This window comes from Micromonospora luteifusca (genome assembly GCF_016907275.1).
Lineage (GTDB): Bacteria > Actinomycetota > Actinomycetes > Mycobacteriales > Micromonosporaceae > Micromonospora > Micromonospora luteifusca.
Map to the genome: position 1 here is coordinate 4,747,784 of NZ_JAFBBP010000001.1, position 56,424 is coordinate 4,804,207.

Consider the following 56,424-nt stretch of genomic DNA (forward strand, 5'->3'; position numbering starts at 1 on the left):
GAATCGACAGCGTACGAGACCGGCTGGCCGAGTTGGCCCACACCGCACGCGCCGAATGCCTCTCCTTCAACACCGGCGGCGCGCAGAGCCCGGACACCTTGGAGGCCGAGGCGCCGCTTGACCAGCAGGCGTTGCAACGCGGTGTCCAGATCCGCAACGTGTATCAGGACAGCTTCCGCAACGACCCCGGCACCCTCGCGCACGCCCGCTGGTTGGCGGGGCTCGGAGGGCAGTCACGCACCACGCCGACGCTGCCGATGCGCCTGGTCATCGTTGATCGGGGCATCGCACTCGTGCCCATCGATCCGACCAACCCGCGGCGAGGTGCACTGGAACTGCACAGCCACGGGATCGTCGCCGGGCTGATCGCCCTCTTCGAGCAGGTGTGGCAGACCGCAACCCCGTTCGACGGCCAGGTGACGGCCGACGCGCAGGGTCTCACCCGGCAGGAACGCGAGCTGCTGCGGCTGCTCGCCGCCGGGCACACCGACGAGTCGGCGGCGCGCAAGCTCGCGATCTCCCTGCGCAGTGTGCAGCGCATGATGACGTCCCTGACCGAGCGGCTGGGCGCCGCCAGCCGATTCCAGGCCGGCGTGCAGGCGGCCAGTCACGGCTGGGTATGAGGAAGAGACCGCGTGGCCGACCCAGCCCGATGAGGTGGAAGCCGCGGCGGCGAGGCCCGAGAAACGGGCAACGGATCGGTTGACGGCAAAACCGGTCTTCGCTGGTCGGCGCGGGTGCGCGAGGATGGGGCCACCCCTTTGGACAGGAGCGCCGATGGCCACCGACCTGACCGCGCCGCGCACGGCAGCCAGCCCCGATGTCACGGCGATCCAGCGGCGTACCCTGCGGCTGCTCTTCACCACCCAGATCATCGGTGGCGTCGGCGTGACCATCGGCATCGCCGTGGGTGCGCTGCTCGCGGCACGCATCGCCGGCACCGCGGCGGCCGGTGTCGCGCAGAGTGCCGGGGTGGTCGGTGCGGCGCTGCTCGCCGTCCCGGTCACCTGGATCATGGCGCGGCACGGTCGCCGGCCGGGCCTGGTGCTGGCGTACGCGGTCGGCGCCGTCGGCGGCGTGCTGGTGGTGCTGGCCGCGGCCACCCGCTGGGTGCCGCTGCTCTTCCTCGGCATGCTGCTCTTCGGCGGGGGCACCGCCGCGAACCTGCAGGCCCGCTACACGGCGGTGGACCTCGCCGAGCCGGCCCGACGAGGGCGGCAGCTCTCCCTGATCGTCTGGGCCACCACCATCGGTGCGGTGGCCGCGCCGAACTTCGCCGCGTTGGCCGACCGGGTCACCACCGGCTGGGGGCTGCCTCCGCTGGCCGGTCCGTTCGCGTTCAGCGCGGTGGCGTTCGTGCTGGCTGCCGTCGTACTCCTGGGGTTGCTCCGGCCCGACCCGCTGCTCACCGCGCGGCGGCTCGCGGCGGCCGGGGCGCCCGTTGCCAACCTGCCGCCGGCCGCCGATACGACGTCGACCGCCGTGGCGGCCGAGGCGCCGGCGGGCGGTGGCCCGGCCGTTGGTGGTGCGGTGCCGGCAGCCGCGCCGGTCGAGGTGCGCGCGCCGCGCGGCGCCGGGATGCGTGCGGCCTGGTCTGTGGTACGCGGACAGCCCGCCGCTCGACTCGGCATCGCCGCCGTGGCCGTGGGTCACCTGGTGATGGTGGCGGTGATGGCGATGACCCCGGTCCGGCTCGGTGAGTCGCACGCCGACGCCGACGTGCTGCGGCTGGTCGGCATCGTGCTGAGCCTGCACATCGCCGGCATGTACGCGTTCTCGCCGGTGGTCGGTTGGCTCACCGACCGCCTCGGTCGGCGGGCGGTGATCCTCGGTGGGGTCGGGCTGCTGCTGGCCGCCTGCGCGGTCGCCGGCACCGCCGGGCACCACACACCCCGGCTCTCGGTGGGTCTGGTCCTGCTCGGGCTGGGTTGGTCGGGGACGATGGTGGCCGGCTCGACACTGCTGTCCGAGTCGGTGCCGGCCGGTGTGCGGCCGAGCGTCCAGGGGCTGTCCGACCTGATCATGGGACTGGCCGGGACCGGTGCCGCCATGGTCAGCGGGTTTGTCATGCAGTTCGCCGGTTATCCCGTGCTCACCCTGCTCGCGGCGGTCGCGGCGGTGCCCCTGGTGGCGCTAGCGTTGCGCCCGGTGCCGACCGGGGCACCGGACGAGGAGGGCTGATCACTGTGCGGCTGACCGATTTCTGGACGCGCCTGGACGAGGCGTTCGGGCCCGGCTACGCGGCCAGCATCGCCCGCGATCAGGTGCTGTCGCAGCTGGGCGGACGGACCATCGAGCAGGCACTGGCGTCGGGGGAGCAGACGCATGTGGTGTGGCGGGCGGTCTGTGCCGCGTACCCCGACCGGGTGCCCGCTCGACTACGCTGAGCAGCCTTTTCGTCGCTTCCGCGTGTCGCTTGCCGAGTCGTACACCTGTTCGGCTATTGTCCACAGCGGGGTGCTCGTCCACAGCTCGCGGCCCGTCGGCTGGTTTTCTGTCGGACCCAGCGCCTAGCGTGTCCGCGTGACGCGAAGCTCAGCAAAGACGCCGGCGAAGGCAGGGGTGGCAACCATGGCAGCAGGGCCTGACCGGGAGAAGGCACTCGACCTTGCTCTCGCTCAGATTGACAAGCAATTCGGCAAGGGCTCGGTGATGCGACTGGGTGACCGGCCGGTCATCCAGACCGCCATCATTCCGACCGGCTCCATCGCCCTTGACGTGGCGCTGGGCATTGGCGGGCTGCCGCGCGGCCGGGTGGTCGAGATCTACGGTCCCGAGTCCAGCGGTAAGACCACGGTGGCACTGCACGCGGTGGCCAACGCCCAGCGCAACGGCGGCATCGCCGCCTTCATCGACGCCGAGCACGCGCTCGACCCGGAGTACGCGAAGGCCCTCGGCGTCGACACCGACGCGATGCTGGTCTCGCAGCCGGACACCGGCGAGCAGGCGCTGGAGATCGCGGACATGCTGATCCGCTCCGGCGCTCTGGACATCATCGTGATCGACTCGGTGGCGGCCCTGGTGCCGCGCGCCGAGATCGAGGGCGAGATGGGCGACAGCCACGTGGGCCTCCAGGCCCGGCTGATGAGCCAGGCCCTCCGGAAGATCACCGGTGTGCTCAGCAACACCGGCACCACGGCGATCTTCATCAACCAGCTGCGGGAAAAGATCGGCGTCATGTTCGGCAGCCCGGAGACCACGACCGGTGGTCGGGCGCTGAAGTTCTACGCCTCGGTCCGGCTCGACGTGCGACGCATCGAGAGCCTCAAGGACGGCACCGACGTGGTCGGTAACCGCACCCGGGTCAAGGTCGTGAAGAACAAGGTCGCCGCGCCGTTCAAGCAGGCCGAGTTCGACATCATGTACGGCAAGGGCATCTCGCGTGAGGGCTCGCTGATCGACGTCGGCGTGGAGCAGGCGATCATCCGCAAGTCCGGCGCCTGGTACACGTACGACGGTGACCAGCTCGGCCAGGGCAAGGAGAAGGCCCGGGAGTTCCTGAAGGAAAACCCGGACGTGGCCGCCGAGATCGAGAAGAAGATCCTGGAGAAGCTCGGCGTCGGGGTCGGCGCGAGTGACGCCGCCGGTGGCCCGGAGCTGCCGCCGGTCGACTTCTGACCGGTCGCTGACCCATGGCAGGACGACGCGCTCGTACGGGGCGAGGCTGGGATGCCAGTCCGCCCCGTACGGGCGACGCCAACGAGCCGCCTCGCCCTCGGCGGGGCAGCCGGGGTCGGTCCGCGGAGGCCGACGCCGTCGAGTCCCCGGCACCGCCTCGTGATGAGTCGGAGGTCGCCCGCGAGATCTGCCTGCGCCAGCTCGCCGTCCGGCCACGCACCCGGGCCGAGCTGGCCGGGGCATTGGCCAAACGGGGCATCTCCGAGGAGGTGTCGGCCGAGGTGCTCGACCGGTATGACGAGGTCGGCATCATCGACGACGCGGCGTTCGCCCGGGCCTGGGTGTCCAGCCGGCACGCGGGGCGTGGCCTGGCTCGCCGGGCGCTCGCCAACGAGCTGCGCCGCAAGGGCGTGGATGGCGAGGTTGCCACCGAGGCACTGGGTGAGCTGGACGAAGAGACCGAGGCGGACACCGCCCGTGGCCTCGTGGAGCGCAAACTCCGCACTGCCCGAGGTGAGCCTGACGCGATCTTCCGGCGGCTGGTGGGCATGCTGGCCCGCAAGGGTTATCCACCCGGCGTGGCGATCCGGGCCGTGAAGGACGCGCTGGCCGCGCAGAGCGCCGAGGCCGCCGAGTTCGCGGAGCAGATAGACGCCGACGCGCTCGCCGACGCCGAGGGCGAGTTGGACCGCGACAACCGTTCGCCGGGGTGAGCGGCCCCGCTGCGGGTGTGGGTGGGGGTGCGGGCGCTGGGTGGGGCACGTTCGTGGGCGCTGGGGTCGTGGTTGTCACAAAGTCGGCTCTGCGGATGGTGTCGTCGTCGCTGAACAGGTACGACATCCTGATCCGGGCCGTCAGCTCGCCGTCTTTGTCCACCGGTGTCCGGCACGGCATCAGCATTGGGTGACTGTTCAACTTCGCTCCGTTCGGGGGGTTTGATCATGAGTCCTTGACCAGAGCACCCCCGGCGACCTAGCCTCGCCATACAGGCTCACATTGCCCGACCAGCGCAGGCTAAGCGCACAACATAGATCTCGTAACAGAACAGCATCACTTTGGCCGACTCCCGGCCTTTGGCGGCAGATCCGGACAGGCCGGTCCGGAACGCCGCGACAACTGCACCCGGTCGCCGACGCTGCCTGCGGGCACCGCCGGCGGAGAGAGCTACCCAAGGCCAGCCGCTCCGGTCGGGCGTCCACAGCCGCAGGAGTGTGCCCTCGGCACGGTCGCTGCGGTCTCGACGTTAGGGGAGGCGGCCATGGCGGGGCGGCGGCACAGGTTCACCGGTAGACCCGACGGGGTCCCGGCATGAACGCCTTCGACGTCGTGCTCCTCGCGGCCGTCCTCGTCCTCGCCGTGGTGGTGATCGGGGCCGTGCTGGTCGGCATCCGGACGCTGCGCCGGGTGGGCGCCGCGCCGGCTCCGGAGGATCCCGCCTTCATCGCCGAGAAGGACCGTCAGGAGCAGTCCCTGGCCGCCCTTCGCAACGCGGCCGACGAGGCGAACAGCACGATCGACGTGGCGAAGTCCGCGGCGGCGGCAGCCCGTACCGAGGCGGCGGCGGCGAAGGCCGAGGCGAAGGCCGCCCGCGCCGAGGCGCGCCGGGTGCTCGACGACGCCCGCGCCGAGGCGGACACCGTCCTGGAGCGGGCCCACAACCAGGCCGAGGCGGACGCTGAGCAGTTGCGGATGACGGCCCGGCGCAGCGGCGAGCGGGAGGTCGCGGTGCTCGCCGCCACCACCCGGGAGCAGGCTGCGGAGGTGGAGCGTCGGGCGGCCCGGATGGACGAGCGGGAGCGGATGCACACCGAGGAGGTGGAGCGGTTCGCCGAGCGGGAGCGGCAGCTCACCGAGGCACGTGCGGCTCTCGCGGCCCGGGAGTCCGCGCTCGCCCAGCGGGAGGCCGAGCTCACCGAGTCGGAGGAGCTGCGTCGCCGGGAGTTGGAGCGGGTCGCCGGGCTCACCGCCGACGCGGCGAGGCTGGAGTTGATCGAGGCGATCGAGACGTCCGCCAAGCGGGAGGCGGCGCTGCTGGTGCGCGACATCGAGTCCGACGCGCGCAGCACCGCCGAGCAGCGGGCACGACACATCGTGGTGGACGCGATCCAGCGGGTCGCCAGCGAGCAGACCGCAGAGAGCGTGGTCAGCGTCCTGCACCTGCCCGGCGACGAGATGAAGGGGCGGATCATCGGCCGGGAGGGTCGCAACATCCGCGCCTTCGAGTCGGTGACGGGCGTCAACCTGATCATTGACGACACCCCCGAGGCGGTGCTGCTCTCCTGCTTCGACCCGGTCCGCCGTGAGGTGGGCCGGCTGACCCTGGAGAAGCTGGTCCTGGACGGGCGGATCCACCCGCACCGGATCGAGGAGGTCTACGACCTGGCCCGGCAGGAGGTGGAGGAGCTCTGCCTCCGCGCCGCCGAGGACGCTCTGGTCGAGGTCGGCATCACCGAGATCCACCCGGAGCTGGTGACCCTGCTCGGCCGCCTGCGCTACCGCACCTCGTACGGGCAGAACGTGCTCAAGCACCTGGTCGAGACCGCGCACATCGCCGGCATCATGGCCGCCGAGCTGCGGCTGGACGTGCCCATCATCAAGCGGTCGGCGTTCCTGCACGACATCGGCAAGGCGCTCACCCACGAGGTGGAGGGCAGCCACGCCATCATCGGCGCGGACCTGGCCCGCAAGTACGGCGAGCACGAGGACGTGGTGCACGCGATCGAGGCGCACCACAACGAGGTGCCGCCGCAGACCATCGAGGCCGTGCTCACCCAGGCCTCCGACGCCTGCTCCGGCGGTCGGCCGGGCGCGCGTCGGGAGAGCCTTGAGGCGTACGTCAAGCGCCTGGAGCGGATCGAGGAGATCGCCGCCAGCAAGCTCGGCGTGGACAAGGTCTTCGCCATGCAGGCCGGTCGGGAGATCCGGGTGATGGTCAAGCCGGACGACGTGGACGACATCGGGGCGGCGGTGCTGGCCCGGGACGTGGCCAAGCAGATCGAGGAGGAGCTGACCTATCCGGGTCAGATCCGGGTCACCGTGGTCCGCGAGTCCCGCGTCACCGAGATCGCCCGTTAGTCAGAACAGCGGAAGGGCCAGCCCGGACACCGGGCTGGCCCTTCTCCTTGCGAGCTGAGCGTCAGAAGCCCCCGCCGGCGCCCTCGGCCTGGGACATCAGTGCTGCGGGCGGCGGATTCTGTGCCGGGGTGCCCGCGGTCTTGCGGCCCGTGGCGAGCCGCCGCTGCACGTACTGGGCGAGCTTAGACAGCGAGTAGTTCACCACGATGAAGAGCACGGCGATCACGACGTAGACCTGGATCGGGTTGCCCAGTGCGCCGATGACCTGCTTGCCGATGTTCAGGGTCTCCTCGTAGCTGATGATGAAACCCAGCGAGGTGTCCTTGAGCACCACGACCAGCTGGCTGATCAGTGCCGGCAGCATGATCCGGAAGGCCTGCGGCAGCAGGATCATCCGGGTGGTCTGTGCCGGGGAGAGCCCGATGGCGGAGGCGGCCTCCGCCTGGCCGCCCGGCAGCCCCTCCATGCCGGAGCGGAGGATCTCGCCGATCACCACCGAGTTGTAGATGGTGAGGCCGATGACCAGATACCAGAGGTTGTCGAGGTAGAGGCCGAACTCGGGGAAGCCGCGGGCCACGAAGAAGATGGTGATCACGACGGGCAGGCCGCGGAAGACCTCGACGCACACTCGAGTGATCGCCGACAGCAGCGCGCTCAGCCCGCGCAGCAGATACGCCACCGGCGTCGCCGCACCGGTGAACCGCCGTCGGATCAGGCTCTTGAGCTGGATCCGCAGCACGGCGAGCAGCGTGCCGATCGCCAGCGAGGAGACGACGGCCAGAGCCGCCGCGATCATGGTGTTCTTGAAGCCCAGGCCGATGCGATCCCACACCTGGGAGAAGTTCTCGTTGGAGGGGTCGATCAACGGCCCCCACAGCTCCATCGAGAACTGGCCATTCTCGTCCAGGGGCCGGTAGATCAGGAAGTACGCCCCGACGAGCAGGACGAGACCGGCGACAACGCTGCTGATCAGCGTGATCCGCCGCTGACGCGGCCCGGGTACGTCGTAGAGGACGCTGGTCTGCTGACTCATCGGGCCACCGCCTGTCGCTTCTCGATCCGGTCCAGCAGGGCACCGAGCGGCACTGTCATGATCAGGTAGCCGATCGAAATGCCGATGGCGACCGGGACGAAGGCGTAGCCCTCCGCCGAGGTGAGCTGGTCGGCGGTCTGTGACAGGTCACCGACCACCCCGAAGAAGCCGACCAGCGCCGAGTTCTTGATCATTGCGATGATCACCGAGCCGAGCGGCACGATCGAGGCCTTCCACGACTGCGGCAGCACCACGTAGCGCAGGTTCTGTCCGAAGGTCAGACCCAGCGACCGCGCGGCCTCGGCCTGGCCGGCGGACACCGCATTCACTCCGGATCGCAGCGCCTCGCAGACGAACGCGGCGGTGTAGAGCACCAGGGCGATCAGCGCGAACCGGAAGTACGGCAGATCCGTGCCGAGTCGGGTGAACAACGAGTCGATCACCGGGATGCGGAGGAAGTCCGCGTTGGAGCCGAGCGCCGGCAGACCGAACGCGGCGAAGAACATCACCACGGTCAGCGGCATGTTGCGGAAGACGTTCACGTAACCGGTGCCGAGTGCGCGCAGCGGCGGCACCGGCGAGATGCGGAGCACCGCCACGACGGCGCCCAGGATCAGGGCGCCGATCGCGGCAAGTAGGCAGATCTGGAGGGTGAGCCAGAAACCACCCGCAAAGACGTCGAACTTGTCGATGAGCACGTTCACGGGTCGGTGTTCCTCCCCACCCTCCAGGACGAAGGATCAGTAGCGGTTGATGGTGGGCGCCGCGCCCAGTTCCGCGCCGAACTTGCCGGCGGTGTCGTCCCAGGCCTTCTTCCAGCTGCCGTCGGCGACCGCCTTGTCCAGCGTGTCGTTGATGAAACTGCGGAAGTCGGCGTCCTCCTTCTTCACCCCGATGCCGTACGGCTCCTTGGTGAAGTTGCTGCCGGCCAGCTTGAAGGAGGCCTCGTCCTTGGCGATGTAGCCGAGCAGGATCACGTTGTCCGTGGTCACGGCGTCGACCTGGCCACTCTTGAGGGCGTCCCGGCACTTGTCGTAGGTGTCGAAGGGCACCAGCTGGGTGGCGACGTCCTTGACGTACTTCTTGATCTCCTCGAACGGCGTCGAGCCGGTGACCGAGCAGACCTTCTTGGTGCCGTCCTTGAACGAGTCCGGACCGGTGATGGTGGTGTCGTCCTTCTTGACCATGATGTTCTGGCCGGCCTCGTAGTACGGGCCTGCGAAGGCGATCCGCTCCTTGCGCTTGTCGTTGATCGTGTAGGTCGCGGCGACCAGGTCGACCGTGCCGTTGACGATCACGTCCTCGCGGACCTTCGAGGGGGCCTCCACCCACTCGATCTTGTCCTCGGGGATGCCCAGCTCCTTGACGATGATCTTGGCGACCTCAACGTCGAAGCCCTCCGGCTTGCCGGACAGGCCCTTCAGGCCGAAGCCTGGCTGGTCGAACTTGGTGCCGACCTTGATCTTCTGGGCCTTGTTCAGCTTCTCCATGGTGCTGCCGGCGGCGAAGGACTTGCTGCCCGCGCCGGTGCCCTCCCCGCCGTCGTCGCCACCACAGGCGGTGAGGCCGAGCGCCAGAGCGGCGACCGCGGCGACTGCCGCAACGCGCTTGATACGCATACTCTTCTCCTTCTTCGACGGAGCCCACCGAGTGCGGCGCGCTCCACTACGGACGCCTAGTGCGTGAGGATCTTGGAGAGGAAGTCTCGGGCCCGCTCGCTGCGCGGGTTCGCGAAGAACTCCGCTGGCGGGGCATCCTCGACCAGTTGCCCGTCGGCCATGAAGATGACCCGGTTCGCGGCGTGTCGGGCGAAGCCCATCTCGTGGGTGACCACGACCATCGTCATGCCGTCGCTGGCCAGCGAGGTCATCACGTCGAGCACCTCGCCGACCATCTCCGGGTCCAGCGCGCTGGTGGGCTCGTCGAAGAGCATCGCCTTGGGCTGCATGGCCAGCGCCCGGGCGATGGCCACCCGCTGCTGCTGACCGCCGGAAAGCTGGGCGGGGAACTTGTCCGCCTGGTTGGCGATGCCGACCCGGTCCAGCAGGGCCAGGCCGCGCTCGCGGGCAGCAGCCGGCTTCTCCTTGCGGACCTTGATCGGGCCGAGGGTGACGTTCTCGAGGATGGTCTTGTGTGCGAAGAGGTTGAAGGACTGGAAGACCATGCCCACCTCGCTGCGCAGCTTCGCGAGGGGCTTGCCCTCGGCGGGCAGCGGCTGGCCGTCGAAGGTGATGGTGCCCGAGTTGATCGGTTCCAGTCGGTTGATGGCGCGGCACAGCGTCGATTTGCCGGAGCCGGACGGGCCGATGACCACGACCACCTCGCCCCGACCTACCGACAGCGAGACGTCGTCCAGCACGTGCAGCGGCCCGAACCACTTGTTGACCGCGTCCAGCACGATGAGCGGTTCGCCCGTCGTCACGTCGTCCACCGTCCCCTGTCATCTCCCGGATCGGGGTCGGTTGACCCCCGGTGCGGCCACTGTAGGCGGCGTGATGTGGCGGGATGCAACTCGGCGGGTCACGGAGCGATAACACCGGCCCCGATCGTCGCCCGGGCGTCCGATTCCGGTCACTGTTCGAGCCGGGACGGTGGTGATCGTGGTGTGTTGTCGAGATCATGGGTGGATGACCGAACCTGTACGCCTGACCCGTTACGCCCGCGGCGGTGGCTGCGCCTGCAAGATCCCTCCGGGGGAGTTGGAAATCATGGTGGCGGGTCTCGGTCCGGCCACCGGCACCGCGGAGCTGCTGGTCGGGTTGGATCACGGCGACGACGCGGCGGTGGTACGCCTGGATGAGCGGACCGGCCTGGTCAGCACCGCCGACTTCTTCACGCCGGTGGTCGACGACGCGTACGACTGGGGTCGGATCGCCGCGGCCAACGCGCTCTCCGACGTGTACGCGATGGGCGGCACCCCGTTGATCGCGCTCAACCTGCTCTGCTGGCCGCGCGACGTGCTGCCGATGGAGTTGGCCGGTGAGGTTCTACGTGGCGGCCAGGAGGTGGCTCGGGAGGCCGGTTGTCATCTGGCCGGCGGGCACAGCGTGGACGACGACGGCCCGAAGTACGGCCTTGCGGTCACCGGCACGGTCCGCCCGGAAGAGTTGATCACCCTCGACGCCGGGCGGGCCGGGGTGCCGTTGTCGCTGACGAAGCCGCTCGGTGTGGGGGTGCTGAACACCCGGCACAAGGCCACCGGTGAGAGCTTCCCGGAGGCGGTGGCCACGATGAGTGCCCTCAACCGGGATGCCGCTCGCGCGGCGGTCGCCGCCGGCATCCGCTGTGGCACCGACGTGACCGGGTTCGGGTTGCTCGGGCACGCCTCGAAGCTGGCCCGGGCCAGCCAGCTCACCGTGGCCATCGACACGGCCCGGGTGCCGTACCTGGCCGGTGCGCGAGAGGCGCTGCGCGACGGGTACGTCAGCGGCGGCAGCCGGCGCAACCTGGAGTGGATCACGCCGTGGACCGATTTCGGTGCCGTGGGGGAGGACGAGCGGTTGCTGCTGGCCGACGCGCAGACCTCCGGCGGTCTGCTGGTCGCCGGCGAGGTGCCCGGCGCGCCCGTGGTGGGTGAGTTGCTGCCCCGCGGCGAGCATCTGGTGGTGTTGCGCTGACCGCCCTGCGACCCCCGGCCGGAGGGCCGGTGGTGTGCGCGGGGACACGCGGCGGCGTGGTGCGGTTGGCGCACCATAGTCGATAAACTGTCACCTTCCCGCTACTCCGAGCAACGCTGCTCAGGGAAATTTTGCCCGGAATGGTCACAGACCGGTAACTTGCCCCCGGCTGGGGTCAAATGCCCCCCACCATCGTGTGTAAGGCCCGATCCGGAGGCCGGTGGGACGAACGCAGCGAGGAGGCGGAATGACCGAGCTGTGGAACTGGAGAATCGACGGGGCTCAACCCGTGGAGGTCTACCCGGCGCTGGCCGAGGCGCTTGGCCGGGTGGTGATGCCGCTGGCGGTGGCCGACCCGGCTCGGTTGCCGGCGTACGCGGTGGTGTGTGACGTCTGGCAGGCGCCGGGCGAGTTCTCGACGGTCGTGGACTGCTACGGGGTGCCCGAGCGGCTCCCCGAGCACGCGAGCATCGCCGCGCTCGCTCGACTGCTGGGCCGCAACTGCCTGTTGCGCGACGACACGCTCGACGCGGGCCGGCACCTGCTCGTCGCCCCGGACGGCACGGTCCGTCCGGTGCACTTCGACGTGCGGGACACCGACGACGGTGAGGTGCTCAGCAGGCGGCGGCTCTGCACCCTGGGTGACCCGGGTTGTCGGGGCTGGTCGCAGTGCCACCGCTCGCGTTGGGCGCCCGACACGATCGCACCGGCGCTCGCCGCGGCCTGACCCCGCACGGGTCAGGCCCCGGCCGGTGCCGGGCTGGCGAGTCGCGCCCTGCTGGCGATCAGCTGGACGCGGCGGCGGCCTGCCGGTCCGGGGTGCCCGATCCGGCACCCCGTACCACCAGTTGATCGAGCAGGTCGCGCGTCGCTTCGGCCACGGCGGCCACCGCGGCGTCGAACGCGGCGGCGTTGTGCGCGGCGGGCGCCCGGAAGCCGGAGATCTTCCGGACGTACTGCAACGCGGCCGCCTCGACGTCCGCGTCGGTCACCTGCGGGGTGAACGGTTCACGCAGCGTCTTGATGCTCCGACACATGTGCGCTCCTCCTCTCTCGGCACCCGGGCTGCCACCCGCGGCGCCGGCGGCTGTACCGACGTGCGCTGTGCCGCATCTTGTCGCGTCACGGTTGGCCGCCGGCGGGTCGTCATGTGCTCCCCGTGAACGGAGCCGCGCATCGTCGGCGCCGAGTGCAAAGCCCCTGAAATCGCCCAGAACACATTCTTGTTGTGCAGCGTACTTCCCGTCCTGGACGCCCGCCATGGGTCGCCGGGTCAATGCCGGTGGCTTGGGGTCGCCAAACGGGCCGCTACCCTGGTAGCCCGAGGGGAAGGGGCACCAAGAGGGTGGCTAGGACCTACAACGTCGTGACGTACGGCTGCCAGATGAACGTGCACGATTCTGAGCGCATCTCCGGTCTGCTCGAACAGGCCGGCTACGTGCGCGCGGTGCCGGCCGACGACACCCCGGACATCGTCGTCTTCAACACCTGCGCGGTGCGGGAAAATGCGGACAACCGGCTCTACGGCAACCTCGGTCGCCTGCGCCCAGTCAAGGACAAGCACCCCGGGATGCAGATCGCGGTCGGTGGCTGCCTGGCCCAGAAGGACCGGGGTGAGATCGTCCGCAAGGCGCCCTGGGTGGACGTGGTCTTCGGCACCCACAACATCGGTGCGCTGCCGGTGCTGCTGGAGCGGGCCCGGCACAACGCCGCCGCCGAGGTGGAGATCCTCGAGTCCCTCGACGTCTTCCCCTCCACACTGCCCACCCGCCGCGAGTCCACGTACGCCGGCTGGGTGTCGATCTCGGTGGGCTGCAACAACACCTGCACGTTCTGCATCGTGCCCGCGCTGCGCGGCAAGGAGAAGGACCGCCGCCCCGGCGACATCCTCTCCGAGGTGCGCGCGCTGGTCGACGAGGGCGTGCTGGAGGTGACCCTGCTCGGGCAGAACGTCAACTCCTACGGCGTCGAGTTCGGCGACCGGTACGCGTTCGGCAAGCTGCTGCGCGCCTGCGGTGACATCGACGGGCTGGAGCGGGTCCGGTTCACCAGCCCGCACCCGAAGGACTTCACCGACGACGTGATCGCCGCGATGGCCGAGACACCGAACGTCTGCCACTCGCTGCACATGCCGTTGCAGTCCGGCTCCGACGACGTGCTCAAGGCGATGCGCCGGTCCTACCGCTCCGAGCGCTACCTGGGGATCATCGAGAAGGTCCGGGCAGCGATGCCGGACGCGGCGATCACTACCGACATCATCGTCGGGTTCCCCGGCGAGACCGAGGCCGACTTCCAGCGCACCCTGGACGTGGTCCGCGAGGCGCGGTTCTCCTCGGCCTTCACCTTCCAGTATTCGAAGCGTCCCGGCACCCCCGCCGCGACGATGGACGGCCAACTGCCCAAGCAGGTCGTGCAGGAGCGCTACGAGCGGCTGGTCGCCTGCGTCGAAGAGATCACCTGGGCGGAGAACAAGCGACTGGTGGGGGAGACCGTCGAGGTGCTGGTCGCGGTCGGCGAGGGCCGCAAGGATGAGCGGACCGGCCGGATGTCCGGTCGGGCCCGCGACGGTCGGCTGGTGCACTTCGCGACCGAGGCGCCCGGCACGGCGTCGATGGCCAGCCAGACCCGGCCCGGGGACATCGTGCACACCACGATCACGTACGCCGCGCCCCATCACCTCAACGCCGACGGGGCGCCGGTGGCACACCGACGGACCCGGGCCGGCGACGCGGCCGAGGCGGGACGCTCCCCGCGTACCCCCGGGGTGTTGCTGGGTCTGCCGACGATCGGCGCGCCGCCGGCCGTGGTCGCACCCACCGCGGGCTGCGCCACTCACTGATCTGCGGAAGGGCCCCTCGGACAAGGGGCCCTTCCTCGGACCGCGGCTGCCTCAGACGGCCGATGCGGTGAGCATCAGCCGTCCCGGAAACTCAGCAGCTGGCGCCGTTGAGCTTCAGCGTTCCCGGCGCGCTGGCGGTGCCGTTGGCGGTGAAGCCGACGGTGATCGACCCACCCGCCGGCAGTGCCGGGGCATGCCCCGGGGCGGCGGCGGTGACTGTCGTACCGGACTGGGTGACGGTGGCGTTCCAGCCACTGCCCAGCGTCACCCCGGACGGCCAACTCCAGGTGACCGACCACGGGTTCACCGCAGCCGCCCCGGTGTTCTTCACGGTGACCTCGCCCTGGAAGCCGCCCGGCCAGGCGTTGACCTGCCGGTAGCTGGCGGTGCAGGCGCCGGGGGGCGGGGTCGTCGGTCCGCCGGTCGGTCCGCCGGTCGGTACGCCAGTTGGTCCGCCAGTGGGCCCGCCGGTCGGTCCGCCACCGGAGGGTGCGATCAGGTACGGCTGGAGGATCGCCTGCTTGGTGGTGTTGACGTTGGTCCAGTCATCCAGCGCGATGCCCCCGGTGTCACCCGAGTTGGGGTTCCACGACCAGTAGGTGAAGGACATCCCGCTGACCCCGGTGCCGGTGTACGCCATCAACCTCTCCAGCCACACCCGGTCCTTCGGGTCGGCCAGGGTGCTGCCGAACTCGCCCATCATGATCGGGGCGATGTTCTGCTTGTAGAGGTAACCGAAGTACTTGTCCCAGATGGCCGGCATGTTCGCCGGGTAGTCCGGAGCGTCGAACCAGGTCTGCCGGTAGACCGAGGTGGCGTACTCGTGCGGCGAGTAGACCAACCGGTTGGCCATGCTCAGCCGTACCGGGAACTCGCCGGCCTTCGACAGGTTCCCGCCCCACCAACCGCAGTCCTCGTCGTTGCTCGGGTCGTTGTCCCAGACGTTGGAGAGGCCACCGCTGGGGCAGCTCACCCCCTCGACGAAGATCAACCAGTTGGGCTGGACACCGAGGATGGCGTTCCCGGCCCGCTCGGCGGCGAGCCGCCAGTCCCGGGTGGTGTCGCCGCAGCCCCAACACGCGCCGGTGGCCGCCGGGTTGGTGCCCTCGGCGTGCGGCTCGTTGTGCAGGTCGGCGCCGATCACCGTGGGGTTGCCCGCGTACCGCTGGGCGAGCATCTTCCAGTCGTTGATCCAGGTCGCCTCGGAGACCGTCGAGGTGTACCAGAGCGGCGACTGTCCGGCCGCCGTCGGCCGGTGCCGGTCCAGGATGATCCGCATCCCCTTGCTGCCGGCGTAGTCGATCACCTTGTCCAGGATCTGCAGCGGCGACAGCCCGACCAGGTCCGGGTTGACGAAGTCGTTGATCCCAGTGGCGGTCGCGCCCGGCTTCAGCGCGTCATTCGAGTACGGCACCCGCAACGTGTTGTAACCCAACCGGGCCATCGTGTCGAGCTGCCCCCGCCACGGGTTGCTCGACCACAGCCCGTGGAAGGTCTTGTTGTCGGTCTCCATGCCGAACCAGTTGATGCCGGTCAGCCGAACCGTGGCACCCGTGCTGTCCACGATCTGGTTGCCGTTGGTGTGCAGGTAGCCGGTACCGGTGCCAGCGGCCACGGCCGGGCTGCTGTTGACGGCGGCGGCGAGGAACACGCCGGCCGCAACGGTGGCGAGCGCGGTCAACGCGCCGCCGAAAGCGGTGGGACGGATCATACGAGCTCCACTTCGGAGATCCGGCGCCGTCCGGTGACGGCGCCGGCGGTCGGCCCGTCCGCACGTCACGGCGCCTCAGGGGTACGCGGACAGTGCGCGACGGCCCATGTCACGCGGACGTGGTCACTCGCGGAAGCTCACCGGCGACCCTCGACAGCGGTGTTCCGCCTTCGTCGCCCTCGTACCGGTGGCCCTACCTGGCTCCGTAGCACATTCTGATCAGCGCAAGTCAATGCGTCAACCTTCGCCGCCATCGCCGCCCGCCGTCGCTGCTGCCGCCCGCCGCCGCCGTCCCGCGCGGCCTCGCGCGGCCTGTCGCGCTGTCGGCGCGTGTGCAGGGCCGTGGACGTGCAGGAGCCCCCGGTCCCGTGAGGGACCGGGGGCTCCTGGAGAACGTCAGCTCAGCCGGCCTGCTCGGCGAGCTGGAGGAACTGCCGCTTCGCGGCGAGCGCCTGCTCGGCGTCCTTGATCCGGCGCGCGTCCCCGGCGTTCTGCGCCCGGGCCAGCCGCTCCTCGGCTTCCGCAACCTGCGCCCGCATCTGGGCGAGCAGCGGGTTGTCCTCCTTGGTGGTGCGGCGCCACGCCGAGTCCATCACGTCGCGGACCTTGTCGTCGATGACGCGTAGCCGGCGCTCCAGCCCGGCGGCTGCCTCGCGGGGCACCCGGCCGGCCTCGTGCCACTGTGCCTGGATCTCCCGAAGCTTGGCCTGGGCGCCCTTCGGGTCGGCGTCGATGTTCAACGCCTCCGCCTCGGCGAGCAGGGCCTGCTTGCGCTCCAGGTTGCCGCGCTGCTCGTTGTCCCGTGCGGAGAAGACCTCACTGCGCCGGCTGAAGAAGGCGTCCTGCGCGCCCCGGAATCGCTCCCAGAGCTTCTGCTCGGCCTCCTTGGAGGCGCGCGGCGCGGCCTTCCACTGGGTCATCAGGTCCTTGAGCTGGTTGGCGGTGGCGGCCCAGTCGGTGGATTCCTGAAGTTTCTCCGCTTCGGCGACCAGTTCTTCCTTGGCCGTCTGCGCCTGCTTGCGCTGCGAGTCCAGGGAGGCGAAGTGGGCGCCTCGGCGTCGGGTGAAGCCGTCCCGGGCGGCGGCGAACCGCTTCCACAGCTCACCGTCGGCCTTCTTGTCGACCCCACGGATGGTCTTCCACTCGTCGAGGATCTCCTTGAGCCGGTCCCCGGCGGTCTTCCACCCGGTGGATTCGGCGGCGAGCTTCTCGGCCTCCTCGACCAGCGCGGTCTTGCGGGCCAGCGCCTCGCCGCGAGCGGCGTCCCGGGCCGCGCGTGCTTCGCCGGCCTTCTCCTCGGCGAGGGTGGCCAGCTTGTCCAGGCGAGCGGCCAGCGCGTCGATGTCGCCGACCACGTTGGCCTCGGGCAGCGTGGTGCGGATCCGCCGGATCGTGCTCAGCGAGTGCCCGGCATCCGCCGCACCCGACTTGAGACGCGCTTCGGTCAGGTCCACCTCGGTCACCAGGTCGGCGAAGCGGCGTGCGAAGTGCGCGAGGCCCTCCTCCGGTGCTCCCGCCTGCCAGGATCCGACCACCCGCTCGCCCTCGGTGGTCTTGACGTACACGGTGCCGTCCGCGTCCACCCGTCCGAAGGCAGTCCAGTCGCTCATGTGCCCATCCTCGTTCTCCCGGCGTCGAGGGAAGGATCCCCCGTCGCCGCCACGGCGCAGCCAAGTTGCTTCCGGCATTGTCACAGGTCCAACCCGGTCCGCGTCGAGCGCCTATCGCCGACCGTGACCATACGGTGTCCTAGGGGCCGAATGACCGGATCGGCGCGGAGACGCTCCGAGGATTCCCGCTACGGTGATCAGGTGCCACTGGTCGCCGCTGCTGTCTGCCCGCATCCGCCCCTGCTCGTGCCCGAGGTGGCCGGCTCCACGGCCCCGGAGCTGGACGCCCTTCGGGCGGCGTGCGACACCGTCGTACGCCGGTTGTTCGTCGCCGAACCGGACACGTTGCTGCTGCTCGGCAGCGGCCCGGTGACCGGCCCGATCCGCAACCCGGCGACGGGCTCCCTGCAACCATGGGGTGTCGACCTGGATGTGCCGTTGGTCTCCGGCCAGCCCGACCGCGGTGCGGTGCTGCCGTTGAGCCTGACCATCGGGGCGTGGTTGCTGGCCCGGCACGACCCGCGAGCGCCGGCGACCGCGACACCGACGGTCGCACCGCAGGTGACCGCCGTGCAGGTGGCCGCCGACGCGGGCCCGGCCGAGCTGGCCGCGCTCGCTGACGAGATCAACGCCGTGGGCGACCGGGTGGCGTTGCTGGTGCTCGGGGACGGGTCGGCCTGCCGGGGGGAGAAGGCCCCCGGGTACGACGACCCGCGCGCGCACCCGTACGACCAGCGGGTCGCCACGGCTCTGGCCGAGGCGGACCTGGACGGCCTGCTCGACCTGGACCCGGTGTTGTCGGCGGAGTTGAAGGCGGCCGGCCGCGCGCCGTGGCAGGTCCTCGCCAGTGCGGCCCGGTCGGCTGGCGGCGGGTGGCGCGGCGAACTGCTGCACGACTCGGCCCCCTACGGCGTCGCCTACTTCGTGGCGTCCTGGGAGCGGGTGTGACCAGCGGCGGGCCCGGCACGGTCGTCGCGGTGGTCGGCCCGACGGCCGCCGGTAAGTCGGCGCTGAGCATCGCGTTGGCGCACGCTCTCGACGGGGAGGTGGTCAACGCCGACTCGATGCAGCTCTACCGGGGCATGGACATCGGGACCGCCAAGCTGACCCCCGCCGAGCGGGACGGAGTGCCGCACCACCTGTTGGACATCTGGGAGGTCACCGAGCCGGCGAGCGTCGCGGAGTACCAGCGGCTGGCCCGCGCGGCGGTGGACGACATCCTGTCCCGGGGGCGGGTGCCGCTGCTGGTCGGTGGGTCCGGGTTGTACGTGCGGGCGGTGCTGGAGCGCTTCGAGTTTCCCGGCACCGACGCGGTGCTGCGCGAGCGGCTGGAACGGGAGTTGGCCGAGGTCGGCCCAGCGCCGCTGTACGCGCGACTGCGCGCCGCCGACCCGGTCGCCGCCGAGGGCATCCTCCCCGGCAACGGGCGGCGGATCGTCCGGGCCCTGGAGGTGATCGAGCTCACCGGTGCGCCGTTCACCGCGTCGCTGCCGCAGCCCACGCCGTACTACCCGTCGGTGCAGCTCGGCGTCGACCTGGACACCGGGCTGCTGGACGAGCGGATCGCGCTGCGGGTCGACCGGATGTGGGCCGACGGACTGGTGGCCGAGACCCGCGAGTTGGTCGGGCGAGGGCTGCCCGACGGGCGGACGGCGAGCAGGGCGCTCGGTTACCAGCAGGTGCTGCGCCTGCTCGCCGGTGAGCTGACCGAGGCGCAGGCGCACGACGAGACGGTCCGAGCCACCCGGCGGTTCGTTCGTAGGCAGCGGTCCTGGTTCCGGCGCGACCCGCGGATCCACTGGCTGGATTCGGCCGCACCGGACCTGATCGGGGCCGCCCTGCGCCTGGTGCCGTCCGCTACGCGATGATGGGGGCGTGGAGTTCACCAAGGGCCACGGCACCGGCAACGACTTCGTCCTCCTTCCCGACCCGGACGGTCAGCTCGATCTGACCCCGGAGCTGGTCGCGGCGCTCTGCGACCGGCGGCGCGGCATCGGTGCGGACGGCGTGCTGCGGGTGGTCCGCGCGGCCAAGCATCCGGAGGGTGCCGGGCTGGCCGGCGAGGCCGAGTGGTTCATGGACTACTGGAACGCCGACGGTTCGTTCGCCGAGATGTGCGGCAACGGCGCCCGGGTGTTCGTGCGCTACCTGCTCGACACCGGTCTGGCGACGCCCGCCGGCGCGGCGCTGCCGGTGGCCACCCGGGCCGGCGTCGTGCGCGCGCTGGTCGAGGGCGGCACGGTGTCCGTCGAGATGCGCCGACCCCAGGTGTACGACAGCTCGACCGCCACCCTGGGTGGGCTGACCCTGCCCGGCGCCGTCGTGGACGTCGGCAACCCGCATCTGGTCTGTGTTCTGCCGGCCGGCGTGGAGTTGTCCGGGCTGGATCTGACCGTCGCGCCGGGCTTCGACCCGACGGTCTTTCCGACCGGGGTGAACGTGGAGTTCATCGTGGCGGGTGACCCGGTCGACGACACCGACGGGCACGCTCTGATGCGGGTGTACGAGCGCGGCAGCGCCGAGACCCTGTCCTGCGGCACGGGTGCCTGCGCGGTGGGCGCGGTGGCCCTGCGCGACGCCGGTCGGGACACCGGAGTGGTCGCCGTGGACGTGCCCGGCGGGCGCCTGACGGTCACCGTCACAGAGAACTCCTGCTGGCTGTCCGGCCCCGCGGTCCTGGTAGCAACGGGCGAGATCAACCCCACCACTCTCCCACCCCCCGCCTAGCCCCTCACCCCGTTGATCAAGAGATTCGCGTCAGAATCGGCGGGGATCCTGACGTAAACCTCTTGATCAACGGGGTGGGGGAGAGCGGGGAGGGCGTTAGGGGGTTGCGCTGGCGTTGGCTGCGATCTCGGGGAGGTCGGCGGGGCCGGGGTCGGCGGCCGGCAGCGGGCTGGGGTTGTGCGCGGCGGCGCGGACGGCGGCGGCGACCGCGGGGGCGACCCGGGAGTCGAAGACGCTCGGCACGATCACCGTCGGGTTGATCTTGTCCTCGCCGACGACGTCGGCGATGGCCCGGGCGGCCGCGATCGCCATCTCCTCGGTGAACTCCTCGGCGTGCGCGTCGAGCATGCCGCGGAACACCCCGGGGAAGGCGAGCACGTTGTTGATCTGGTTCGGCTGGTCCGAGCGACCGGTGGCGACCACGGCGGCGTGCTTGCGCGCCTCCCGCGGGTCGACCTCCGGGTCCGGGTTGGCGAGCGCGAAGACGATCGAGTCCTTGGCCATCTGGGCGATGTCGTCGCCGGTGAGCAGGTTCGGCGCGCTCACACCGATGAACACGTCGGCGCCCCGGATCGCACCCGGCAGATCGCCCGAGTAGTTCTCCTTGTTGGTGTTATCCGCCAACCACTGCCACGCCGAGTTGAGCCCAGTCAGCCCGCGGTGCAGGGCGCCCTGCCGGTCGTACGCGATGATGTCGCCGACGCCCTGGCGCAGCAGCAGCTTCATGATCGCGGTGCCGGCCGCGCCGGCGCCGGAGACGACCACCCGGACGTCCCCAAGCTGCTTGCCGACCACCCGCAGCGCGTTGGTCAGCGCGGCCAGCACGCAGATCGCGGTGCCGTGCTGGTCGTCGTGGAAGACCGGGATGTCCAGCGCCTCGCGCAGCCGGGCCTCGATCTCGAAGCAGCGCGGCGCGGCGATGTCCTCCAGGTTGATCCCGCCGTACGCCGGCGCGATCGCCTTCACGATCTGCACGATCTCGTCGGTGTCCTGGGTGTCCAGCACCACCGGCCAGGCGTCCACCCCGCCGAAGCGCTTGAACAGCGCCGCCTTGCCCTCCATCACGGGCAGCGACGCGGCCGGGCCCAGGTTGCCCAGGCCGAGCACCGCCGAACCATCGCTGACCACCGCGACGGTGTTGCGCTTGATGGTCAGTCGCCGGGCGTCCGCCGGGTTCTCGGCGATTGCCATGCAGACCCGGGCAACCCCCGGGGTGTACGCCCGGGACAGCTCGTCGCGGTTGCGCAGGGCGACCTTCGAGGTCACCTCGATCTTGCCGCCCAGGTGCAGGAGGAACGTCCGGTCCGACACCTTCCGCACGTCCACGCCGTCCAGCGCGGTCAGCGCGTCGACGACCTGGTCGGCGTGGCTGGCGTCGGCGGTGTCGCAGGTCAGGTCGACGATCACGTGGGTCGGATCCGAGTCCACCACGTCCAGCGCCGTGACGATCGCCCCGGCCTCACCGACAGAGGTGGTGAGCCGGCCGATCGAGGAGGCGTCCGCGGTTACGGCGATCCGGATGGTGATCGAAAATCCGGCGCTCGGCAGTCGGGTGATGGCCACGGGATCCCTCCGTCACGGCTGTGCGGCCGATCGGCCGCCGCCCGCATTTCTACCGGGTTGTCGCAGCCGACCAGCATTCGCCCCCACTTTTGGCGACCTTGAGCATGGGCATATAGCAGGTGCGTTCGGCGTTGTGTCATGTCAGGATTACGTTCTACTTATCAAAACGGACAGGAGAACCGCTTGCGAGACCAGGAGAGCTTTGTCCCCGTCGAGGACGAGCTCGACGACGTCACCACCGGCGAGATGGAGCTGTCGGAGCGGCAGTCCCTCCGACGCGTCCCGGGCCTGTCAACCGAGCTCACCGACGTCACCGAGGTGGAATACCGCCAGCTGCGGCTGGAGCGGGTCGTCCTGGTGGGCGTCTGGACCGAAGGCACGATTGCCGACGCGGAAAATTCGCTGACCGAGCTTGCCGCGCTGGCCGAGACGGCCGGTTCGCAGGTGCTCGAAGGGCTCATCCAGCGCCGCACCCGACCCGACCCGGCGACGTACATCGGCCGCGGCAAGGTCGACGACCTCGGCGCGGTGGTGCTCTCCACCGGCGCCGACACGGTCATCTGCGACGGCGAGCTGTCGCCGTCGCAGCTGCGCAACCTGGAACAGCGCACCAAGGTCAAGGTTGTCGACCGGACGGCGCTGATCCTCGACATCTTCGCCCAGCACGCCAAGAGCAAGGAAGGTAAGGCGCAGGTCGAGCTGGCCCAGCTCCAATACCTGCTGCCCCGACTGCGCGGTTGGGGTGAGACGCTCTCCCGGCAGACCGGTGGTTCCGGTCGGGGCGGCGGCGCCGGCGGCGGTGTGGGTGTGCGTGGTCCCGGTGAGACCAAGCTGGAGACCGACCGGCGGCGCATCCGCCACCGCATCTCCCGGCTGCGCCGCGAGATCAAGAACATGCGGACGGTACGCGTCACCAAGCGTGCCCGACGCACCCGCAACTCCATCCCTGCCGTGGCCATCGCGGGCTACACCAACGCCGGCAAGTCCAGCCTGCTCAACCGGCTGACGGACGCGGGCGTGCTGGTGGAGAACGCGCTGTTCGCGACACTGGACCCGACCACCCGTAAGACCACCGCCTCGGACGGGCGGATCTACACCCTCTCCGACACGGTCGGCTTCGTCCGGCACCTGCCGCACCAGATCGTCGAGGCGTTCCGCTCGACGCTGGAGGAGGTCGCGGAGGCGGATCTGGTGGTGCACGTCGTCGACGGCACCCACCCGGATCCGGAGGAGCAGGTCCGGGCGGTGCACGAGGTGCTCGCCGAGGTGAGCGCGGATCGGCTCCCCGAGCTGCTGGTGGTCAACAAGACCGACGCGGCCGACGAGGACACCCTGCTGCGGCTCAAGCGGCTCTGGCCGGACGCGATCTTCGTGTCGGCGTACTCCGGTATGGGCATCGAGGACCTGCGCTCGGCAATCGAGGACCGGCTGCCGCAGCCGGCCGTCGAGGTCCGGGCTGTGCTCCCGTACGACCGCGGTGACCTGGTGGCCCGGGTGCACCGCACCGGCGAGGTGCTCAGCACGTCGCACCTGCCGGAGGGCACCCTGCTGCACGTCCGCGTCGGCGCGGATCTGGCTGCGGAGTTGGCGCCGTTCGACGTCGAGCGGCAGGGGCAGGCGGCCGGCAGCCGATCCTGAGCGCCCACGGCGTCATCCACCCGAAACGCGTGGCATGCGACACTGGCCGAATGCGCCGCGTTGTTTCCTCGGTCACGGTTGCCCTCGGCCTGTTCGGGGCAACCGTGGCGCTCGCCGGAGTCGCCGCAGCGGCTCCCGCCGCCGGGTCGTCCGTGCTCCCCTCCGTCGCTGCTGGCCAGAAGCGGTGCACGATCGTTGACGAGCGGCTGCGGGAGCTGTCGGGTCTGGTCGCGACCAAGAGCGGCTACATCGTGATCAACGACGACACCCAGGACGCGGCACGCAAGCGGGTCTTCTTCCTCGACAGCAAGTGCAAGATCTCGAAGGATCCGGTGCGATACCCGGGGCAGGGCCCGGTCGACACCGAGGATCTGGCCCTCTCCAAGGATGGCGGCACCCTCTGGATCGCCGACACCGGTAACGCCACCACCGCGAAGGAGCGCCGCACGCGCGTCGCGCTCTGGTCGATGCCGGTCACCGGCGGTAAGCAGCCGACGCTGCACCGGATCTCCTACCCCGAGGCCAAAGCGCACGAAGCCGAGGCGTTGCTCATCGGCGACGACGGAAAACCGTTGATCATCACGAAGGTGACAAGCGGCAAGGCCGAGATCTACACCCCGACGGCGGCCTTGAAGAACGGCGACACCGACCCGGTGCCGATGCATAAGGTCGGCGAGATTGCGCTGCCGAAGACGCAGACGGAGAACCCGCTCAACACGTTCGGCCGGATCGCCATCACCGGTGCGGCCCGTTCGTCGGACGGCTCCCGGGTGGTTCTGCGCACCTACGCGGATGCCTTCGAGTTCGACGTGAGCGGCGGTGACATCGTCGGCGCGCTCACCACCGGCAAACCGCGGGTTACGGCGCTGGCCGACCCGTTCGGCGAGGCGATCAGCTACACCCCGGACGGGAAGACGTTCGTCACCGTCTCCGACGCGGGCCGGTTCACCGAGGAGGAGACCCTCGACGTCCTCAGCTATACGCCGTCCAGTTCGACCGCGGTGCCACTGGCTCCGGCCGAGGGCGTGAAGGCGGCCGCTTCGAAATCCTGGACCGCTGGGCTGGGCCTCGACGAGATCATGTACATGGTCGGCGCGGTCGGGTTGATCGGTCTGCTGCTGGTCGGCGCCGGCATCATCGGCATCGTCCGGGCGCGCCGCCGGGTGCCGGAGGCCGACGCGTCCGAGACGTCGGACCCGGATGGCGGGCCGGTCGGCACGCGCGCAGGCCGTGCCGTCGACGGTTCCGCGGCACCAGGTGACCGTAAGGGTGGTGTCTACGGTGGCGGCGCCCCCGCGGGCGGCGGGGCTTACGGCGGTGGCGCGGGTCGCGGTGGTCCGGCACCGGCAGGCGGTGCCGTGTACGGCGGTGCCGGCGGCCGGCCAGCAGGCGCCGGCGGTGGCTACGGTGCGGCACGGCCGGACGGCGGCGTCGGTGGCGGCGTGTACGGCGGTGCTCGCCCGCCAGCCGGTGGCGGTGGTCGCCCTCCGGCTGGTGGCGGTGCTCGCCCGCCGGCTGGTGGCGGTGGTCGCCCTCCAGTCGGTGGCGGCGGTCGTCCCCCAGCGAGTGGCACCCCTCGCCCCCCGGCCGGTGGCGTCGGTCGTCCCCAGGGCGGTGGCGGCGGTCGTCCGCAGGGTGCCGGCGGTCGTCCTGGCAGCGGTGTTTATGGCGGTGACGGCGGCCAGCCCGGCGCCGGTCGTGCCGAGCCGCCTCGGCGCGGTGGGCAGGAGCCCGACCAGCGGGGCCAGCGGCCCGGCCGTCGGCGTGACGACGATGCGCCCGTCGACCCGTACGGGCCGTATCCCGGGGGCGGTCGCGGCCACCGGGGCGACCGCTACTGACGGACGTCGGGGCTCTCATCCGTCCCTGAGAACGAACGTGGGTGAGCGCCTGTCGCACTCACCCACCCAGCGACCGGTCAGATCCGGCGCAGCACCGCCACGACTCGGCCCATGATGGTGGCGTCGTCACCGGGGATCGGGTCGAAGGCTGGGTTCTGTGGCATCAGCCAGACGTGCCCGTCGCGCCGCCGGTAGGTCTTGACGGTCGCCTCGCCGTCGAGCATGGCGGCCACGATCTCGCCCGAGTCGGCGGTCGGCTGCTGCCGAACGACCACCCAGTCGCCGTCGCAGATCGCCGCGTCGAGCATCGAGTCGCCCTTGACCTGGAGCATGAAGACCTCGCCCTCGCCCACCAACTCGCGGGGCAGCGGGAAGATGTCCTCCACGGCCTGCTCGGCGAGGATCGGCCCACCAGCGGCGATCCGGCCAAGCATCGGCACGTACGCCGGGGTCGGTCGTTGTGCCCGGGACAGCTCGTCGTCGATGGCCTCGCTGGGGGCGCGAACGTCCACGGCGCGCGGCCGGTTGGGGTCGCGGCGCAGGAAGCCCTTCTTCTCCAGCTCCTTGAGCTGGTAGGCGACGCTGGACGGCGACACCAGGCCGACGGCCTCGCCGATCTCCCGGACGCTCGGCGGGTAGCCGTACCGCTCCACCCAGGTGCGGATGAATTCCAGGATGCGACGCTGGCGGGCGGTCAGGTCGACCGTCGCCGGGTCGGGGAAGGCGCTGACCACCGGGGTGACCGGGCGCACGGCGGGCTGACCCGTTCGGCTGCGCGCGGCACTGCGGCGTCGGGTGGCTGGCGGGCCCGCATCGGTGATCTGCTGCGGGCTCTTCGGCCGGCTGGCCCGGTCCTCGGTCACGTCCGTCCTCCCTGGTCGGCGCTGGGTGCCTCGTCGGCTCGTGGTGCGTGCGGTGGTGCCACGTTGTTCATGACCGTATAGGTGAGATCAGTCATTTTCAAACATCTGTACGACCTCTCACCGGCGTGTCGGGGTGAAAAACCACTCCGGTCGTACGGATGTTCTGATAAATGGTACGTCAGGTAGTACTGGTGTTCGATCATTGGCTGTTTTCCGGGCCACTTCGGCCTGCTGGCCGGTAACTCGGGCGGGGTGTCGGCGTTGGGTCTTCGGGCGTGCTGTGGGTGCGGATGACCGGATGGTCCGTGACGCGCCGGACACGCCGCCCAACTTGACCCGGCTTCCCCGGCGACATACGGTCAACCCCTAGATGTAGTAGTGACACGGGCGTAAGTTGCCCACAGGTTGGGTCCGACTACCGACCGCACTCCAGTAACGTCGACCACGGCGGACGTCATCCGAGGATGGCACCGTCGCGGTGAGTCGTGCCCAGGGGTGCCCGGTGCGGTCGCAGTCGATCATTTTTGATGGAGGTGGGCGATGCGGTGTCCGTACTGCCGGCACGCTGACTCCCGGGTGGTCGACTCGCGGGAGGCCGACGACGGCCAGCTCATCCGACGGCGGCGGTCCTGCCCGGAGTGCGGCAAGCGGTTCACCACCGTCGAAGAGGCGGTCCTCGCGGTCGTGAAGCGCAGCGGGGTGACCGAGCCGTTCAGCCGTACGAAGATCATCGGCGGGGTGCGCAAGGCGTGCCAGGGTCGGCCGGTCGACGAGGACTCGATCGCGTTGCTGGCTCAGAAGGTCGAGGAGACCGTGCGGGCCAAGGGCGCGGCCGAGATCCCCAGCCACGACGTGGGGCTGGCGATCCTGGGCCCACTGCAGGGCCTGGACGAGGTGGCGTACCTGCGGTTCGCCAGCGTCTACCGGTCCTTCGACTCGCTCGCCGACTTCGAGCAGGAAATCGAGACATTGCGCGCCGCCGCCCGTGCCCGGGAGGGCGCGGCGGAGGCCGGGGCGGCGGAACCCGCCGGCCGTACCAACTGAGATTTGTGTTTGACGAGGGGGCGGATGAGATGTCGGGGGATGGTGTGACGACAAGCAGGTCACGTAGCAAGGCCAACGCGAGCGCCGGGCTGAAGATCGAGCGGGTGTGGACCACGGAGGGTGTCCACCCGTACGACGAGGTCACCTGGGAGCGCCGCGACGTCGTGATGACGAACTGGCGGGACGGCTCGATCAACTTCGAGCAGCGCGGCGTGGAGTTCCCCGAGTCGTGGAGCGTCAACGCGGCCAACATCGTCACCACGAAGTACTTCCGGGGCGCGGTGGGGACCCCGGAGCGGGAGTGGTCGCTCAAGCAGTTGATCGACCGGGTGGTCACCACCTACCGCACCGCCGGCGAGGAGTACGGCTACTTCGCCAGCCCGGCGGACGCCGAGATCTTCGGGCACGAGCTGACCTGGATGCTGTTGCACCAGGTGTTCAGCTTCAACTCGCCGGTCTGGTTCAACGTCGGCACGCCGTCGCCGCAGCAGGTCAGCGCCTGCTTCATCCTGGCCGTCGACGACTCGATGGACTCGATCCTCGACTGGTACAAGGAGGAGGGGCTGATCTTCAAGGGCGGCTCCGGCTCCGGGGTCAACCTGTCGAGGATCCGCTCGTCCCGTGAGCTGCTCTCCTCCGGCGGCACCGCCTCCGGTCCGGTCAGCTTCATGCGCGGCGCGGACGCCTCGGCCGGCACCATCAAGTCCGGTGGCGCGACCCGCCGGGCGGCCAAGATGGTCATCCTCGACGTGGACCACCCGGACATCGAGGAGTTCGTGGTCACGAAGGCGCGCGAGGAGCACAAGATCCGTGCGCTGCGCGACGCAGGGTTCGACATGGACCTCGGCGGCTCCGACATCGTCAGCGTGCAGTATCAGAACGCCAACAACTCGGTCCGGGTCTCCGACGAGTTCATGTCGGCGGTGGAGAACGGCGGCGGCTTCGACCTGCGCGGCCGGCTGGACGGCTCGGTGATCGACACCGTCGACGCCAAGAAGCTCTTCCGCACCATCTCGCAGGCCGCCTGGGAGTGTGCCGACCCGGGCCTGCAGTACGACGACACGATCAACGACTGGCACACCTGCCCGGAGACCGGGCGGATCACCGCGTCGAACCCGTGCTCGGAGTACCTGCACCTGGACAACTCCTCGTGCAACCTGGCCTCGCTCAACCTGATGAAGTTCCTCCGCGCCGACGGCGGCTTCGAGGTGGAGAAGTTCGTCAAGTCCGTCGAGTTCGTCATCACCGCGATGGACATCTCGATCTGCTTCGCGGACTTCCCGACCGAGAAGATCGGCGAGACCTCCCGCGCCTACCGGCAGCTCGGCATCGGCTACGCCAACCTCGGCGCCCTGCTGATGGCCACCGGCCTGCCGTACGACTCGGAGCAGGGCCGCTCGGTCGCCGCGTCGATCACGTCCCTGATGACCGGCACCGCCTACCGTCGCTCGGCTGAGCTGGCCGGCGTCGTCGGCGCGTACGAGGGCTACGCCCGCAACGCCGAGCCGCACAAGCGGGTCATGCGCAAGCACGCCGCCGCCAACGACGAGATCAAGCCGACCAGCCCGGTGGCCACCGCGATCGTCCGAGAGGCGACCAAGCAGTGGACCCAGGGCAACAAGATCGGCGATAAGTTCGGTTGGCGCAACGCGCAGGCGAGCGTCCTCGCCCCGACCGGCACGATCGGCTTCATGATGGACTGCGACACGACCGGCGTGGAGCCGGACCTGGCGCTGGTCAAGTTCAAGAAGCTGGTCGGCGGCGGCTCGATGCAGATCGTCAACCAGACGGTGCCGCGCGCCCTGCGCAGCCTCGGCTACCCCGAGGAGCAGGTCGAGGCGATCGTCGAGCACATCGCCGACCACGGCCACGTGGTGGACGCCCCGGGCCTCAAGCCGGAGCACTACCCGGTCTTCGACTGCGCCATGGGGGAGCGGACGATCGCCCCGATGGGGCACGTGCGGATGATGGCGGCCATCCAGCCGTTCGTCTCCGGTGCCATCTCCAAGACGGTCAACATGCCGGAGGCGGCCACCGTCGAGGACGTCGAGAAGATCTACTTCGAGGGCTGGAAGCTCGGCCTCAAGGCCCTGGCGATCTACCGGGACAACTGCAAGGTCGGTCAGCCGCTCTCGGTGGCCAAGTCCAACAAGGCCACCCAGCCGGCCGCCGTCGAGACCGCGCCGGCCGCCCCGGTCGCGGTGGAGAAGGTCATCGAGTACCGGCCGGTACGTAAGCGCCTGCCGAAGAAGCGTCCGTCCGAGACGGTCAGCTTCTCCGTCGGTGGTGCCGAGGGCTACCTGACCGCGTCGTCCTACCCGGATGACGGCCTCGGTGAGGTCTTCCTCAAGATGTCCAAGCAGGGCTCGACCCTGGCCGGGGTGATGGACGCCTTCTCGGTGGCCATCAGCATCGGCCTGCAGTACGGCGTGCCGCTGGAGACGTTCGTCAGCAAGTTCACCAACATGCGCTTCGAGCCGGCCGGTATGACCGACGACCCGGACGTGCGGATGGCGGCCTCGGTGATGGACTACATCTTCCGTCGCCTGGCGCTGGACTTCCTGCCCTACGAGCGCCGCGCCGAGCTGGGCATCTTCACCGCATCCGAGCGGGCCGCGCAGCTGCGGGCCGAGGCCGACGCCGAAGCCGCCGCGGTCACCGGCGTGGAGCTCACCGCGATGGCGTCCTCGGCACCGGTGGAGACCCCGGCAAAGCCGGAGGCCGTCGCCCAGCCGGCCCAGGAGATGGCCGACGTGGCCGTCGCCAAGCCGGCTCCGAGCGTGGGTTCCAGCACGGAACTGCTCGAGGCCGTGATCGGCAAGGCCGCCGACGCACCGCTCTGCTTCACCTGCGGTACGAAGATGCGCCCGGCCGGTAGCTGCTACGTCTGCGAGGGCTGCGGCTCCACCAGCGGCTGCAGCTGACACGTCATCGACGAGCCCCGGGCGTTGACGCGCCCGGGGCTCGTCGGTCGGTGCGGATCCGCTTGAGTCCGTTGCGGACGATCGCGAGCAGGTGGTCGACGGCGCATCGCGGCGCTGACGTGAGTGTTCAGGTCACTCGGACCAACGATCCTGGTGGGTCACCGACGACACGGGACGTCGCTGGCGCCAGCCGTGCCGCTCCAGGTCCGGCGTCTGCTCCAGATGGGTGACCGGGCCGAGGCAGAGCCACGCCACCGGGCGGACGGTGGCCGGGATGCCGAGCAGGTCGCGCAGGAACGGTTCCCGGTAGAACGAAACCCAGCCGACCCCGAGTTGCTCGGCGGTTGCGGCCAGCCACAGGTTCTGGATCGCCAGACAGACCGAGTAGAGGCCGGCGTCGGCGATCGCGTGACGACCGAGAACGGCCGGCCCACCCCGCTCCGGGTCGTACGTGACCACGACCGACAACGTCGACTCGCGTACGCCATCGATCTTTATTCGGGCGAAGCGTTCCGCCGCCGCACCGTCGAGAGTGGCCGCGAAGGCGTTCCGCTCCCGCTCCACGTGCCGGTGGAACTCCTGCCGCAGCTCGGGATCACGGACCAGGATGAAGTCCCAGGGCTGGGAGAGACCGACGCTCGGCGCGGCGTGCGCCGCCGTGAGGATCCGGTCCAACGTCTCGGCGGGGATCGGCGCCCCGGTGAATTGGCCACGCACGTCCCGGCGGCGATGGATGGTCTCGTAGAGTCCGGTGTTCAAGGCAGGCTCCCGCTACGCTCGCGCCCCTGACGGGGCCGATGACGCGAGGCCGGTCTTCGGACTCCCGGATCTACGCTGGTCACCCGCCTTCCCAGCCCTTCAGGGCCAGTGGCTGCGTCTGGTGCGCGTGGGTGGCAGCTCTCCGGTCACCGCGGCGGGCCCGTGCCGGACTCACACCGGCTTCCCGATTCTCCCCACTCACGTGGGGCACCTCGCAACGTTTGTGCCACCGCCCACCATAGCGGCCCGTCGCCGGTGCTTCGATGATGCCGCATCACCAGGGCGCTGCCCAGTTGGGCCAGCAGCGCTGCCTTCAGCGCCGGGCAGACCCGCCCCGGGGGCGTGCTGCCGTTCGTCGGTATACCTCACGGTCATTTATGACTCTGAGGTATACCGCTCTCGTCGGGATTGGTGCCGCCAATCGAGCCGCGCGGGCAGGCACTCCGTGCCGCGTCGGCGGCACGAGGGGGCAATCAGTCGGCAGGAGCGGGCGCCGGTGGTCGTGCCGGATGGTTCGGTAACACCCGCGCTCCGCCTGACGAAGAAGAGGTGTGGAGGCTACGAGAGGGGACGGCCTGTGAATGAGCCCAGCCAAGCCGATGATGACATCTCCGGCATTGGAACCGATCCGGTGGCCTTCGAGGCCTTCTACCGGCGGCACCTGGAGGCGGTGGGCCGGTTCGTGGCGCGGCGGGTCGACGACCCACATCTCGCCGCCGACCTGACCGCCGACGTGTTCCTGGCGGTGATCGAGTCGGCGGCCGGCTACCGGCCGGACCGGGGTAGTCAGGTCGGCTGGCTGTACGGGGTGGCCCGCAACGTCATCGGCGACGAGCGGCGTCGGGCGGCCCAACGGCTGCGGGTGACCGGCCGACTGGCCGGACGACGGGACCTGGGCCCCGATGACATCGCCCGCATCGAGGAGCGCATCGACGCCGAGGCGGCGGCCCGCCGCACCTGTCGCGCGCTGAGCGAGCTCCCCGAGGGCGCCCGGACGCTTGTCGAACTCGTCGCCGTGGACGGCCTCACCGTCGCGGAGGCGGCGACCGTGCTCGGGGTGTCGCCGGTCGCCGCCCGGGTCCGCCTGCATCGCGCCCGTCGCGTCGTCCGCGCCGTTCTCGCCTACCCGGCAGCCACCACCCTCGCCTGAAGAGACGGAGATGACGCCATGAACAAGACCGACCAGTCGCCGCCCGGTTTCGAGGAGCAGCTCCTCACGGATCTGACCGCCCACGTCGCCCGGCGGGCCGAGATGGCTTCGGCGGCCCGTCCGGTCAGACGCCGCACCCGGTTCCTGCATGGTTGGCGCCTCGCCGGAGCGTTCGGGCTGGCAGTCACACTGACCGCCGGTGCGCTGGTGGTCCAGACGATGGGGGTGGGCGACCACCCGCCGCCCACGGCAAGCGCGTCGGAGATCCTCCGGATGGCGGCCGACGCCGCCCGGCAGCAGCCCGAGCTCACCGCCCGACCCGACCAGTACGTCTTCACGGAAGCCCTGGCGACGATCCGGGACAGGCCGGACAGCGGCCCGTACCGGACCATTCGGAACCAGCTGTGGCAGTCGGCGGGCGGAGTCGCGTACACGCAGGGACGTTACCGACCGGAGACCGATCCGAACGGGTGGGGAGAGCTGAGGGTGCTCCGCACGGGCGATGCCGCCGATCCCGAGAAGGAGCTCGACGCGTTCCAGCCGCCCGCCTACCACGGTGACCTGCCCACCGATCCGGACGAGTTGCTTCGATACCTTCGGGAACACCCGGTCGACCTGCATCTTCCCGAAGCAGCCGACGAGGAGGCCGTCTACGGGGACGAGAGCATGGCGTACACCAGCGCGCGGTCGATGCTCGAAGGCTACGTGCCGCCCCGAGCGCTCGCGGCGCTGTTCGAACTACTCGCACGGGAGCCCGGAGCGGTCGTCATATCGGGCGACGTGGTGGACGCCGCCGGTCGGCATGGGGTGGCGATTCGGATGCCCGGCGTGATCGGAGGTAACGAGGACTTCCTCTTCGACCGGGACACCCACGTCTTCCTTGGCACCCGAGGGTCGGTGGTGCGCAACGGCAAGGAGTCCCTGCACACGGCTGTCGCGCTACTCCGCATCGCAATCGTCGACCGGCCGGGCCAGCTGCCCTGAGCGGTGGTGGGCCCGCCCCAGCCCTGACCGGTCCGGTCACGTCGGACCGGTCAGGGCTGGGCGAACAGGGGGCCGTAGTTCGAGCGGAACATCTGCTCGCCGAGGCGGCGCATCACCAGGTCGCGCAGCGCGGGCGGGAGCCCGGTGGCCTTGTCGCGGCGATGCGTCTGGCTGAGCACCCAGTCGGTACGCGGGCGTCGCCGCGCCTCGTACCCGCGCAGGGCTTCGGCGAGGGACCCGGCGGCGGCCAACGACGAAGCGAGCACGATCGCGTCCTCCAGGGCCATCGCCGCGCCCTGGGCCATGTTCGGCGAGGTGGCGTGGGCGGCGTCGCCGATCAGCAGCACCGGCCCCCGGGACCAGGAGTCGAGCACGACCTCCTGGTTGGGTCCGGCGTGCAGGGTGCTGTCGTCGTAGTCGAGGGCCTTGAGCATGGTGGCGGCCGGTTCGGTGAACGTCGTCCCCAACTCGTCACGCCAGCCCGGCCGGTCGACGGCCGGGCCGTCGTTGTAGTAGCAGTACGTCTGCTCGGCGCTGATCGGGATCGTGAGGAACTGCCTGCCCCGCCCCAACTGCACCGACCAGACAGCCTCGTCCTCGATACGGGGCGCGATCCACCGGTAGGCGTACTGGCCGAGGTCGCGGGCGGCCTGACCCTCGAAGGCGAGCCGGCGGACCGTCGAGTTCACCCCGTCCGCGCCGATCACCAGGTCGTACCGTTCGGTGCTGTCATCGTCGAACTCGACGGCGACCAGGTCGCCCTCCTCGGCGAGCGCGACCGGCTGGCGGCCCCAGCGGATCGGGGCGTCGCCGACGCCGGCGAGCAGGGCACGGTGCAGTTGCGCCCGGGGCAACGACACGCACGGCCCGACGCCCTGCCACAGTCCGACCACGTCGATGTCGAAGAGGCGGCGTCCGCGCTGGTTGGCGCTGCGCTGTCGGGTGATCTCCACGGCGACGTCGGCGACCGGCTCCCGCAGACCGAGGACGTCGAGCATGCGGGTCGCGTTTCCGGTGAGGTAGATGCCGGTGCCGGCGTCGATCGGCGCGGGCGCCCGCTCGACCACGTCGACCATCGCGCCCCAACTCCGCAGTGCGGCCACCGTCGCCAATCCCGCGACACCACCGCCAACGATCAGTACCCGGACACCCGTACCCCGCACGACACGCACCCCCACATTGCCTCTGCCGAACGGCTGAGCTGCTGCTCAACGTTCCGGCCGCCGCAGGACTCTACGAGGCGTGTGAGGCGGTGCACGCCAACGGGGGCTGAATTGCCGTGGAACGGCTGCGACCATGAGGGGCATGACGACCGCTGAGGCGTACGTTGAATTCGGCAGCCGTGAGGCGCGCGGGGTGTCGCCCACGTACGAGCGGCTGTCGCAGGTCGTCGCCCACGACGACGCCCTGCTCGCCCTGCTCGGCACGCTGCCGCCCGGCAAACGACAACCGAACCTGCTGTTCGCCGTCGTCCGCTGGCTCGGCGGTCCGGTCGACGACCCGGCCGCCTTTCACGACTACACGGTGACGCACTGGCCCGTCATTGAGGCCGAGCTGCGCACCCGAGCCACCCAGACCAACGAGAGCGGCCGCTGCGCGGTGCTGCTGCCGGTGCTCGCCGCGCTGCCCCAGCCCCTCGCCCTGCTGGAGGTCGGCGCGTCCGCCGGGCTCTGCCTCTATCCCGACCGGTACGCGTACCGCTACGGCGAGCATCAGGTCGGCTCGGGTGAGCCGGTCCTGGAGTGCGCGGCGAGCGGTTTGGTGCCGCCGTCCCGCGTACCCCAGGTGGTGTGGCGGGCCGGCCTGGACCTCAACCCGCTCGACGTGACCGACCCCGACGACGTGTCCTGGTTGGACGCCCTGATCTGGCCGGAGCACGCGCACCGGCGGGCCCGGCTGCGCGCGGCGGCGGCGGTCGCCGCTGCTGAGCCGCCGCTGCTGGTCCGCGGTGATCTCGTGGACGACCTGCCGGCGCTGGCCGCCCGTGCGCCGGCCGGTGCGACGCTGGTGGTCTTCCACACGTCCGTGCTCTACCAGGTGCCGCCGCCGCGGCGGGACGCGTTCGTCCGGCTGGTCCGTGAGCTGCCGGGGCACTGGATCGCGAACGAGGCTCCGGAGGTGCTGCGGCACGAGGGGTTGCCCGACCCGCCGAACGACGCGCTGCACAACGTCCTCGCCCTGGACGGCAGGCCGTTGGCCTGGGCCAGAGGCCACGGGCAGGCAATGACCTGGTTCGGCTGACGCTGCCAACCGAACCAGCCAGCTTCAGCGAGCCCGCGCGGGCATCCGGGCGCACAGGGCCCGGATGAACCAGTCCGCCGCCGGTGCGATCGCCTCACCGGTCGACCAGCCGTTGAGCACCGACAGCAGGTCGAGGTACCGGTCCCGGCGGGGATCGTTGGCCATGGTCAGCCGGTCGAGCAACCGCTGGCGCAGATCGGCGTCGTCGGGGTGACCGTGGAGGCGCGCGTACCGGCTGGTGACCGCCGTGACCACGGCATCGGCCTCCGGCCCGGTGGGATCGAGACCGGCCGCGAGGGCCGGGGCCACCGCGTCCCGGACCACCGCGACGGCATCCGGGCGGGGCAACCCCGGGACGTCGTGGTCGGCGGCGTGCTGTCGCGCCAACCGCCGCATGCTCGCGCGAAAGCTGCGGTCCCGGCACAGCTCGGCCAGCTCCAGCCACGCCTCGACCTGCTCGATGGCGGGATCGTCGGGCAGGTCGGGCGTCATCGAGACGATCACACCCGGGTACGTGGGCTGGTCGCCAAGGCCGGCGAAGACGGCGTCCAGAAAGTCGCCCATCAGGTGCTCGCGCTCACGCGCGGTGAGCTGGGCCAACCGGTGCAGGTCGTCCACCTCGGTCGGGCCCGCCTCGCGCCTCGCCGCGACGGTGAGCACCGCCTGGCGCAGCCGCAGCACCCGGATCTGCACCGCCAACGCCTCGGCGTGCGCGGCGGCCACCTCGTGCAGGGGCACCTCGCAATCCACCACCCGCCGAATGGTGGCCAGGTCCACGCCCAGGTCACGCAGTGTGCGAACCAGCTCCAAGCGGGCGACGGCGTCCGGGCCGTACTGCCGGTAGCCGGCCGGGCTCCGGTCGGTCGCTGGCACGATCCCGCTGTCGGCGTAGTACCGGATGGTCTTGACGCTCAGGCCGGTCCGCCGGGCCAGGTGGCCGATCGTGTAACGCGTCTCCTCGCTCATGCCCCCACCCTGCTGTCTCCCCCCGATGGAGACTCAAGTCCCGGTCGGGTCGGCGAGGAACGCCACGACCGTCGCGGTGAACGCATCGGCGTCGTCGAGCCACGGGAAGTGTCCTGCTCCCGGCTGGACGACCAGTTCGGCGTGCGGAATCAGCTCGTCGAGCTGGGCCACCAGGCCCGGCGGTGCGCCGAAGTCGACCGCACCGGCGAGCAGCAGCACAGCGCCCCGGTGTGCGGTGAGCGCGGTGCGGGTGGCCGGCGGATCGAAGGCACCCTCGTCGCCGAAGATCCGCGCCGCCTCTTCGTTGCGCTGGTCGGCCTCGGCCGCCTGGTGCGCCTGGGCCGCAGCGTTCCAGCGGCCGTAGAAGAGCGGCGCGATCGCCTCCCACGCTTCCGGGCTGACCCAGCCTTCGGCAATGGAGTCCAGGGCCGCTGCCGCCGCGGGAAACCACGGTTCGGTCGTCCGGGCCTGGGTGACCTCCTGGCGGAGGGCGGCGGTCGCCGTCAGCCCGACCGCGCGGGTGCTCGGTGTGATCAGCGCGAGCCGGCCCACCCGGTCGGAGTGTCGGGTCAGGTACTGCAGCGCCACGTTCGCGCCGGCCGAGTGCCCGAGCAGGTCCAGTCGGTCGAGGCCCAGGTGACGGCGCAGCGCCTCCACGTCGTCGACCAGGCGGTCACAGCGGTAGGTGGAGGAGTCTGCCGGGACGGCCGAGCGGCCGGTGCCCCGGTTATCGAGGATGACCAGCGTCCGGTGTGCGCCCAGACCGCCGAGGTCGCCGAGGTACGCGGAGTCGCGCATCGGGCCGCCCGGGAGGCAGACCAGCGGCTCCCCGCCTCCGATGGTCCGGTACGCGAGTGTGGTCCCGTCGAGCGCGGCAAACGTGGTGATCATCGGTCAACGGCCCGGACCGAGCAGCATGTGCACAGCGATCTTCCGCATGGTGAGGGACCCTACGACGAAACCGGCGGCGGCGTGTCCCGCATCCGGCGCAGCGGAGAGCAGACCACGAACAGGCACGCGGCCCAGGTGCCGAGCACACACACCCAGAGCGCGCCGCGCAGACCCAGCGCGGTGCCGAGCGCGCCGCCGGTGAGTGCGCCGAGCGGGATCACCCCGAAACAGATCCAGAGGAACGCGGCGTTGACCCGACCGAGGATCGCCGACGGGGTGATCCGCTGCCGGTACGACATCGCCGCCACGTTGAACAACACCGCGTTGGCCGAGAACGCGGCCAGCCCGACCCCGTAGAGCAGCACTCCCCATCCGGGCTGGGCCAACGGCATGAACAGGTAGAACGGGCCCGGGGCGGTCATCGCCACCCAGATCACCCGGGCCGAGCCGAGCCAGGCCGAGAGTCGGGCGGCCAGCGTCCCGACCACCAGCCCGCCGACGGCGCTGAGCGAGAAGACCAGCCCCACCTGCGTCGGGTTGGCGTGCAGTTCGCGGACCAGGAAGGTCACCTCGATCGAACCGGACGCCATCACCCAGAAGTTCGACCAGGTGGTGCAGGCCAGGATGCTGACCAGGAGCGGCTGCCGGCGGATGAAGGCGAGCCCGTCGGTCAGCTCCACCCGCAGCGGCACACGAGGTGTCGGCTCACGGCGTAGCGGGGCCTGCCGGATCAGGATCAGCGTCAGCGCGCTGACCAGGAAGGCGAAGCCGTTGCTCAGGAACGTGCGGGCGGCGCCGACCAGCCCGATCAACGCGCCGCTGATCGTCGGGCCGACCAGTTCGGCGGCGTCCTGGCTGATGGTGAGCTTGGCGTTGCCGTCCGCCAGCAGGTCCGCCGGCACGAGCCGGGGCAACAGGCTCTTGTACGCCACGGTGAACAGCACGGTGAGCACTCCACCGAGCCCGACGACCGCGTACAGGAAGGGCAGGGTGAGGTGGCCGACCAGGGCGGCCACCGGCAGGGACAGCATGAGCGCGGCCCGACCCAGGTCACACCCGATCATCAGCCGCCGCTGGTCGAGCCGGTCGGCGACGATGCCTGCCGGTAGCGAGAAGAGCAGGTACGGCAGCCAGGCCAGGACGGTCAACAGGGAGATTTGGAACACGCTGGCGTGCAGGGTGTCCGCGGCCAACAGCGGCACCGCCACGCCGGTGATCCGGGTGCCCAGCTCGCTGACGGTCTGACCGCCCCACAGCAGCAGGAAGTTCCGGCTGCGCCACAGCGAAGGGGTCGTCCCCGCCTCGACCGCCGGGGGTTGCTCCACCTGCTGACTCACGGTCGGTGCCTGTCTGCGCGGGTCTGCGCCGCCGGCCGGCGGCTCGCGGACTCTATCGGCGCGCGATCCCACCCGGCACGGCAATTCCGCTGGCTCCGGCTGTGGTGCCCGGCACGCACACCGGGCCGGACCATGGCACCGGCCGGCCCGGACCAGGGCATCGGTACGGTCGTCGGGCCGTCCGGCGTTCGGGCGGCGGAATGGAGGCCCGACCCGTGCCCATCGCCCTCATCACCCTCGGCGGCACGATCGCGATGGGCGGCGTCGACGCCGGCCGTCCGGGGGTTGTCACGCGGCTCACCGGCGCGGACCTCACCGCCGCCGTGCCCGGCCTCGCCGAGCTGGGCGTACCCGTCGACATCCGGGACGCCCACGCGGTGCCCAGCGCCCACCTCACCGGCCGGCAGTTGCTTGCCGTGGTCAACGAGGCGTCCCGGGCGGTGGCCGGCGGCGCGACCGGCGTGGTGGTCTCTCAGGGCACCGACACGTTGGAGGAGACGGCGTTCCTGGCCGACCTGGTGTGGCCGCACGCTGCCCCGCTGGTCTTCACCGGCGCGATGCGCAACCCCACGCTGGCCGGTGCCGACGGGCCGGCGAACCTGCTCGCGGCCCTACGGGTGGCCGCCGCGCCGGACACTCGTGACCTGGGCGTGCTGGTCGCCGTCAACGACGAGGTGCACGCCGCCCGCTGGCTGCGCAAGACGCACAGCACCAGCACCGCCACCTTCGCCTCGCCCAACGCCGGCCCGCTTGGTCAGGTGATCGAGGGGGAGGTACGGATGTTGACCCGGCCGCTGCGGCACGAGCCGCTGCCGCCGGTCGACCCGGACCGGCTCGACGCGACCCGGGTGGCCCTGTACGTGGTGACGATGGACGACGACGGGCTGCTGCTGAACGGCCTGGCCGACACCCACCAAGCGCTGGTGGTGGCCGGCTTCGGGGTGGGGCATGTGCCCTCGGCGCTGGCACCGGTGCTCGGGGATCTCGCCGAGCGGGTACCTGTCGTCCTCACCTCCCGCTCCGGGGCCGGGTCGGTGCTGCGGCACACGTACGGGGCGGTGGGCTCGGAGACCGACCTGCAACGACGGGGACTGCTCAACGGTGGGCTGCTCGACCCGTACAAGGCCCGGGTGCTGGTGCGGTTGCTGCTCGCCGGGGGCGCCGGTCGGGACGAGGTGGCCGCGGCGCTGGCCCGCCACGGTTGAGCCGCGGCGACGGGGGCTCCCTAGACTGCTGCGGGTGACCGGAGAGCGACGACCCCTGGCCGATCGGCCGCTCACCGAGCCGCACCCGTCCCGGCTGCCGCCCGAGCATCCCGACCGGGTCCGGGTCCTCGCCGCGCACGCCGCCGCCCTGGCCGCCGGGGAGGCCGGCTACCTCGACCCGACGAGCGGGCTGTTCGTGCTCAGCGCCGGTTTCCTGGCCCGGCGCGGCACGTGCTGCGGGCGCGGCTGCCGGCACTGCCCGTACGTGGATGATCCACCGTCCGGATAGGCGTCGGCGAGCCGGCGAAACGAGGACTTCCGCCCGACACCGACACCCCGTACGGTGTCCGACGGACATCTGGCGGGCGCCTTCCGCCGTCGGTCGGCGAGAGGGTGGAACGTGCGCGGGCGGATCGTGGTCGTCGGGCTGGCGGGGCTGCTGGTGAGCGGCTGCGCCGCCGAGGCCGAGCCGGTGGCGGTGCCGCCACCGGTGCCGATCGCGGTGGACGTGGCGGCGGCCTCCTCGGGTGGCGCCTGCCGGTTGCTGGACTTCACGGTGATCGAGCAGTTGGTCAAGGTGCGCTTCGACGTGGCGGCAGCCAGCGAACAGGGCGATACGCACACCTGCGTGGTCCGTGTCGGGAGCGCGGCGCTGCCGGAGCTGACACTGAGTGTGTCCGAGACCACGATCGACAAGGCCACCTTCGCCGCGGACGTGGTGCCCGACAAGGCCGCGAAGGTCACCGGGCTGGGTCAGCAGGCGTACCGGCGGACCACCGCCGCGGCGAGCGGGCACGGGCCGGTCGCCGAGGTGGGGTGGCTGGCGACCGACGGGAGGCTGGCCACGGTGAGCTGGACCGGTGCGCGTGGCAGTGAGCGCGCGGCGGCGGAGAAGTTGACCGGCGACCTGGCGGCCCTGGCCAAAAAGGTGGACACCCGGGCGCTGTGACGCCCGGGTGTCCGATTGGTCAGTTGGTGGCGCGGTCGGTTGGTCAGTTGGCGGCGACGAAGACCCGGGAGGCGACCTCGCGGGGCAGCCGCACCCGGTCACCCGACCGGTCGATCGACACCCCGTCGCGCTCCTGCGCCACGGTCACCGTGGCACCCGGGTCGACTCCGGCGGCGTGCAGTTGGCGCAGCACGTCGGCGTCCTTCTGCACGCTCTCGCAGATTCGGCGCACCACGACCGACCCGGAGAGCCCGGGGAAGGCCAGGTTGCGCTCGCCCTCAGCTGGCTCGGTGGTCTCGGCCGCCGGCGAACCGAGCTCCTGTAGGCCCGGGATCGGGTTGCCGTAGGGGGAGCGGGTCGGTCGGTTGAGCAGGTCGTAGACCCGCTTCTCCACCGCGTCGCTCATCACATGCTCCCAGCGGCAGGCCTCCTCGTGGGCCTCCTCGTAGGGCATGCCGATGACGTTGACCAGCAGCAGTTCGGCGAGGCGGTGCTTGCGCATCACCGACACGGCGCTGCCCCGGCCCTGCTCGGTGAGTGTGAGGTGCCGGTCGCCCTCGACGGTGAGCAGGCCGTCGCGCTCCATCCGGGCGACGGTCTGGCTCACGGTGGGACCGCTCTGCTGCAGCCGTTCGGCGATCCGGGCGCGCAGCGGCGGCACCCCCTCCTCTTCCAACTCAAGGATGGTGCGCAGGTACATTTCGGTCGTGTCGACCAGGTCGTGAGACTTCATAACGTCAGCGGTCCTCCGGTGCACGATGGTACCTCGGTAAACGGCCAGCGCCCGCCGCCGAACCGCGTGCCGTCACAGCGAATGGTGTTGGATGGTCGCCATGTCCGGTACCCAGGAGCCGTTGGTCGAGGTCGATCGGCTCGCCGCCGAGCTCGACCACGTCGATCCGCCCACCCTGCTCGATGTCCGCTGGCGGCTCGTCGGCCCGCCGGGTCGCGACGACTACCTCGCCGGTCACCTGCCCGGCGCGGTCTTCATCGACCTGGACACCGCGCTCTGCGGGCCACCGGGTGCAGGCGGTCGGCATCCGCTGCCCGACCCGGCCGCGCTGCAGGTCGCGCTGCGTGCTGCCGGCGTCCGCGCCGGTCATCCCGTGGTCGTGTACGACGGCGGCGACGGCCTGGCCGCCGCGCGGGCCTGGTGGACGCTGCGCTGGTCAGGGCACCGCCCGGTGCGCCTGCTGCACGGTGGCTACCCGGCCTGGGTCGCCGCCGGTCGGCCCGTCTCCACCGACGCGCCCGCCCCGACTCCCGGCGACGTCGTGGTGCGCCCCGGTGATCTCCCGGTGCTCGACGCGGGGCAGGCCGCCGAGCTGGCCGCCGCGGACGACGCCGTGCTGCTCGACGTCCGGACGGCGCCCCGCTACCGGGGTGAGGTGGAGCCGATCGACCCGGTTGCCGGTCACGTGCCGGGAGCGGCGAACCTGCCTGCCGCCGAGTACGTCGGCCCGGACGGACGTTTCCTGGCCGCCGACGCGCTGAGTGCGCGGTTCGCCGCCGCCGGGGTGACCGGTGCGCGGGCCGTCGGGGCGTACTGCGGTTCCGGGGTGACCGCCGCACAGGCGGTGCTCGCGCTGCACCTGGCCGGCCGCACGGACGCGGCTCTCTACGTTGGATCGTGGAGCAACTGGGTGGCCGACCCGGCCCGACCGGTTGCCTCCGGGCCGACATCTGACCGCTGACCAGCGCGTGCGGTGGGTCGGCGACGGTCCTCGTGCGACGATGGGCTCATGTCCGACGACACGATGGTGGTGTGGGACGAGTCGCTGCTCGCCTACGACATGGGCGACCATCCGCTCGACCCGGTCCGGGTTGAGCTGACCGTCGCGCTGGCCCGCGAGCTGGGCATCCTGGCTCGGCCCGGGGTGCGGATGGTCAAGCCGGAGCCCGCCGACGACGCCCTGCTCACCCGGGTGCACGACCCGGCCTACGTGGCCGCGGTGCGCGCCGCGCCCCGCGACCCGCTCTTCGCCGGGTACGGGCTGGGCACGTCCGACAACCCGGTCTTCGAGGGGATGCACGAGTCCAGCGCGCTGATCGCCGGTGCGACGGTGGCTGCCGCCGAGGCGGTCTGGCGCGGCGATGCCCGGCGGGCGGTGAACGTGGCCGGCGGCCTGCACCACGCGATGCCGGCCCGAGCCTCCGGCTTCTGCGTCTACAACGATCCCGCGGTGGCCATCGCCCGACTGCTCGACCTGGGCGCCGAGCGGATCGCGTACGTGGACGTCGACGTGCACCACGGCGACGGCGTGCAGCAGATCTTCTGGGACGATCCCCGGGTGCTCACGGTCAGCCTGCACGAGACCCCGCTGGCGCTCTTCCCGGGCACGGGTTTTCCGGACGAGACGGGTGGGCCGGGCGCGCAGGGCACCGCGGTCAACATGCCGCTGCCGCCGGGGGTCGACGACACCGGCTGGCAGCGTGCTTTCCACGCGATCGTGCCGTCGGTGCTGCGCGCGTTCCGGCCGCAGTTGCTGGTCAGCCAGTGCGGTGCGGACGGGCACCGACTGGACCCGCTCGCCGACCTCAACCTCACGGTGGACGGGCAGCGGGCCACCTACCTGGCGATGCGGGCGCTCGCCGACGAGTTGTGCGACGGCCGTTGGGTGGCCACCGGCGGCGGCGGGTACGCCCTGGTCGAGGTGGTGCCCCGGGCCTGGAGTCACCTGCTCGCCGTGGCCACCGGTGACCCGATCGACCCGGCCACGCTCACCCCTGCCGCCTGGCGGGATCTGGTCGCCTCCCGTCGTCTGGGCCGGGAGGTGCCGTTGCGCATGACCGACGACGCGGACCCGTCGTACGAGCCGTGGCAGCCGACGGGTGAGCCGAACGCGGTGGACCGGGCGATCGCGGCGACCCGCAAGACGGTCTTTCCGCTGCTGGGGCTCGACCCGCACGATCCGCGGGACTGAGCCGGGCCGTTTCGGTGACGAGCCTGAACCAGCCGGTGGACGTGCTGCTCAGCGACGGGAGCACCGTCCAGTTGCGACCGATCGACCCGGCCGACGCGCCGGGCATCGTGGCGATGCACAGCCGGTTCTCCGAGCGCACCCGCTACCTGCGGTACTTCTCACCGTACCCACGCATTCCGGAACGGGACCTGATCCGGTTCGTCACCGTCGACCACCACGACCGGGAGGCGTTCGTGGTGCTGGCCGCCGACCAGATCGTCGCGGTCGGCCGTTACGAGCGGCTCGGCCCGCAGGCCCCGGAGGCCGAGGTGGCCTTCGTGGTGGAGGACGCCTATCAGGGTCGGGGCATCGGGTCGGTGCTGATGGAGCACCTGGCCGACACCGCCCGCCGCAACGACATCATGAGCTTCGTCGCCGAGGTGTTGCCGGCCAACGGGACGATGCTGCGGGTCTTCGCCGACTTCGGCTACCAGGTCCAGCGCGAGTACGCCGACGGCGTGGTGCACCTGAGCTTCCCGATCGCGCCCACCGAGGCCACGCTGGAGGTGCAGCGTGGCCGGGAGCACCGCACCGAGGCCCGCTCGATCGCTCGGCTGCTCGCCCCTCGTGGCATCGTCGTCTACGGGGCCAGCGCCACCGGTCAGGGCGTCGGCGCGGCGGTGCTCGGGCATCTGCGCGACGGCGGTTTCACCGGCGCGGTGGTGCCGGTGCATCCGAGCGCGTCGACGGTGGCGGGCCTGCCCGCGTACCCGTCGGCGGTTGACGCCGGGACGCCGCTGGACCTGGCGGTGGTGGCGGTCCCGCCGGAGGCGGCGACCGCGGTGGTCGCCGACGCCGCCGCCGCGGGCGTGCACGGTCTGGTGGTCATCTCGGCCGGCTTCGCCGAGGCCGGCGCCGAGGGCGCGGCCGTCCAGCGGTCGCTGGTCCGCGCGGCGCACGCCGCGGGGATGCGGGTGATCGGCCCGAACTGTCTCGGCGTGGCCAACACCGACCCGACGGTACGCCTCAACGCGACCCTCGCCCCGGCTCTGCCGCCGGCCGGCCGGGTCGGCATCTTCAGCCAGTCCGGCGCCTTCGGGGTGGCGCTGCTCGCCGAGGCGGACCGGCGTGGCCTCGGCCTGTCCAGCTTCGTCTCGGCCGGCAACCGGGCCGACGTCTCCGGCAACGACCTTCTGCAGTACTGGCAGGCCGACCCCGGCACCGACGTGATCATGTTGTACCTGGAGACCTTCGGCAACCCCCGCAAGTTCGCTCGGCTGGCCCGGCGGATCGGCCGCGCGAAACCGGTCGTCGCGCTCGCCTCGTCGGCCCGGCCGGTCGGCCTGGGTGACACCGCTGGGCCCGACGAGGTGGCGGTGGCCGCGCTCTTCGCCCAGTCCGGGGTGATCCGGGTGGACACCGTGTCGGAGCTGCTCGACGCGGGCGTGCTGCTGGCCAACCAGCCGTTGCCGGTCGGCGGTCGGGTCGGTGTGGTCGGCAACTCCTCGGCCCTGACCGGCCTGGCCGCCACCGCCTGCGTCGGGCAGGGCCTCACCGTGGCCGACGGCTATCCCCGCGACGTCGCGCCGAGCGCCGGTGCCGCCGAGTTCGCCGCCGCACTCGCGGAGACAGCCGACGACGAGCGGGTGGACGCCCTGGTGGTGGTGTTCGCCCCGCCGCTGCCCGGCCAACTGACGGAGGTGGACGCCGACGTGACGGCTGCGCTACCGGCCGCTCTCGCGCTGGGCAAGCCGACCGTGGCGACGTTCCTGGTCGGGCGGCTGCCGCCGGGGGTGCCGGCGTACAGCGGGGTGGAGGAGGCGGTCCGGGCTCTCGCCCGGGTGCACCGGTACGCCGAGTGGCTGCGCCGCCCGTCCGGGGTGGCGCCCGAGTTACCCGGTATCGATCGGGTCGCCGCGCAAACCGCGTTCCGCACCGACGCGACCGACCACGGTGCGCTGCTGGCCGCGTACGGGATCGACGTGGTGGCCTCGGTGCCCGTCGATTCGGTCGGCGCGGCGGTCGACGCGGCGGTGCGGCTGGGCTTTCCGGTGGCGCTCAAGGCGGCCGCCCCCGGGCTCCGGCACCGGCTCGATCTCGGTGCCGTCCGGCTCGACCTGCCCGACGAGCCGGCCCTCCGCCGGGCGTACGCCGAGCTGGCGGCGACCTTCGGCCCGGACGCGCTGGTCCAGCCGATGGTCCCGCCCGGGGTGGCCTGCGTGGTCGAGTTGGTGGAAGATCCGGCGTTCGGGCCGGTGGTCGGGTTCGGTCTCGGCGGGGTCGCCACCGAGTTGCTGGGCGACCGGGCCTGGCGGGCGGTGCCGCTGACCGACCGGGACGCCACCGAGTTGGTCGACGAGCCCCGGGCGGCACCGCTGCTGCGCGGGCACCGGGGCGCCGCACCGGTCGACCGGGCGGCCCTGGCCGACCTGCTGCTGCGGGTGGGTCAACTCGCCGATGAACAGCCCCGGGTACGGTCGCTGACCCTCAACCCGGTGCTCGCCCGCCCGGACGGCATCTCGGTCCTGCACGCCCAGGTGCGAGTCGGTGGCGTGGTCGCCCGCCCGGACACCGGCCCCCGCCGCCTGTGAGGCTGCCCGGTCAGGGGCGACTGGAGATCTGCTGGACGCCCCAGGAGTTGCCGTCCGGGTCGGTGAAGAAGACGAAGCCGACGTTGTCCAGCGGATCCGGCACCGCCCGGGGGTTCTGACCCACCACCTGGATTTCGCTGACCTCCACACCCCGAGCGACCAACTCCTCGTGGGCCCGCTTCAGGTTGGGCACCACGAGTTGCAGGCCCTTGAGCGAACCCGGCGGCATGTCCGGGACGACACCCTTGCCGATCACGATCGAGCAGCCCGAGCCGGGCGGGGTCAACTGGATGATCCGGGCGTCGTCGCTGATCACTGTGTCGTGGTCCACGGTGAAGCCGAGCTGGTCGGCGTAGAACTTCTTCGCCCGGTCCAGGTCGGAGACCGGCACGATCACCACTTCCAACGTCCAGTTCATGGTCGCTCTCCTCGCGTCGACGGTTCGGCGGATCGATGTCCCAGTCAACACCTCGACAGCACGGAAGGCCCCGGCGAACCGCCAGGGCCTTCCGTGGGAACCGGGTGCGTCAGCAGGCGTACGCCTCCAGGCGCTGCGCCCGCTCCGGGGCGCGCAGCTTCAACAGAGTCACCTTCTCGATCTGCCGGATCCGCTCCCGGGACAGGCCGAACTCCCTACCGACCTCGTCCAGAGTGCGCTGCCGGCCGTCGTCCAGGCCGAACCGCAGCCGGATGACCGCCTGCTCCCGCTGCGACAGGGTGGCCAGCACGACGCTTACCTCATTGCGCAGCTCGCCCTGGGCGGCAGCGTCACCCGGCTCGGTGCGCGGGTCCACCGCGGCCACGAAGTCGCCGAGCGCGCTCTCGCCGTCGTCGCCGACGGCCTGGTCCAAACTGACCGGCTCCCGGTCGTAGGAGATCAGCTCGATGACCTGGATCTCGGGGATCTCCAGTGCCCGGGCGACCTCGGCGACCGTCGGTTCGCGGCCCAGCGTCACCGCCAACTCGCGGCGGGCCCGGACCATCCGGTTGACCTGCTCGACCATGTGCACCGGGATGCGGATCGTCCTGGCCTGGTCGGCCATCGCGCGAGTGATCGCCTGCCGGATCCACCAGGTGGCGTACGTGGAGAACTTGTACCCCTTGGCGTAGTCGAACTTCTCCACCGCCCGGATCAGACCGAGGTTGCCCTCCTGGATCAGGTCGAGAAACGCCATGCCACGGCCGGTGTAGCGCTTGGCGATGCTGACGACCAGCCGCAGGTTCGCCTCCAGCAGGTGGTCCTTGGCCGCCCGGCCCTCCACGACGATCAGCTCCAGGTCGGCCCGCAGCTCTGCGGAGACCGGAGTGCAGGTGGCCAGCTTCTCGTCGGCGAACAGTCCCGCCTCGATCCGCCGGGCCAGATCGACCTCCTGGGCCGCGGTCAGCAGCTTGGTCCGGCCGATCCCATTCAGGTACGCGCGGACCAGGTCGGTGGAGATGCCACGCTCGTCGGTGGCGTCCAGGTCGGCGAGGACCTCGGTGGCCCCGTCGGTGTCGGTCGTGGTGACCGGGCGCACCCGGTGTTCCGTCATCTGCAGGACCATCTCTGTCTCTCCCCGTTTCCACGTCTGTGCCGTGTCTCCGGCCCAGCGGTGTCGCTGTGAGACACAGCTTGGCGGGCGGGGCGTAAAACGGGAGTGAGGCGATCGGGCACCCGACAGGAATTGGGTCGGATCGCTGGTGCGGTGTGTCATCCCGGCGTGTGGTTGCCCGCCACGACTACGTTGCGGACGATCGGCCACCTCGGGTCGGCGTGCACACACGATGGAGGACGGTGTGGTCTTCAAGCGGCTCATGAAGGCGATGGGGGTCGGCGGCCCGTCGGTCGAGACGGTGCTGGCCAACCCGAACTGCCGCCCGGGCGGCCAGCTGGAGGGCCACATCCAGGTGATCGGCGGTGACCACCAGGTCGACATCGACCACGTGACTCTCGGCCTGGTCACCCGGGTCGAAGTCGAGAGCGGCGACAACGACTACGACACCACCCAGGAGTTCCACCGCCAGCAGGTCACCGGCGCGTTCCGGTTGGAGCCTGGGCAGCGCCACGACATCCCGTTCCGCTTCGACGTGCCGTGGGAGACACCGGTCACCGAGCTGTACGGGCAACACCTGCACGGCATGACGATGGGGCTGCGTACCGAGCTGGAGGTCGCCCGCGCGGTCGACAAGGGCGACCTGGACGCGGTGTCGGTGCACCCGCTGCCCGCGCAGGAACGACTGCTGGACGCGTTGCTGCGACTGGGTTTCCGGTTCGCCCGCGCCGACGTCGAGCGTGGGCACATCTATGGCGTACGGCAGACGTTGCCGTTCTATCAGGAGATCGAGTTCAACCCGGCACCGCAGTACGCCCGCTCGATCAACCAGTTGGAGGTCACCTTCATCGCCGATGCGCAGCAGATGCAGGTGGTGTTGGAGGTCGACAAGCGGGGCGGTGTCTTCAGCGAGGGTCGGGACGCGTTCGGCCGGTTCACGGTGGACCACGCCACCGCCGACCGCACCGACTGGACCGCCGAACTCGACAACTGGCTCCGCCAGTCCCTGACCCGCCGAGGCCTCTTCTCCTAACCCGCACCCCTCCCACCCCCTCCCACCCTCTCCCGCCCCCTCCGCCCCCCTTCTCCGGCGGTTGATCATGAGGTTATTGCCAAGAAACGCCGGGGCGGAGGGCAATAACTTCATGATCACCGAGGGCGGTGGGGTGGGGAGGGGGACAGGGGGAACTGGGTGGGTGGGGTTAGAGGTCCAGGAGGATTGTGCGGGGGCCTATGTTGGTGCTTTCCACAAGCATGTGGGCGCGGAAGCGGCCGGTTTCCACCGGTGCGCCGCGTTGGCGAAGGGCATCGACGACCGCCGTCACCAGTGGTTCGGCTACCTCGGCGGGGGCGGCTGCCGTCCAGCTCGGGCGGCGGCCCTTGCGCGCGTCGCCGTAGAGGGTGAACTGGCTGACCAGCAGGATCGGCGCCCCGGTGTCGGCGGCGGACCGCTCCTCGTCCAGGATGCGCAACTCGTGTACCTTGCGGGCCATCGTCTGTGCGGTCTGCTCGGTGTCGGTGTGGGTCACTCCGACCAGCACCAGCAGGCCATCCTCGATCGCTCCGACCACCTCGCCGTCCACGGTCACGCTGGCCCGCCCGACGGTCTGCACCACCGCGCGCATCAGCCCACCACCGACGCGCCGGCCGCGTTCAGCGCGCGCATCAGCGGATCGCCGGGATGCTGACGGCCCCGCCTGCCGCTCGCATCAGGCGGTCACCGGCTCGATGAAGCCGCGCTCCACCAGGTGCGCCACGATCGGTCCCGCCGCCTCGGCCATCTCGTCGGGCTCGACGTCGTGGGCCGCCGCGAGCAGAGCGAGCTGGTCGCGCAACGGCAGTCGACCGTCGGCGCCGCCGACCAGCGCCAGCACCAGCGGATCGATCTCCTCGGTCCAGCGCAGGCCGTGCGGCATCGCGAGGACCTGCCGGTCCACCGCCCAGCCCTCGTCACCCATGGTGGCCTCCTGCCGCAGTTGGAGCCCTTCAGCGGCCCGGTAGCGCTCGGCGAGCAACGCCTCGGTGTCGCGTACCCGCAGAAAGTCCTGGCGGTCGAACCAGGCGGCGATCTGATCGCCCAGCGGTGGCTGCACCCGCTGACGCAGCTCCTCCACGCGGACCACCGGGTCGGCGTGCCCACCCCGGCGCAGGGACACGATGCCGAAGCCGATCCCCTCCACCTTGTGCGCGTCGAACCAGTCCAACCAGGCGGCCATCCGCTGCGGGTCGGCGGTCTCGCCGACGTCGGTGAGCCACAGGTCGACGTACGCCATCGGGTCCGCCACCTCGCGCTGGATCACCCAGGCGTCCAGGCCGGTCCCGGCGAACCAGCCGGCCACCCGCTCGTCCCACTCCTCACCGGCGACGTGCACCCAGTTCGCCAGGTACTGCATGGTGCCGCCGTCGGTGAGCAGGCTCGGAGCGGCGGCGGCCAGCTCGGCCCCGATCGCGTCGCCGACCCTGCCGGAGTCGCGGTAGACGTGCGTGGTGGTGCCCGGGCCGACCACGAACGGCGGGTTGCTCACCACCAGGTCGAACCGCCGACCGGCAACCGGGGCGACCAGGTCACCGCGGAGCAGCTCCCACTCCTGACCGTTGAGGGCGGCGGTGGTCGCGGCGAAGCGCAGCGCCCGCTCGGAGAGGTCGGTGGCGGTCACCGACCTGGCGTGGGTGGCCAGGTGCAGGGCCTGGACGCCAGAGCCGGTGCCCAGGTCCAGTGCGGTCTCGACCGGTCGACGCATTGTTGCGCCGATCAGGGTCTGGGTGGCCCCGCCGATGCCGAGGACGTGCTCGGCGTGCAGCGGCCGGCCCGGCCGGGCGTTGGCCGAGACGTCGGCGAGCACCCACCAGTCGTCGCCGTACGGCTCAAGGTCGATGCCGGCACGCAGGCCGTCGCCGTACCGCTCGACCAGCCCGCCGGCCAGCGCCTCGTCCAGGCTCAGCGGCGCCAGTGCGGCGGCGACCGCCGCCTCCGGCTCGAGCTGGTCGCAGATGAACACCCGGATCAGGGTGCCGAGCGGGTCGCCGTCCTCGGTGGCGCGCAGCGCGGCCCGGTAGTCGTTGCGGGCGACCGCGGCGGTCGCCTGGGCGCCCAACCGCTCGGCGATGCCGTGGCTGGTGAACCCCGTCCGGGTCAGCGCGGTCCGCAGCGCGTCGACGCCAGCGGGGGAGAGCAGCATGTCGTGTTCGTCCACGCCGTCATCCTGCCACCGGCCGGGACGCGCCATCGGAGGCCGGCCGCAGACTCTCGGCCAACGCCAGATCGTCCACGAATTCGCCGTCGATCAGGAATTCGGCGGTGTGCCGGCCCTCGACGACGTAGCCGTGGCGTTCGTAGAGCCGCTGGGGACGTCCATGCCGCGCTGGACACGCTCGCACGACACCTGACGCCGCAGGCGCTCGCCCGCATGCGGACCACGCCTGGCTCACCACCTGCCGCCGACTAGTCCGGGGTGTCACCGTCGACGGTGGTCGTGTCTCCCGTCGTGGGCAGGGCAAGATGGCAGGCATGACGCTTGTGCTGCCCATCGACCCGGAGGCCAACCGGCTGCTGGAGCGCAGCCCGTTGGCCCTGCTCCTCGGCATGGTTCTCGACCAGCAGGTGCCGATGGAGAAGGCGTTCTCCTCGCCGTACGTGCTGGTGCAGCGGCTCGGCCATGAGCTGGACGCGGCGGAGCTGGCCGGGTACGACCCGGACGCGCTGATCGCCCTCTTCGCCCAGCCGCCCGCGCTGCACCGGTTTCCGAAGGCGATGGCGGCCCGGGTGCAGGAGGTCTGCCAGGTCCTGGTGGATCGCTACGACGGCGATGCGGCGTTGCTCTGGTCCGACGTCGCCGACGGGCCGGATCTGCTGCGGCGGGTCTCCGCGCTGCCGGGCTTCGGCAAGCAGAAGGCGCAGATCTTCGTGGCCCTGCTCGGCAAGCGGTTCGGGGTGACCCCGCAGGACTGGCGGGAGGCGGCCGGCGGATACGGCGACCCGGGCGCGTACCGGTCGGTGGCCGACGTCACCGACGCCGACTCGTTGCGCCAGGTGCGGGAGTTCAAGCAGCAGATGAAGGCGGCGGCCAAGGCGAAGACCGCCGACGGCTGACCCGCTCGTTCAGGCGGCGGTGGGGTGCGCGAGCGAGGCCAGTGCGCGTCGGACGTCGGCGAGTGACACGGTCGCCGAGTCGTCCAGGTCGGCCAGGCCGGCCTCGATCCACTGGCGCATCAGCGTGGTGACCCCGATGCCCCGGGCGTCGGCGGCGGCCCGCACCCGCTCGTAGGTCTCCAGCGGCAGCCGGACTGATCGGCTCACCATCGGCACGTCGGTGTCGGGGGTGGGGAGATCCACCGCCGGGCTCTCATCGATCAGCTCGGCGATCCGGTCGTCGCCGCTGTGGAACTGCTTGGTCGCGTCGTTACGGTGCATCGTCACGGCCTCCTCATCGGCGAGATCTCCGCATGGCCTCGTCGTAGCGCTTGGACTCGATGTCGCTCAACTCGCGGGCGGAGAGGATGTCCCAGTCGTTGTCGGTGCCATCGGCCTCGGCGAGCAGCACCGCCAACCGGCGGCCCCGACGGGCGGCGGCGTAGACCACCATCACGTCGTCGCCCAGATGGCGGATGACCCGTCGGGCGCTGTGCAACGCCTCCCAGACTTCCCCGGGCGTGACGTCGTAGACCCTCAGGTTGGCCAACGCCTCGTCGGTGAAGCTGAACCTGCTGCCCACGCCGCGGAGCGTACCACGGGCGTAACACGCAGTGGGATGAGTCGAATTTCGCTGATCACGGCTTCGCGGTGACAGGATGAGGCGTAATCCCCTCGAGGAGGTCCATGGTGAAGCGTCAGGCGTACCAGCCGATTCTGATCACCGACGCCTCGCGCAGCCAGGGTGATCAGCTCAACAGCCGTCAGCGCCGCTATGTCCTGATGATGGGCATTCGGGTGGCCTGCATCATCGTCGGCGCGATCCTGGTCGGTGCGAACGCCCCACTGCTCTGGCTTTGGCTGCCGTTGTGCGCCCTCGGCATGGTGCTCATCCCCTGGCTGGCCGTGCTGCTGGCCAACGACCGGCCGCCGAAGGAAGAGCACCGACTGGCCAACCGGTTCCACCGCCGGCACACGGACGACACCCCGCCGATGAGCCTCACCGCCGAGGAGCGCCCGCACAAGGTCATCGACGTCGAACCCTGACCCGCGAGCGGGCCAGGGTTCGACGGCCACGCCTGTGGGCGTGCGCCGACGGTCACGCCTGGCCGTGCGTCGACCGCTACGCCTGTGGTCGTGCGCCGACGGTGGAGACGGCCAGCGCCCCCAGGTCGGTGGCGCGGTTCAGTGCCGCGGTCGGGCTGGCACCGGCGAGCCAGGCGGTGAGCAGGCCGGCCGCGAAGGCGTCGCCCGCCCCGGTGACATCCATCACTGCCACCCGCCGGGCCGGAGCCACGTAGACCGCCGCGCTGCGGTCGACCCAGACCGCGCCCGCCGCGCCGCGCTTGACCACGACCCGCCGGGCCGTCGCCGACAGCGCCCGCCCCTGCGCCGCCGGGTCCAGCCCACCAGCCAGCACCGTGGCCTCGTCCGCGTTGACCAGCAGCAGGTCGACCTCGCGTACCCACGTCAGGAACGCCGCCGCGCCCGCCCGCCGCAGCGGCACCGCGGAGGCCGCGTCGACGCTGGTGGTGAGCCCGCGCTCGCGGGCGGCGGCCAACGCCCGCAGCCCCGCGTCGCGCGACCCGGCGTCCAGGAGGGTGTACGCGGACAGGTGCAGATGCCCAGCGTCGGGCGCCGCCGCGAGGGCCCGCTCGACGTGCGCGGCGCTCAGCAGCAGGTTCGCACCCCGCTGGCTGACCATGGTGCGCTCGTCGTCGGCGGCCAACACGATCACCGTGCCGGTCGGGTGGCCTTCGACTCGCTCGACTGCGCAGTCGACACCCGCCCGGTCGAGCTCGGCCACCCGGTCGCGCCCCGCGTCGTCGGCACCGACGGCGCCGACCAGCGTGACGTCCACCCGTTGCGCGGCGATCCAGGCCGCGGTGTTGGCGGCCTGGCCGCCGCCGCCGAGACTGATCTCGGCCGCGGTGTCCGAGCCGGCCGCGAGCGGCCCGGACAGCACGGCGACCACGTCCGTGATCACGTCGCCGACGACGACCACCCGGGCCGGTCGGGTCATACGGCGGCGGCGGTGTTGCGGGCCGCTGCGGCGACGGCGATCCGCGCGGCCAGGTCGGCGTTGCGCAGGATGATCCGGACGTTCACGGTCAGGCTCGCGCCCTCGGTGGCCGAGTGGAAGTGGGCGAGCAGGTACGGCGTCACGGCCTTCCCGGTAACCCCGTCGCGCTCCAGCAGGGCCAGGCCGTCGGCGAGCGTCCGGTCGTGCAACTCCGGGTCGAGTTGCTCGTCGACCGGCAGGGGATTGGCGACGAGTAGCCCGCCGGTGTGCACGGCGTGCTCGTCCCGGGCGGCGAGCACCGCGGCGACCTGCTCGGGCGAGTCCACCGACCAGTCCAGGTCGAAGCCGGCGTCGGTGAGGTAGAAGCCGGGGAACCGGCGGGTGCGGTAACCGACCACGGCCACCCCGAGGGTCTCCAGGCGCTCCAGCGTCGCGCCCACGTCGAGGATCGACTTGACCCCGGCGCAGACCACCGTGATCGGGGTCTGCGCCAGGGTGACCAGGTCCGCCGACTCGTCGAAGGTGTGCGCGGCCTCCCGGTGCACCCCGCCCAGGCCGCCGGTGGCGAACACCCCGATGCCGGCCGCGGCGGCCACCGCGCTGGTCGCGGCCACGGTGGTGGCGCCGTCCGCACCGGTCGCAGCCGCCACCGCGAGGTCGCGGACGGAGAGCTTGGTCACGCCGTCGACCGTGGCGAGCCGGGTCAGCTGCCCGTCGTTGAGGCCGACCACCAGCTCGCCGCCGATCATGCCGATGGTCGCCGGAACCGCCCCGGCGTTTCGGACCGTCTGCTCGATTTCCCTGGCCACCCGCAGGTTCTGCGGTCGGGGCAGACCGTGCGAGACAATGGTGCTCTCCAGGGCGACGACGGGCCGGCCGTCGCGCAGGGCTTCGGCGACCTCGGTGCCGTAGCTGATGTGAAAGTCAGTCACACGGGCACCGTACGGGGTTGGCCCCCAGCCGGCCTCAAGTGGACCCGGCCGTGATGACCTGCCAAACTTGACGGTTGGAGGTGCAGACGTGAGCACAGAGGTTCTCGAGCGTCCGGAGCTGAAGGACGCCGACACCGGTCCTGAGATGTTCCACTACGTCCGCAAGGAGAAGATCGCCGAGAGTGCCGTCATGGGCACCTTCGTCGTCGCACTTTGCGGCGAGACCTTCCCGGTCACCAAGGCAGCCAAGCCCGGTTCGCCGGTCTGCCCCAAGTGCAAGGAGATCTACGACTCGTACCGCGAGTGAACCTCGGCCGGTGTCCCGGCCGGCGACGTAGCCTGCGGCGGTGACCACCTCCACCGCCCTGCTGCTCGCCGACCTGACCGGGGTCGCGGTGTTCGCCGCATCCGGTGCCTCGGCGGCGGTGGCCAAGCGGCTGGACCTGTTCGGCGTCGCGTTCGTCGGGTTCGTGGCCGCCCTCGGCGGTGGGATCTTCCGGGACCTGGTCATCGACGAGGAGCCACCGCTGGCCTTTGCCGACTGGCGCTACGCGGCAACCGCCGCGATCACCGCGCTCGCCGTCTTCTGGCTGCACCCACAACTGGCCCGACTGCGCACCACCGTCCTGGTGCTGGACGCGGCCGGCCTGGCCCTGTTCACGGTGACCGGCACGCTCAAGGCACTCGACGCCCGGGTCCCGGCCGTCGGCGCCTGCCTGATTGGCATGCTCACCGCGATCGGCGGCGGGCTCGGCCGAGACCTGCTCACCGCCGAGATCCCGGTCGTGCTGCGCCGGGAGATCTACGCACTGGCCGCACTGGCCGGCTCCGTCACGGTGGCACTGCTCTACGTCACCGGGCAGATCGCTCCCGCACCGCTCACCGCGGCCGCCGTCCTGGTCTTCGGGCTGCGCCTGATCGCACTGCGTCGACGCTGGTCAGCCCCGGTGGCCATGCTGCGCCCGCCGCGTGCCGACGGAGCTGATCCACGCACCGACCGGGAGTGGTGAAGCAGCCGGCCGGCCCTTCGGCTGGGTCGGGATTGTGACCAGCGTGGCGTCGCCTGGGCCGTGGGGCCCGCGCTGGTTATGCTGAGTCGGCCTTCGCGGCAGCTTCTGCGCGGAGGCGTTTTCATGGGCGGCGGCACTCGTGGCCCTCGCCCGGGGTCCGCCATCGTGCGGTCGGAGAGGAGCTTCGCGTGGCAGCCCGGACGCCGGTGCTCGAGACGTTCCCGGCGCTACGCGCCTGGCAGCGCAAGGCCCTCGTGGAGTACCTGCGTCGGCGTACCGACGACTTCACCGCGGTCGCCACGCCGGGCGCCGGCAAGACCACCTTCGCCCTGCGGATCGCGGCCGAGCTGCTCGGTGACGGCACCATCGAAGCGGTCACCGTGGTCGCACCGACCGAGCACCTGAAGAACCAGTGGTCCGAAGCCGCGGCCCGGGTGGGCATCCAACTCGACGCCGCCTTCCGCAACGCGGATCTGCACTCCGCCGCCGACTTCCACGGCGCGGTCGTCACCTATGCCCAGGTGGGGATGGCCCCGCAGGTGCACCGGCGGCGCACCATGACCCGGCGCACCCTGGTCATCCTCGACGAGATCCACCACGCCGGCGACTCCCGGTCCTGGGGCGACGGAGTGAAGAACGCCTTCGAGCCCGCCGTACGCCGGCTGATGCTCACCGGGACACCGTTCCGCTCCGACGACAACCCCATCCCGTTCGTCAGC

General features: G+C 71.2%; 55 protein-coding genes and 1 riboswitch (2 of these 56 only partly in view). Of the genes, 31 read left to right on the forward strand and 24 right to left on the reverse strand.

All coding sequences use genetic code 11. The features are described from left to right. The 6 genes from JOD64_RS21675 to rny form a co-directional block, all read left to right on the forward strand. On the forward strand, positions 1-623 hold the 3' portion of the coding sequence (locus tag JOD64_RS21675; protein ID WP_204943883.1) for a LuxR C-terminal-related transcriptional regulator. 349 nt of this gene lie to the left of the window's left edge; the window shows 623 of its 972 coding nt (coding positions 350-972); its start codon lies off the left edge, out of view; the stop codon is at positions 621-623. A gap of 154 nt (positions 624-777) precedes the next feature. Further along, positions 778-2,181, forward strand: coding sequence for an MFS transporter (locus JOD64_RS21680; RefSeq protein ID WP_204943884.1), 1,404 nt, complete (start codon positions 778-780; stop codon positions 2,179-2,181). 5 nt (positions 2,182-2,186) lie between these two features. Beyond that, entirely contained in the window at positions 2,187-2,387 is a 201-nt protein-coding gene (locus JOD64_RS21685; protein WP_030489422.1) for a DUF3046 domain-containing protein, read from the forward strand. Positions 2,388-2,571: 184 nt separating this feature from the next. Further along, positions 2,572-3,618 (forward strand): recombinase RecA, encoded by a 1,047-nt coding sequence (gene recA / locus JOD64_RS21690; protein ID WP_110563317.1) that lies wholly within the window; start codon positions 2,572-2,574, stop codon positions 3,616-3,618. Between the two features lie 14 nt (positions 3,619-3,632). Further along, a complete protein-coding gene (locus JOD64_RS21695) occupies positions 3,633-4,331 on the forward strand; it encodes a regulatory protein RecX (protein ID WP_204943885.1) in 699 nt (232 codons plus the stop codon). Positions 4,332-4,926: 595 nt separating this feature from the next. Further along, positions 4,927-6,693 carry a ribonuclease Y gene (gene rny, locus JOD64_RS21700; protein WP_204943886.1) on the forward strand — a complete coding sequence of 589 codons (1,767 nt, stop codon included), beginning with the start codon at positions 4,927-4,929 and terminating at the stop codon, positions 6,691-6,693. 61 nt (positions 6,694-6,754) lie between these two features. On the opposite strand, the gene JOD64_RS21705 is transcribed toward rny, so the two are convergent. Genes JOD64_RS21705 through JOD64_RS21720 form a run of 4 tightly spaced genes read right to left on the reverse strand, consistent with a single transcriptional unit; the run spans position 6,755 to position 10,157 of the window. Then, the gene (locus JOD64_RS21705; RefSeq protein ID WP_204943887.1) at positions 6,755-7,726 is read right to left on the reverse strand and encodes an amino acid ABC transporter permease; all 972 of its coding nucleotides are present in this window, start codon (positions 7,724-7,726) and stop codon (positions 6,755-6,757) included. After that, positions 7,723-8,430, reverse strand: a complete 708-nt coding sequence (locus JOD64_RS21710) for an amino acid ABC transporter permease (RefSeq protein ID WP_204943888.1) — start codon at positions 8,428-8,430, stop codon at positions 7,723-7,725. The genes JOD64_RS21705 and JOD64_RS21710 overlap by 4 nt, the downstream gene beginning before the upstream one ends. Positions 8,431-8,466: 36 nt before the next feature. Next, complete coding sequence (locus JOD64_RS21715) at positions 8,467-9,345, reverse strand: glutamate ABC transporter substrate-binding protein (RefSeq protein WP_204943889.1); 879 nt, start codon at positions 9,343-9,345, stop codon at positions 8,467-8,469. A gap of 56 nt (positions 9,346-9,401) precedes the next feature. Further along, on the reverse strand, positions 9,402-10,157 hold the full coding sequence (locus JOD64_RS21720; protein WP_124778255.1) for an amino acid ABC transporter ATP-binding protein: 756 nt from the start codon (positions 10,155-10,157) through the stop codon (positions 9,402-9,404). 196 nt (positions 10,158-10,353) lie between these two features. On the opposite strand from JOD64_RS21720, the gene selD reads away from it, so the two are divergent. Continuing rightward, a complete protein-coding gene (gene selD / locus JOD64_RS21725) occupies positions 10,354-11,343 on the forward strand; it encodes a selenide, water dikinase SelD (protein ID WP_204943890.1) in 990 nt (329 codons plus the stop codon). Positions 11,344-11,590: 247 nt separating this feature from the next. Then, positions 11,591-12,070, forward strand: coding sequence for a hypothetical protein (locus JOD64_RS21730; protein ID WP_204943891.1), 480 nt, complete (start codon positions 11,591-11,593; stop codon positions 12,068-12,070). A gap of 58 nt (positions 12,071-12,128) precedes the next feature. Here JOD64_RS21730 and JOD64_RS21735 read toward each other — a convergent pair whose 3' ends face one another. Further along, positions 12,129-12,380 (reverse strand): DUF2277 family protein, encoded by a 252-nt coding sequence (locus JOD64_RS21735; RefSeq protein WP_204943892.1) that lies wholly within the window; start codon positions 12,378-12,380, stop codon positions 12,129-12,131. 308 nt (positions 12,381-12,688) lie between these two features. Here JOD64_RS21735 and miaB point away from each other — a divergent pair, with 308 nt between their 5' ends. After that, positions 12,689-14,182, forward strand: coding sequence for a tRNA (N6-isopentenyl adenosine(37)-C2)-methylthiotransferase MiaB (gene miaB / locus JOD64_RS21740; protein ID WP_204943893.1), 1,494 nt, complete (start codon positions 12,689-12,691; stop codon positions 14,180-14,182). A 91-nt stretch (positions 14,183-14,273) separates the two neighbouring features. On the opposite strand, the gene JOD64_RS21745 is transcribed toward miaB, so the two are convergent. Further along, positions 14,274-15,893, reverse strand: coding sequence for a cellulase family glycosylhydrolase (locus tag JOD64_RS21745; RefSeq protein ID WP_204943894.1), 1,620 nt, complete (start codon positions 15,891-15,893; stop codon positions 14,274-14,276). 401 nt (positions 15,894-16,294) lie between these two features. Next, on the reverse strand, positions 16,295-17,503 hold the full coding sequence (locus JOD64_RS21750; RefSeq protein ID WP_204943895.1) for a DUF349 domain-containing protein: 1,209 nt from the start codon (positions 17,501-17,503) through the stop codon (positions 16,295-16,297). Between the two features lie 150 nt (positions 17,504-17,653). Between JOD64_RS21750 and JOD64_RS21755 the strand changes: the two genes are divergently transcribed. From JOD64_RS21755 to dapF, 3 genes are read left to right on the forward strand one after another with little or no spacing between them, the layout of a single operon-like run. Next, positions 17,654-18,451, forward strand: coding sequence for a class III extradiol dioxygenase subunit B-like domain-containing protein (locus tag JOD64_RS21755; RefSeq protein WP_204943896.1), 798 nt, complete (start codon positions 17,654-17,656; stop codon positions 18,449-18,451). After that, positions 18,436-19,371, forward strand: coding sequence for a tRNA (adenosine(37)-N6)-dimethylallyltransferase MiaA (gene miaA, locus JOD64_RS21760; RefSeq protein WP_239561508.1), 936 nt, complete (start codon positions 18,436-18,438; stop codon positions 19,369-19,371). Before JOD64_RS21755 ends, miaA begins: the two co-directional genes overlap by 16 nt. 7 nt (positions 19,372-19,378) lie before the next feature. Continuing rightward, a complete protein-coding gene (gene dapF / locus JOD64_RS21765) occupies positions 19,379-20,230 on the forward strand; it encodes a diaminopimelate epimerase (RefSeq protein WP_204943898.1) in 852 nt (283 codons plus the stop codon). 96 nt (positions 20,231-20,326) lie between these two features. Here dapF and JOD64_RS21770 read toward each other — a convergent pair whose 3' ends face one another. Then, a complete protein-coding gene (locus JOD64_RS21770; protein ID WP_204943899.1) occupies positions 20,327-21,793 on the reverse strand; it encodes an NAD-dependent malic enzyme in 1,467 nt (488 codons plus the stop codon). Between the two features lie 183 nt (positions 21,794-21,976). On the opposite strand from JOD64_RS21770, the gene hflX reads away from it, so the two are divergent. Both hflX and JOD64_RS21780 read left to right on the forward strand, forming a co-directional pair. Then, positions 21,977-23,431, forward strand: a complete 1,455-nt coding sequence (gene hflX / locus JOD64_RS21775; protein WP_204943900.1) for a GTPase HflX — start codon at positions 21,977-21,979, stop codon at positions 23,429-23,431. Between the two features lie 50 nt (positions 23,432-23,481). Then, a complete protein-coding gene (locus tag JOD64_RS21780) occupies positions 23,482-25,272 on the forward strand; it encodes a hypothetical protein (RefSeq protein ID WP_204943901.1) in 1,791 nt (596 codons plus the stop codon). Between the two features lie 77 nt (positions 25,273-25,349). Here the strand turns inward: JOD64_RS21780 and lexA are convergent, their stop codons facing one another. Then, positions 25,350-26,135 carry a transcriptional repressor LexA gene (lexA, locus tag JOD64_RS21785; RefSeq protein ID WP_204943902.1) on the reverse strand — a complete coding sequence of 262 codons (786 nt, stop codon included), beginning with the start codon at positions 26,133-26,135 and terminating at the stop codon, positions 25,350-25,352. A gap of 540 nt (positions 26,136-26,675) precedes the next feature. On the opposite strand from lexA, the gene nrdR reads away from it, so the two are divergent. Together nrdR and JOD64_RS21795 are read left to right on the forward strand one after the other, a co-directional pair. Continuing rightward, positions 26,676-27,179 (forward strand): transcriptional regulator NrdR, encoded by a 504-nt coding sequence (gene nrdR / locus JOD64_RS21790; protein WP_204943903.1) that lies wholly within the window; start codon positions 26,676-26,678, stop codon positions 27,177-27,179. A 29-nt stretch (positions 27,180-27,208) separates the two neighbouring features. Then, on the forward strand, positions 27,209-30,103 hold the full coding sequence (locus JOD64_RS21795; RefSeq protein ID WP_204943904.1) for a vitamin B12-dependent ribonucleotide reductase: 2,895 nt from the start codon (positions 27,209-27,211) through the stop codon (positions 30,101-30,103). 132 nt (positions 30,104-30,235) lie between these two features. On the opposite strand, the gene bluB is transcribed toward JOD64_RS21795, so the two are convergent. Next, the gene (gene bluB / locus JOD64_RS21800) at positions 30,236-30,862 is read right to left on the reverse strand and encodes a 5,6-dimethylbenzimidazole synthase (RefSeq protein ID WP_204943905.1); all 627 of its coding nucleotides are present in this window, start codon (positions 30,860-30,862) and stop codon (positions 30,236-30,238) included. Positions 30,863-30,892: 30 nt separating this feature from the next. Continuing rightward, a riboswitch (cobalamin riboswitch) is annotated at positions 30,893-31,092 on the reverse strand. Positions 31,093-31,439: 347 nt separating this feature from the next. Between bluB and JOD64_RS21805 the strand changes: the two genes are divergently transcribed. Both JOD64_RS21805 and JOD64_RS21810 read left to right on the forward strand, forming a co-directional pair. Further along, the gene (locus tag JOD64_RS21805; RefSeq protein ID WP_204943906.1) at positions 31,440-32,012 is read left to right on the forward strand and encodes an RNA polymerase sigma factor; all 573 of its coding nucleotides are present in this window, start codon (positions 31,440-31,442) and stop codon (positions 32,010-32,012) included. Positions 32,013-32,030: 18 nt separating this feature from the next. Further along, entirely contained in the window at positions 32,031-32,996 is a 966-nt protein-coding gene (locus JOD64_RS21810; RefSeq protein WP_204943907.1) for a CU044_5270 family protein, read from the forward strand. 50 nt (positions 32,997-33,046) lie between these two features. Here JOD64_RS21810 and JOD64_RS21815 read toward each other — a convergent pair whose 3' ends face one another. Further along, positions 33,047-34,159, reverse strand: a complete 1,113-nt coding sequence (locus JOD64_RS21815) for an FAD-dependent monooxygenase (RefSeq protein ID WP_307813547.1) — start codon at positions 34,157-34,159, stop codon at positions 33,047-33,049. Between the two features lie 142 nt (positions 34,160-34,301). On the opposite strand from JOD64_RS21815, the gene JOD64_RS21820 reads away from it, so the two are divergent. Further along, a complete protein-coding gene (locus JOD64_RS21820; protein ID WP_204943908.1) occupies positions 34,302-35,237 on the forward strand; it encodes a DUF2332 domain-containing protein in 936 nt (311 codons plus the stop codon). A 24-nt stretch (positions 35,238-35,261) separates the two neighbouring features. Here the strand turns inward: JOD64_RS21820 and JOD64_RS21825 are convergent, their stop codons facing one another. The 3 genes from JOD64_RS21825 to JOD64_RS21835 form a co-directional block, all read right to left on the reverse strand. Beyond that, positions 35,262-36,203 (reverse strand): MerR family transcriptional regulator, encoded by a 942-nt coding sequence (locus tag JOD64_RS21825; protein ID WP_204943909.1) that lies wholly within the window; start codon positions 36,201-36,203, stop codon positions 35,262-35,264. Positions 36,204-36,236: 33 nt separating this feature from the next. Next, entirely contained in the window at positions 36,237-37,091 is an 855-nt protein-coding gene (locus tag JOD64_RS21830) for an alpha/beta fold hydrolase (protein ID WP_307813975.1), read from the reverse strand. 62 nt (positions 37,092-37,153) lie between these two features. Beyond that, entirely contained in the window at positions 37,154-38,431 is a 1,278-nt protein-coding gene (locus tag JOD64_RS21835) for an MFS transporter (protein WP_204943911.1), read from the reverse strand. A 215-nt stretch (positions 38,432-38,646) separates the two neighbouring features. Here JOD64_RS21835 and JOD64_RS21840 point away from each other — a divergent pair, with 215 nt between their 5' ends. The 3 genes from JOD64_RS21840 (at position 38,647) to JOD64_RS21850 (ending at position 40,585) form a co-directional block, all read left to right on the forward strand. Further along, positions 38,647-39,636: an asparaginase gene (locus JOD64_RS21840; RefSeq protein ID WP_204943912.1), complete on the forward strand. Its 990-nt coding sequence runs from the start codon at positions 38,647-38,649 to the stop codon at positions 39,634-39,636. A 34-nt stretch (positions 39,637-39,670) separates the two neighbouring features. Next, a complete protein-coding gene (locus JOD64_RS21845) occupies positions 39,671-39,925 on the forward strand; it encodes a DUF5522 domain-containing protein (RefSeq protein ID WP_204943913.1) in 255 nt (84 codons plus the stop codon). A gap of 111 nt (positions 39,926-40,036) precedes the next feature. After that, positions 40,037-40,585 (forward strand): hypothetical protein, encoded by a 549-nt coding sequence (locus JOD64_RS21850; protein ID WP_204943914.1) that lies wholly within the window; start codon positions 40,037-40,039, stop codon positions 40,583-40,585. A gap of 43 nt (positions 40,586-40,628) precedes the next feature. On the opposite strand, the gene JOD64_RS21855 is transcribed toward JOD64_RS21850, so the two are convergent. Further along, positions 40,629-41,318, reverse strand: a complete 690-nt coding sequence (locus tag JOD64_RS21855; protein ID WP_204943915.1) for an iron-dependent transcriptional repressor DtxR — start codon at positions 41,316-41,318, stop codon at positions 40,629-40,631. Positions 41,319-41,418: 100 nt separating this feature from the next. On the opposite strand from JOD64_RS21855, the gene JOD64_RS21860 reads away from it, so the two are divergent. The 3 genes from JOD64_RS21860 to JOD64_RS21870 are packed head-to-tail and all read left to right on the forward strand — an operon-like array spanning position 41,419 to position 46,079. Further along, the gene (locus JOD64_RS21860; protein WP_204943916.1) at positions 41,419-42,279 is read left to right on the forward strand and encodes a sulfurtransferase; all 861 of its coding nucleotides are present in this window, start codon (positions 41,419-41,421) and stop codon (positions 42,277-42,279) included. Between the two features lie 48 nt (positions 42,280-42,327). Beyond that, complete coding sequence (locus JOD64_RS21865; protein WP_204943917.1) at positions 42,328-43,509, forward strand: acetoin utilization protein AcuC; 1,182 nt, start codon at positions 42,328-42,330, stop codon at positions 43,507-43,509. A 14-nt stretch (positions 43,510-43,523) separates the two neighbouring features. Continuing rightward, entirely contained in the window at positions 43,524-46,079 is a 2,556-nt protein-coding gene (locus JOD64_RS21870) for a bifunctional acetate--CoA ligase family protein/GNAT family N-acetyltransferase (protein ID WP_204943918.1), read from the forward strand. A gap of 10 nt (positions 46,080-46,089) precedes the next feature. Here the strand turns inward: JOD64_RS21870 and JOD64_RS21875 are convergent, their stop codons facing one another. Together JOD64_RS21875 and sigB are read right to left on the reverse strand one after the other, a co-directional pair. Beyond that, positions 46,090-46,497, reverse strand: a complete 408-nt coding sequence (locus JOD64_RS21875; RefSeq protein ID WP_204943919.1) for a VOC family protein — start codon at positions 46,495-46,497, stop codon at positions 46,090-46,092. 109 nt (positions 46,498-46,606) lie between these two features. Beyond that, a complete protein-coding gene (gene sigB, locus JOD64_RS21880) occupies positions 46,607-47,623 on the reverse strand; it encodes an RNA polymerase sigma factor SigB (protein ID WP_372434175.1) in 1,017 nt (338 codons plus the stop codon). Positions 47,624-47,855: 232 nt separating this feature from the next. On the opposite strand from sigB, the gene JOD64_RS21885 reads away from it, so the two are divergent. Beyond that, entirely contained in the window at positions 47,856-48,644 is a 789-nt protein-coding gene (locus JOD64_RS21885; RefSeq protein WP_204946181.1) for a sporulation protein, read from the forward strand. A gap of 169 nt (positions 48,645-48,813) precedes the next feature. On the opposite strand, the gene dtd is transcribed toward JOD64_RS21885, so the two are convergent. The 3 genes from dtd to JOD64_RS21900 form a co-directional block, all read right to left on the reverse strand. Then, a complete protein-coding gene (gene dtd / locus JOD64_RS21890; RefSeq protein WP_204943920.1) occupies positions 48,814-49,236 on the reverse strand; it encodes a D-aminoacyl-tRNA deacylase in 423 nt (140 codons plus the stop codon). An 84-nt stretch (positions 49,237-49,320) separates the two neighbouring features. After that, positions 49,321-50,805: a DUF7782 domain-containing protein gene (locus tag JOD64_RS21895; protein ID WP_204943921.1), complete on the reverse strand. Its 1,485-nt coding sequence runs from the start codon at positions 50,803-50,805 to the stop codon at positions 49,321-49,323. Between the two features lie 4 nt (positions 50,806-50,809). Continuing rightward, the gene (locus JOD64_RS21900) at positions 50,810-50,989 is read right to left on the reverse strand and encodes a hypothetical protein (RefSeq protein ID WP_204943922.1); all 180 of its coding nucleotides are present in this window, start codon (positions 50,987-50,989) and stop codon (positions 50,810-50,812) included. A gap of 121 nt (positions 50,990-51,110) precedes the next feature. On the opposite strand from JOD64_RS21900, the gene JOD64_RS21905 reads away from it, so the two are divergent. Beyond that, entirely contained in the window at positions 51,111-51,701 is a 591-nt protein-coding gene (locus tag JOD64_RS21905) for an HhH-GPD-type base excision DNA repair protein (protein ID WP_204943923.1), read from the forward strand. Positions 51,702-51,710: 9 nt separating this feature from the next. Here JOD64_RS21905 and JOD64_RS21910 read toward each other — a convergent pair whose 3' ends face one another. Beyond that, complete coding sequence (locus JOD64_RS21910; RefSeq protein ID WP_074318058.1) at positions 51,711-52,022, reverse strand: YlcI/YnfO family protein; 312 nt, start codon at positions 52,020-52,022, stop codon at positions 51,711-51,713. Positions 52,023-52,035: 13 nt separating this feature from the next. Continuing rightward, on the reverse strand, positions 52,036-52,323 hold the full coding sequence (locus tag JOD64_RS21915; protein WP_204943924.1) for a hypothetical protein: 288 nt from the start codon (positions 52,321-52,323) through the stop codon (positions 52,036-52,038). A 104-nt stretch (positions 52,324-52,427) separates the two neighbouring features. Here JOD64_RS21915 and JOD64_RS21920 point away from each other — a divergent pair, with 104 nt between their 5' ends. Next, the gene (locus JOD64_RS21920) at positions 52,428-52,787 is read left to right on the forward strand and encodes a DUF3099 domain-containing protein (protein ID WP_181518647.1); all 360 of its coding nucleotides are present in this window, start codon (positions 52,428-52,430) and stop codon (positions 52,785-52,787) included. Between the two features lie 76 nt (positions 52,788-52,863). Here JOD64_RS21920 and JOD64_RS21925 read toward each other — a convergent pair whose 3' ends face one another. Both JOD64_RS21925 and JOD64_RS21930 read right to left on the reverse strand, forming a co-directional pair. Further along, positions 52,864-53,763: a carbohydrate kinase family protein gene (locus JOD64_RS21925; RefSeq protein ID WP_204943925.1), complete on the reverse strand. Its 900-nt coding sequence runs from the start codon at positions 53,761-53,763 to the stop codon at positions 52,864-52,866. Further along, on the reverse strand, positions 53,760-54,695 hold the full coding sequence (locus tag JOD64_RS21930; RefSeq protein ID WP_204943926.1) for a pseudouridine-5'-phosphate glycosidase: 936 nt from the start codon (positions 54,693-54,695) through the stop codon (positions 53,760-53,762). The genes JOD64_RS21925 and JOD64_RS21930 overlap by 4 nt, the downstream gene beginning before the upstream one ends. Before the next feature lie 88 nt (positions 54,696-54,783). Between JOD64_RS21930 and JOD64_RS21935 the strand changes: the two genes are divergently transcribed. The 3 genes from JOD64_RS21935 to JOD64_RS21945 form a co-directional block, all read left to right on the forward strand. After that, positions 54,784-55,002 (forward strand): DUF3039 domain-containing protein, encoded by a 219-nt coding sequence (locus tag JOD64_RS21935; RefSeq protein WP_007456912.1) that lies wholly within the window; start codon positions 54,784-54,786, stop codon positions 55,000-55,002. A gap of 40 nt (positions 55,003-55,042) precedes the next feature. Next, positions 55,043-55,705, forward strand: a complete 663-nt coding sequence (locus JOD64_RS21940; RefSeq protein ID WP_204943927.1) for a trimeric intracellular cation channel family protein — start codon at positions 55,043-55,045, stop codon at positions 55,703-55,705. 188 nt (positions 55,706-55,893) lie between these two features. After that, a protein-coding gene (locus tag JOD64_RS21945; RefSeq protein ID WP_204943928.1) for a DEAD/DEAH box helicase crosses the window boundary here: on the forward strand, positions 55,894-56,424 show its start. It continues 1,203 nt past the right edge of the window; 531 of the gene's 1,734 nt are visible here — the first part of the coding sequence; the start codon lies at positions 55,894-55,896; its stop codon lies beyond the right edge, outside the window.

Excerpts from the sequence above, each read along its gene's own strand:
- dtd (WP_204943920.1), bottom strand. The coding sequence starts at position 49,236 with ATGCGCGCGGTGGTGCAGACCGTCGGGCGGGCCAGCGTGACCGTGGAC.
- JOD64_RS21925 (WP_204943925.1), bottom strand. The coding sequence starts at position 53,763 with ATGACCCGACCGGCCCGGGTGGTCGTCGTCGGCGACGTGATCACGGAC.
- JOD64_RS21855 (WP_204943915.1), bottom strand. The coding sequence starts at position 41,318 with ATGAAGTCTCACGACCTGGTCGACACGACCGAAATGTACCTGCGCACC.
- JOD64_RS21780 (WP_204943901.1), top strand. The coding sequence starts at position 23,482 with ATGCGCCGCGTTGTTTCCTCGGTCACGGTTGCCCTCGGCCTGTTCGGG.
- JOD64_RS21705 (WP_204943887.1), bottom strand. The coding sequence starts at position 7,726 with ATGAGTCAGCAGACCAGCGTCCTCTACGACGTACCCGGGCCGCGTCAG.
- nrdR (WP_204943903.1), top strand. The coding sequence starts at position 26,676 with ATGCGGTGTCCGTACTGCCGGCACGCTGACTCCCGGGTGGTCGACTCG.
- JOD64_RS21860 (WP_204943916.1), top strand. The coding sequence starts at position 41,419 with ATGTCCGGTACCCAGGAGCCGTTGGTCGAGGTCGATCGGCTCGCCGCC.
- sigB (WP_372434175.1), bottom strand. The coding sequence starts at position 47,623 with ATGGTCCTGCAGATGACGGAACACCGGGTGCGCCCGGTCACCACGACC.
- JOD64_RS21810 (WP_204943907.1), top strand. The coding sequence starts at position 32,031 with ATGAACAAGACCGACCAGTCGCCGCCCGGTTTCGAGGAGCAGCTCCTC.
- rny (WP_204943886.1), top strand. The coding sequence starts at position 4,927 with ATGAACGCCTTCGACGTCGTGCTCCTCGCGGCCGTCCTCGTCCTCGCC.
- JOD64_RS21795 (WP_204943904.1), top strand. The coding sequence starts at position 27,209 with ATGTCGGGGGATGGTGTGACGACAAGCAGGTCACGTAGCAAGGCCAAC.
- JOD64_RS21820 (WP_204943908.1), top strand. The coding sequence starts at position 34,302 with ATGACGACCGCTGAGGCGTACGTTGAATTCGGCAGCCGTGAGGCGCGC.
- JOD64_RS21715 (WP_204943889.1), bottom strand. The coding sequence starts at position 9,345 with ATGCGTATCAAGCGCGTTGCGGCAGTCGCCGCGGTCGCCGCTCTGGCG.
- JOD64_RS21745 (WP_204943894.1), bottom strand. The coding sequence starts at position 15,893 with ATGATCCGTCCCACCGCTTTCGGCGGCGCGTTGACCGCGCTCGCCACC.
- JOD64_RS21825 (WP_204943909.1), bottom strand. The coding sequence starts at position 36,203 with ATGAGCGAGGAGACGCGTTACACGATCGGCCACCTGGCCCGGCGGACC.
- JOD64_RS21680 (WP_204943884.1), top strand. The coding sequence starts at position 778 with ATGGCCACCGACCTGACCGCGCCGCGCACGGCAGCCAGCCCCGATGTC.
- JOD64_RS21755 (WP_204943896.1), top strand. The coding sequence starts at position 17,654 with ATGACCGGATCGGCGCGGAGACGCTCCGAGGATTCCCGCTACGGTGAT.
- JOD64_RS21920 (WP_181518647.1), top strand. The coding sequence starts at position 52,428 with ATGGTGAAGCGTCAGGCGTACCAGCCGATTCTGATCACCGACGCCTCG.
- selD (WP_204943890.1), top strand. The coding sequence starts at position 10,354 with ATGACCGAACCTGTACGCCTGACCCGTTACGCCCGCGGCGGTGGCTGC.
- JOD64_RS21910 (WP_074318058.1), bottom strand. The coding sequence starts at position 52,022 with ATGCACCGTAACGACGCGACCAAGCAGTTCCACAGCGGCGACGACCGG.
- JOD64_RS21865 (WP_204943917.1), top strand. The coding sequence starts at position 42,328 with ATGTCCGACGACACGATGGTGGTGTGGGACGAGTCGCTGCTCGCCTAC.
- recA (WP_110563317.1), top strand. The coding sequence starts at position 2,572 with ATGGCAGCAGGGCCTGACCGGGAGAAGGCACTCGACCTTGCTCTCGCT.
- JOD64_RS21730 (WP_204943891.1), top strand. The coding sequence starts at position 11,591 with ATGACCGAGCTGTGGAACTGGAGAATCGACGGGGCTCAACCCGTGGAG.
- JOD64_RS21905 (WP_204943923.1), top strand. The coding sequence starts at position 51,111 with ATGGCAGGCATGACGCTTGTGCTGCCCATCGACCCGGAGGCCAACCGG.
- JOD64_RS21875 (WP_204943919.1), bottom strand. The coding sequence starts at position 46,497 with ATGAACTGGACGTTGGAAGTGGTGATCGTGCCGGTCTCCGACCTGGAC.
- JOD64_RS21735 (WP_204943892.1), bottom strand. The coding sequence starts at position 12,380 with ATGTGTCGGAGCATCAAGACGCTGCGTGAACCGTTCACCCCGCAGGTG.
- JOD64_RS21695 (WP_204943885.1), top strand. The coding sequence starts at position 3,633 with ATGGCAGGACGACGCGCTCGTACGGGGCGAGGCTGGGATGCCAGTCCG.
- JOD64_RS21750 (WP_204943895.1), bottom strand. The coding sequence starts at position 17,503 with ATGAGCGACTGGACTGCCTTCGGACGGGTGGACGCGGACGGCACCGTG.